Source organism: Exiguobacterium sp. s138 (assembly GCF_018618775.1).
In the GTDB taxonomy this organism is placed as follows: Bacteria; Bacillota; Bacilli; order Exiguobacteriales; family Exiguobacteriaceae; genus Exiguobacterium_A; species Exiguobacterium_A artemiae.
In genome coordinates this window covers 373858-431528 of sequence record NZ_JACSMW010000001.1, presented here as the reverse complement: position 1 = coordinate 431528, position 57671 = coordinate 373858, and the positions used below count along the sequence as shown (strand labels likewise).

General features: G+C 49.7%; 52 protein-coding genes and 1 other annotated feature (2 of these 53 only partly in view). Of the genes, 14 read left to right on the top strand and 38 right to left on the bottom strand.

Going from position 1 to position 57671, the window contains the following annotated elements; genetic code table 11:
* Positions 1-586: the 5' portion of a GTPase HflX gene (hflX, locus tag KNP91_RS02180; RefSeq protein WP_214848363.1), read on the bottom strand. It extends 656 nt beyond the left edge of the window; only the first 586 of its 1242 coding nucleotides appear in the window; its start codon is at positions 584-586; its stop codon lies beyond the left edge, outside the window.
* Positions 587-722: 136 nt separating this feature from the next.
* Between hflX and KNP91_RS02175 the strand changes: the two genes are divergently transcribed.
* Positions 723-1697, top strand: coding sequence for a tyrosine-type recombinase/integrase (locus tag KNP91_RS02175; RefSeq protein ID WP_012369982.1), 975 nt, complete (start codon positions 723-725; stop codon positions 1695-1697).
* Between the two features lie 62 nt (positions 1698-1759).
* Here the strand turns inward: KNP91_RS02175 and hfq are convergent, their stop codons facing one another.
* The 4 genes from hfq to KNP91_RS02155 form a co-directional block, all read right to left on the bottom strand.
* Positions 1760-2011, bottom strand: coding sequence for an RNA chaperone Hfq (hfq, locus tag KNP91_RS02170; protein WP_012369981.1), 252 nt, complete (start codon positions 2009-2011; stop codon positions 1760-1762).
* A 43-nt stretch (positions 2012-2054) separates the two neighbouring features.
* Complete coding sequence (miaA, locus tag KNP91_RS02165) at positions 2055-2993, bottom strand: tRNA (adenosine(37)-N6)-dimethylallyltransferase MiaA (protein ID WP_214765243.1); 939 nt, start codon at positions 2991-2993, stop codon at positions 2055-2057.
* Between the two features lie 455 nt (positions 2994-3448).
* Positions 3449-4447, bottom strand: coding sequence for an ABC transporter permease (locus KNP91_RS02160; protein WP_214765244.1), 999 nt, complete (start codon positions 4445-4447; stop codon positions 3449-3451).
* On the bottom strand, positions 4440-5360 hold the full coding sequence (locus tag KNP91_RS02155) for an ABC transporter ATP-binding protein (RefSeq protein ID WP_214848361.1): 921 nt from the start codon (positions 5358-5360) through the stop codon (positions 4440-4442). The genes KNP91_RS02160 and KNP91_RS02155 overlap by 8 nt, the downstream gene beginning before the upstream one ends.
* Positions 5361-5486: 126 nt before the next feature.
* Here KNP91_RS02155 and KNP91_RS02150 point away from each other — a divergent pair, with 126 nt between their 5' ends.
* Positions 5487-6251: an SGNH/GDSL hydrolase family protein gene (locus tag KNP91_RS02150; protein ID WP_214765248.1), complete on the top strand. Its 765-nt coding sequence runs from the start codon at positions 5487-5489 to the stop codon at positions 6249-6251.
* 85 nt (positions 6252-6336) lie between these two features.
* Here KNP91_RS02150 and KNP91_RS02145 read toward each other — a convergent pair whose 3' ends face one another.
* Complete coding sequence (locus KNP91_RS02145; RefSeq protein WP_012369976.1) at positions 6337-6693, bottom strand: DoxX family protein; 357 nt, start codon at positions 6691-6693, stop codon at positions 6337-6339.
* 212 nt (positions 6694-6905) lie between these two features.
* Between KNP91_RS02145 and KNP91_RS02140 the strand changes: the two genes are divergently transcribed.
* Together KNP91_RS02140 and KNP91_RS02135 are read left to right on the top strand one after the other, a co-directional pair.
* The gene (locus tag KNP91_RS02140) at positions 6906-8036 is read left to right on the top strand and encodes a S1C family serine protease (protein ID WP_214765250.1); all 1131 of its coding nucleotides are present in this window, start codon (positions 6906-6908) and stop codon (positions 8034-8036) included.
* A gap of 78 nt (positions 8037-8114) precedes the next feature.
* A complete protein-coding gene (locus KNP91_RS02135; RefSeq protein ID WP_214765252.1) occupies positions 8115-9362 on the top strand; it encodes a lysine N(6)-hydroxylase/L-ornithine N(5)-oxygenase family protein in 1248 nt (415 codons plus the stop codon).
* A 60-nt stretch (positions 9363-9422) separates the two neighbouring features.
* On the opposite strand, the gene KNP91_RS02130 is transcribed toward KNP91_RS02135, so the two are convergent.
* Positions 9423-10283 (bottom strand): DUF4003 family protein, encoded by an 861-nt coding sequence (locus KNP91_RS02130; RefSeq protein WP_214765254.1) that lies wholly within the window; start codon positions 10281-10283, stop codon positions 9423-9425.
* 119 nt (positions 10284-10402) lie between these two features.
* The gene (locus tag KNP91_RS02125) at positions 10403-12115 is read right to left on the bottom strand and encodes an ABC transporter ATP-binding protein (protein ID WP_214848359.1); all 1713 of its coding nucleotides are present in this window, start codon (positions 12113-12115) and stop codon (positions 10403-10405) included.
* 216 nt (positions 12116-12331) lie between these two features.
* On the opposite strand from KNP91_RS02125, the gene KNP91_RS02120 reads away from it, so the two are divergent.
* Positions 12332-13774, top strand: coding sequence for a C40 family peptidase (locus KNP91_RS02120; RefSeq protein ID WP_214765258.1), 1443 nt, complete (start codon positions 12332-12334; stop codon positions 13772-13774).
* Between the two features lie 43 nt (positions 13775-13817).
* Here the strand turns inward: KNP91_RS02120 and KNP91_RS02115 are convergent, their stop codons facing one another.
* Positions 13818-15005, bottom strand: a complete 1188-nt coding sequence (locus tag KNP91_RS02115; RefSeq protein WP_214848356.1) for a helix-turn-helix domain-containing protein — start codon at positions 15003-15005, stop codon at positions 13818-13820.
* Between the two features lie 121 nt (positions 15006-15126).
* On the opposite strand from KNP91_RS02115, the gene KNP91_RS02110 reads away from it, so the two are divergent.
* Entirely contained in the window at positions 15127-16395 is a 1269-nt protein-coding gene (locus tag KNP91_RS02110; RefSeq protein WP_214848354.1) for an MFS transporter, read from the top strand.
* Positions 16396-16414: 19 nt separating this feature from the next.
* On the opposite strand, the gene KNP91_RS02105 is transcribed toward KNP91_RS02110, so the two are convergent.
* Positions 16415-17425: an LLM class flavin-dependent oxidoreductase gene (locus tag KNP91_RS02105; RefSeq protein WP_214848351.1), complete on the bottom strand. Its 1011-nt coding sequence runs from the start codon at positions 17423-17425 to the stop codon at positions 16415-16417.
* 167 nt (positions 17426-17592) lie between these two features.
* Between KNP91_RS02105 and KNP91_RS02100 the strand changes: the two genes are divergently transcribed.
* The 3 genes from KNP91_RS02100 to KNP91_RS02090 all read left to right on the top strand — a co-directional run bounded on the left by KNP91_RS02100 (position 17593) and on the right by KNP91_RS02090 (position 19462).
* Positions 17593-18081 (top strand): pyridoxamine 5'-phosphate oxidase family protein, encoded by a 489-nt coding sequence (locus KNP91_RS02100; RefSeq protein WP_214848349.1) that lies wholly within the window; start codon positions 17593-17595, stop codon positions 18079-18081.
* A gap of 125 nt (positions 18082-18206) precedes the next feature.
* Positions 18207-19178, top strand: coding sequence for a cation diffusion facilitator family transporter (locus KNP91_RS02095; protein WP_214848346.1), 972 nt, complete (start codon positions 18207-18209; stop codon positions 19176-19178).
* Positions 19175-19462 carry an MGMT family protein gene (locus KNP91_RS02090; protein WP_214848343.1) on the top strand — a complete coding sequence of 96 codons (288 nt, stop codon included), beginning with the start codon at positions 19175-19177 and terminating at the stop codon, positions 19460-19462. The genes KNP91_RS02095 and KNP91_RS02090 overlap by 4 nt, the downstream gene beginning before the upstream one ends.
* A gap of 42 nt (positions 19463-19504) precedes the next feature.
* On the opposite strand, the gene KNP91_RS02085 is transcribed toward KNP91_RS02090, so the two are convergent.
* From KNP91_RS02085 to KNP91_RS02045, 9 genes are all read right to left on the bottom strand, one after another.
* Positions 19505-20017 carry a pyrophosphohydrolase domain-containing protein gene (locus KNP91_RS02085; RefSeq protein ID WP_214765270.1) on the bottom strand — a complete coding sequence of 171 codons (513 nt, stop codon included), beginning with the start codon at positions 20015-20017 and terminating at the stop codon, positions 19505-19507.
* A gap of 79 nt (positions 20018-20096) precedes the next feature.
* Entirely contained in the window at positions 20097-21743 is a 1647-nt protein-coding gene (locus KNP91_RS02080) for an aromatic amino acid hydroxylase (RefSeq protein WP_214848340.1), read from the bottom strand.
* A 59-nt stretch (positions 21744-21802) separates the two neighbouring features.
* Positions 21803-22006, bottom strand: a binding site (T-box leader).
* A gap of 64 nt (positions 22007-22070) precedes the next feature.
* Positions 22071-23216, bottom strand: coding sequence for an FUSC family protein (locus KNP91_RS02075; RefSeq protein ID WP_114596212.1), 1146 nt, complete (start codon positions 23214-23216; stop codon positions 22071-22073).
* A 117-nt stretch (positions 23217-23333) separates the two neighbouring features.
* Positions 23334-25268, bottom strand: a complete 1935-nt coding sequence (locus KNP91_RS02070; protein WP_114596213.1) for a PTS fructose transporter subunit IIABC — start codon at positions 25266-25268, stop codon at positions 23334-23336.
* Positions 25269-25284: 16 nt separating this feature from the next.
* On the bottom strand, positions 25285-26205 hold the full coding sequence (gene pfkB, locus KNP91_RS02065; RefSeq protein ID WP_012369960.1) for a 1-phosphofructokinase: 921 nt from the start codon (positions 26203-26205) through the stop codon (positions 25285-25287).
* The gene (locus KNP91_RS02060; protein WP_012369959.1) at positions 26202-26948 is read right to left on the bottom strand and encodes a DeoR/GlpR family DNA-binding transcription regulator; all 747 of its coding nucleotides are present in this window, start codon (positions 26946-26948) and stop codon (positions 26202-26204) included. The genes pfkB and KNP91_RS02060 overlap by 4 nt, the downstream gene beginning before the upstream one ends.
* A gap of 231 nt (positions 26949-27179) precedes the next feature.
* Positions 27180-28007, bottom strand: coding sequence for a fumarylacetoacetate hydrolase family protein (locus KNP91_RS02055; RefSeq protein WP_214848337.1), 828 nt, complete (start codon positions 28005-28007; stop codon positions 27180-27182).
* A gap of 99 nt (positions 28008-28106) precedes the next feature.
* Positions 28107-29552, bottom strand: a complete 1446-nt coding sequence (locus tag KNP91_RS02050) for a SulP family inorganic anion transporter (RefSeq protein WP_214848334.1) — start codon at positions 29550-29552, stop codon at positions 28107-28109.
* 75 nt (positions 29553-29627) lie between these two features.
* Complete coding sequence (locus tag KNP91_RS02045) at positions 29628-30536, bottom strand: TetR/AcrR family transcriptional regulator (protein WP_012369956.1); 909 nt, start codon at positions 30534-30536, stop codon at positions 29628-29630.
* A 164-nt stretch (positions 30537-30700) separates the two neighbouring features.
* Here KNP91_RS02045 and KNP91_RS02040 point away from each other — a divergent pair, with 164 nt between their 5' ends.
* Positions 30701-32176, top strand: coding sequence for a DHA2 family efflux MFS transporter permease subunit (locus KNP91_RS02040; protein WP_214765278.1), 1476 nt, complete (start codon positions 30701-30703; stop codon positions 32174-32176).
* 53 nt (positions 32177-32229) lie between these two features.
* Here KNP91_RS02040 and nrdG read toward each other — a convergent pair whose 3' ends face one another.
* The 15 genes from nrdG to KNP91_RS01965 form a co-directional block, all read right to left on the bottom strand.
* Positions 32230-32688, bottom strand: a complete 459-nt coding sequence (gene nrdG, locus KNP91_RS02035; protein ID WP_012369954.1) for an anaerobic ribonucleoside-triphosphate reductase activating protein — start codon at positions 32686-32688, stop codon at positions 32230-32232.
* Positions 32663-34504 (bottom strand): anaerobic ribonucleoside triphosphate reductase, encoded by a 1842-nt coding sequence (locus KNP91_RS02030; RefSeq protein WP_214765279.1) that lies wholly within the window; start codon positions 34502-34504, stop codon positions 32663-32665. Before KNP91_RS02030 ends, nrdG begins: the two co-directional genes overlap by 26 nt.
* Positions 34505-34773: 269 nt before the next feature.
* Positions 34774-36813: an ATP-binding protein gene (locus KNP91_RS02025; RefSeq protein ID WP_214848331.1), complete on the bottom strand. Its 2040-nt coding sequence runs from the start codon at positions 36811-36813 to the stop codon at positions 34774-34776.
* Positions 36814-36876: 63 nt separating this feature from the next.
* On the bottom strand, positions 36877-37452 hold the full coding sequence (locus tag KNP91_RS02020; protein WP_214765280.1) for an AAA family ATPase: 576 nt from the start codon (positions 37450-37452) through the stop codon (positions 36877-36879).
* Between the two features lie 43 nt (positions 37453-37495).
* Positions 37496-38176 (bottom strand): LrgB family protein, encoded by a 681-nt coding sequence (locus KNP91_RS02015; RefSeq protein WP_251135836.1) that lies wholly within the window; start codon positions 38174-38176, stop codon positions 37496-37498.
* Positions 38169-38558: a CidA/LrgA family protein gene (locus KNP91_RS02010; RefSeq protein WP_012369949.1), complete on the bottom strand. Its 390-nt coding sequence runs from the start codon at positions 38556-38558 to the stop codon at positions 38169-38171. Before KNP91_RS02010 ends, KNP91_RS02015 begins: the two co-directional genes overlap by 8 nt.
* A 177-nt stretch (positions 38559-38735) precedes the next feature.
* A complete protein-coding gene (gene mutL / locus KNP91_RS02005) occupies positions 38736-40559 on the bottom strand; it encodes a DNA mismatch repair endonuclease MutL (RefSeq protein WP_012369948.1) in 1824 nt (607 codons plus the stop codon).
* A 14-nt stretch (positions 40560-40573) separates the two neighbouring features.
* Positions 40574-43105 (bottom strand): DNA mismatch repair protein MutS, encoded by a 2532-nt coding sequence (mutS, locus tag KNP91_RS02000; RefSeq protein WP_214765284.1) that lies wholly within the window; start codon positions 43103-43105, stop codon positions 40574-40576.
* Positions 43106-43171: 66 nt separating this feature from the next.
* On the bottom strand, positions 43172-43609 hold the full coding sequence (locus KNP91_RS01995) for a YlbF/YmcA family competence regulator (protein ID WP_012369946.1): 438 nt from the start codon (positions 43607-43609) through the stop codon (positions 43172-43174).
* A gap of 115 nt (positions 43610-43724) precedes the next feature.
* Positions 43725-44546 carry a DNA-3-methyladenine glycosylase family protein gene (locus tag KNP91_RS01990; RefSeq protein WP_214765286.1) on the bottom strand — a complete coding sequence of 274 codons (822 nt, stop codon included), beginning with the start codon at positions 44544-44546 and terminating at the stop codon, positions 43725-43727.
* A gap of 12 nt (positions 44547-44558) precedes the next feature.
* A complete protein-coding gene (locus KNP91_RS01985) occupies positions 44559-45827 on the bottom strand; it encodes a DUF445 domain-containing protein (protein ID WP_214765288.1) in 1269 nt (422 codons plus the stop codon).
* A gap of 116 nt (positions 45828-45943) precedes the next feature.
* A complete protein-coding gene (locus KNP91_RS01980) occupies positions 45944-46231 on the bottom strand; it encodes a hypothetical protein (RefSeq protein WP_012369943.1) in 288 nt (95 codons plus the stop codon).
* Positions 46232-46360: 129 nt separating this feature from the next.
* Entirely contained in the window at positions 46361-47818 is a 1458-nt protein-coding gene (locus KNP91_RS01975) for a phytoene desaturase family protein (protein ID WP_214765290.1), read from the bottom strand.
* A complete protein-coding gene (locus tag KNP91_RS01970) occupies positions 47815-49437 on the bottom strand; it encodes a DUF3153 domain-containing protein (protein ID WP_214765292.1) in 1623 nt (540 codons plus the stop codon). The genes KNP91_RS01975 and KNP91_RS01970 overlap by 4 nt, the downstream gene beginning before the upstream one ends.
* A gap of 62 nt (positions 49438-49499) precedes the next feature.
* A complete protein-coding gene (locus KNP91_RS01965) occupies positions 49500-49832 on the bottom strand; it encodes a hypothetical protein (RefSeq protein ID WP_214765294.1) in 333 nt (110 codons plus the stop codon).
* Between the two features lie 144 nt (positions 49833-49976).
* On the opposite strand from KNP91_RS01965, the gene KNP91_RS01960 reads away from it, so the two are divergent.
* From KNP91_RS01960 to KNP91_RS01945, 4 genes are read left to right on the top strand one after another with little or no spacing between them, the layout of a single operon-like run.
* Entirely contained in the window at positions 49977-50972 is a 996-nt protein-coding gene (locus KNP91_RS01960) for a siderophore ABC transporter substrate-binding protein (RefSeq protein ID WP_214765296.1), read from the top strand.
* Positions 50973-51992 carry an ABC transporter permease gene (locus tag KNP91_RS01955; protein ID WP_214848327.1) on the top strand — a complete coding sequence of 340 codons (1020 nt, stop codon included), beginning with the start codon at positions 50973-50975 and terminating at the stop codon, positions 51990-51992. It begins immediately after the preceding gene.
* Between the two features lie 8 nt (positions 51993-52000).
* Entirely contained in the window at positions 52001-53056 is a 1056-nt protein-coding gene (locus KNP91_RS01950; RefSeq protein ID WP_449403900.1) for an iron chelate uptake ABC transporter family permease subunit, read from the top strand.
* Positions 53053-53805, top strand: a complete 753-nt coding sequence (locus KNP91_RS01945) for an iron ABC transporter ATP-binding protein (RefSeq protein WP_214848322.1) — start codon at positions 53053-53055, stop codon at positions 53803-53805. The genes KNP91_RS01950 and KNP91_RS01945 overlap by 4 nt, the downstream gene beginning before the upstream one ends.
* Positions 53806-53880: 75 nt before the next feature.
* Here the strand turns inward: KNP91_RS01945 and KNP91_RS01940 are convergent, their stop codons facing one another.
* From KNP91_RS01940 to KNP91_RS01925, 4 genes are all read right to left on the bottom strand, one after another.
* Positions 53881-55053 (bottom strand): glycine C-acetyltransferase, encoded by a 1173-nt coding sequence (locus KNP91_RS01940; RefSeq protein WP_214765304.1) that lies wholly within the window; start codon positions 55051-55053, stop codon positions 53881-53883.
* On the bottom strand, positions 55053-56144 hold the full coding sequence (gene tdh / locus KNP91_RS01935; protein WP_214765306.1) for an L-threonine 3-dehydrogenase: 1092 nt from the start codon (positions 56142-56144) through the stop codon (positions 55053-55055). The genes KNP91_RS01940 and tdh overlap by 1 nt, the downstream gene beginning before the upstream one ends.
* A gap of 95 nt (positions 56145-56239) precedes the next feature.
* Positions 56240-57106, bottom strand: coding sequence for a 2-oxoacid:ferredoxin oxidoreductase subunit beta (locus tag KNP91_RS01930; protein WP_214848320.1), 867 nt, complete (start codon positions 57104-57106; stop codon positions 56240-56242).
* A protein-coding gene (locus tag KNP91_RS01925) for a 2-oxoacid:acceptor oxidoreductase subunit alpha (protein WP_214848318.1) crosses the window boundary here: on the bottom strand, positions 57093-57671 show its 3' end. 1173 nt of this gene lie beyond the right edge of the window; 579 of the gene's 1752 nt are visible here — the last part of the coding sequence; the start codon falls outside the window, past its right edge; it ends in the stop codon at positions 57093-57095. The genes KNP91_RS01930 and KNP91_RS01925 overlap by 14 nt, the downstream gene beginning before the upstream one ends.

Below are 57671 nucleotides of genomic sequence, written 5' to 3'. Positions count from 1 at the left end.
TTTCTTTCCGGCGTTCCCGGTAGCGGGCACGGTGGGCAACGGACGTTTCGAGCTGTTTCTTGATTTCGTCGACACGGCGGCGGATGTGCCGGCGGTCGGTCTCAAGTTTCGATTCCCCGGGACCACGTGTCCCGATTCCGCCTCCAAGACGTGACAATTGGGTTCCCTGCCCGCTCAGGCGCGGCAACAGGTAACTCATTTGGGCAAGTTCAACTTGCAACTTCCCTTCCCGGGACTGGGCACGGCCGGCAAAGATGTCGAGAATCAATTGTGTCCGGTCAATCAGTTTAATCGATTCCGGATCTTCGAGGGCAATCCGGATATTCTTCATCTGACCCGGCGTGACTTCGGCATTAAAAATAATCAAATCCGGTTCGAGTTCCTGTGCTAATGCGACCAGTTCCTCGACCTTTCCTTTTCCGATAAACGTACGGCGGTCGATCGATTGACGCTTTTGATCGAGTCGTCCCACGACGACGGCGTGCGCGGTCGTAACGAGTGCTTCGAGCTCCGCGACCGATTCTTCATAAATATGATCCGGTACACCGGGGAGCTGACAACCGACGACGATGACGCGTTCTGACATATAATCATTCCTTTCAAAATAACAAACCTTCTGCGCCCCTAATCATACCACATGGACCTCTTGTCTGAACATTTTTGGACAGGAAACATCCGTTCGGTTTATGATAGAGAAAAGTACTTCAAACAGGAGGTCTGTTATGGCACGCGAACGGCTTGACTACACTTTGCCGGAATTCATCGAACGGTATCTGTTTTTCCTCAGCGCAAGCGGCAGACAGGACTCGACGATCCGGCGTTACCGGTACGATCTGATTGAAATTCACCGTTATATGACCGAAGTGGATCAGCCGCTCGAGACGATCGAGGATTTCAAAGCGATTCCGCTCGAAACCTGGAAAACGTTCATTAATGAGTATTTGATCGAAGAAAAATTGTATCAACAGGCAACGGTCGCCCGAATTGTCACTGTCCTCAACCAAATCAATTACCAGATCCGGCAGACGAAATCGAAGCTGATCGAATATGCCCAACCGACCCACGAACTGACGCCGCAGCATATCGCGTCACTGGCCGAATACGAGCAACTGATCCGGACGAACCGGTCCGACCGGGGCTTGACGGACCACCAGCTCGTTGCGCGGCCGTATCTGATCGACCGGAACGAACTGATTTTACGGCTCTTTTACCGCTACGGTCTCCGCGTCCACCACATCATCGGTCTGAAGATGCAGGATTTGAATTTTGCGCAACGCGAGATGACGGTTCACGACCGGCTTGGGAATGCCTACCTGCTCCACCTCGAACGGGACGACCAGGATTTGATGCTTGGTTATTTAAAGACGATCCCGGAACCGGTCCGTCCGCGGTACCACTCGACCGATCCGTTTTTTGTCGCCTTTGATTTCTCGCGGATGACGTTCCGCTGGGTGTACAGTAAAAATGCTCCGAAACAATTGTCGATCGTCATGATCACGAAGATGATGCGTCAGTTAAACGAACGGTCGGACAATAAACGGATCATTACGCCGTCGATGCTGCGGAACAGTTTCATTCTCGGTACGTATCTCGAAGAACTGACGAAAGAGGAACGGCTGACGAAGACGTGTCTTTATAAAGAGGTTTCACTCCGGCGTTATGCGGAAGCGTTCGACGAACTGAAGGGTTTGTTATAACAAAAAAGGAGCAACGCCATGGCGTTGCTCCAACAAGTAGGCGGCCCCCCGGCCGTCTTTTTTTAACGCGTGACTTCTTCCGTTTCCGTTTCCTGTTCATACAACGTCACATTACGTGCCGGTGCGAACGTCGAGATGGCGTGTTTGTAAATCAATTGCTGTTTGCCTTCCGATTCTAAAATGACGGTGAAGTTGTCAAACGACTTGATCAATCCCCGTAACTGATACCCGCTGATTAAAAACACTGTCGTCGGAACCGAATCTTTTCGTAATTGATTTAAGAAATAGTCTTGAATGTTGTACGTTGCCTTCATAAGCCCCCGTGCCCCCTCTATTTTTATCTGTTTTTCTTTCAGGCTACTCCGATTTAACCGCTTTCAGAAACCCTACTGTTCTATCATAGATAATTTTGAAGTTTTCTTCAAATGAAAGCCTTCCCATTTCAATCCAATTTCCGTCAAATTGATGGCGGAACCACGTCAGTTGCCGTTTGGCGAAACGACGGGTGTTCCGTTTCAGCTGCTCGACAGCCGGTTCGAGCGGTACCCCTTCGAGAACCGGAACGATTTCCTTATAGCCGATTGCCTGCATCGCTTTCGTGTCCCGATAGCCGGCTGCAACCAATCGATCGACTTCCGCAACCAATCCCTGTTCAATCATTAAGTCGACCCGCTGATCAATCCGGTCGTACAGCTGTTCCCGGTCTTCCATATGTAAGACGAACAACAGACTGTCATACAAACTCGGTTCACTGCCGGAGACTTGCGTCTGTCCGCTCATGGCGACTTCAATCGCCCGGACGACCCGTTGAATGTTGTTCGGGTGAATTTCGTCCGCCCGTTTGGCATCCAGCTGGCGCAGACGGTCATGCAGAGCCGTTGCTCCTTCCGCTTGGGCGAACTGTTCCAGTTCCTGGCGCAAGACTTTATTTTCCGCCTGGACGGTAAATTGATAATCATACAGAATCGCCCGGATATAGAGTCCGGTTCCGCCGACGATGATCGGCAGCTTGCCTTTGGCGGCAATCTCATCGATTGCCGTCCGGGCCAGCGTTTGAAAACGCGCGACGCTCATCTCGTCATCCGGATCGACGAGATCAAGCAGATGGTGCGGAATCCCTTCCATTTCTTCCTGCGTCACCTTGGCTGACCCGATATCCATCTGTTTATAGACCTGAACGGAATCACCGGAAATGATTTCACCGTTTAATCGTTTTGCTAATTCAATACCTGTCTTCGTTTTTCCGACTGCGGTCGGTCCAACGATGACAATGACGGGCTGTTTACTCAATGACATCACCATTCCTAGCTCATACATTTTTGTAGTCAGTGTATCATATCCGGACAAGTCGCAGACACGACAAAAAAACCGTCTTCTCAATAAAAGAAGACGGTTCAATGAGTTCTGTTACACACGGCGGATGAAGTCATCGTATACCGCACTAAATACACACCATCCACAAATGACTAAACCTGTCATCATAATTCCCCAATCAGCCATTTTGGCACCTCCTCGTTGTCTTTAGATACCTTTTGACAAAACCGGGACTTCGTAAACCCTTTCAAGCAGGTTTGACACCAATTACTGGAATCGCTATGATAAAAGTACGATTGTTACGTAGCGCAGAAGCCGACCTGCATCGGCTTCTTTTCAGAGGGATTCCCCTCTTGATTCCATGCAGATGCCCGACATCTGCAAAAAGTCCCTTTTCCATTACGGAGAAGGGACTTTTTTTGTTTAAACTGTACGTATCAGTACATATCTTTTTGCGTGAAATTCCAGAATGCGACAACCAACGCGCCGATCGTCCAGCAGAGCAGAACGGTGAGCGAGAACGGTAACGTCATCCCTTCGATCGGCGGAGCTTGTCCGTCGAGATAGTTAATCAAACCGAAGTTGACGTTGACGAGATATTTCGAACTCGTCCAGCTTGAACCAAGCGTCGTCAACAAAGTTCCGGAAATCAGGACAGCCATCATGATGCCGATACCGGTTGCCGTGTTTTTGACAAGCACGGACACCATTAAGGCAATCGTCGCGACGACGGCCGTGACGATCCAGGCGAGACCGACCGCCATCAACAGATACTCCCACATCGGTATCGTATGCACGAATTCGGTCGAGAACGTTCCGCTCGGCGACGCCTGGAACCCGGTTAGGATTGGTGCGGTCCAGCCGTCATATCCGAGGACGATACCGGAAATCGCATAACAGACGGCGGCAGTCAACGCCATCAGCATCGACGTATAGAGCAGGACCGTCAACCATTTCGCCATCAGGATCTTCCAGCGCCTTACAGGACGGGACAGCAACGTCTTGATTGTTCCGTCATTCTGCTCCCCGCTGACGATATCCGCCATGATGACGATGATGAAGAGCGGCAGGATTAACGTCAATCCTTGAGAGAAGAAGATCCGGATGAAGGTCGGCGCCCCCGGATAATTCGGATTGATGTCGTTATCGAGATAATATTGATTTTGCTTTAAATCAAATTCTAAAAACTGGCGAAATTCGTCCTGGATACTGCTCGAAGCCAGACGGTTTTGAGTATCGACGATATCCTGTTGCAACTCGACCCGCCAATCGAGCGTTCCCTGTTTCTTGATCTGTTCCTGGATGTCACGGTACTGCGCATACGTGAACATCGAGACGAGGACCACTAAGATGATGGCAACGACGGCAAAACGTTTTTTCGAAGCAATCTTCATGACTTCGTTTTGAATCAAACCGAGCATGTTCGGATTACGCAATATGATCCCCTCCTGTCAATGTAATGAAGAGATCTTCGAGCGTCTGGACTTTCCGTTCGATCGTCCATACTTCGACACCCGCTTCGAACAGCTGTTTATTCAAGGATGGTGTCTTGCTTGCATCCATCAGGGTATGGACCGTATTGGCATCCACGATTTCCGAGACCTGAACGTCAGGCGACGCGGACAGGATCTCGTTTGCTTTAAACGCGTCATCGACACGCCAGTCGACTCCCGGTGCAAGCGATTCGACCAGTTCCTTGACCGTTCCGACCTGCACGATTTTTCCGTAACTCATGATGGCGACACGATCCGCCAGCATCTCGATTTCCGCCAGGATATGACTCGACACGAGGACCGACAAACCGGTCTCATCGACCAGTTTCCGGATGAATTGACGTAAATCACGGATTCCCATCGGATCGAGTCCGTTCGTCGGTTCATCAAGAATCAGGACATCGGGCCGTCCGAGCAACGCTTGGGCAATCCCGAGACGCTGACGCATCCCGAGCGAATAGGTCCGGACTTGATCGTCAACGCGTGCCGTCAAATCGACCAGGTCAATGACTTCCTGGATCCGGGCATCGTCGACATTCGGCAGCATCCGTGAGAAGACTTGTAAATTTTCACGCCCCGTCAGATATTTATACAATTCGGGATTTTCAACGATCGAGCCGATTCGTTGCATCGCTTGAACAAACTGTTTCCGGACATCAAAGTCGCAGACCGTGATTTTACCGGATGTCGGTTTGATTAATCCGACGAGCATACGGATCGTCGTCGTCTTTCCGGCACCATTGGGTCCGAGGAATCCGAACACTTCACCGGGGAAGATTTCAAATGAAATATTATCGATGATCGTTTTCTTTCCAATGACTTTTGTGACTGACTCTAGTTTTACGGTTGGTTTCACGTCTCTCACCTCTTAGTATCCATTCTAGCGGAATAATGAATGATTTACCTTATTGGAACACTTCAAAACCGCACATTCCAAAAAGGTTTGCTACAATCATAGTAACAGCAAAAGGAGGAACGGTTCATGAAACGATATCTTTGGCCACTTTTTTTAATAGTTTCTCTTATTTTAACGGCAGTCTTCGGGTACGGCTTTGCCAGTGCCTATAACGATGTCGTCAATCCCCCGAAACGGGCCGTCTTGACGCCGACCAAGGAAGAACCGGTCAAAAAAGGCGGAACTTATGTCGCGCTCGGTGATTCCCTGACACGCGGCGTCGGTGCCTCGAACGGAAACAGTTACGCCGCCATCATCGGTCGCGAGCTTGTCAAAAAGGACCGCGTTGAACGTTTCCAAAATCTCGCCGTCAGCGGTGCCCGGACGGAAGATCTCTTAAAACAATTGAAGCAAAAGGAAGTCCGCCGCACGTTGTCCCAAGCAAAAGTCATCTCGGTGACGATTGGCGGAAACGATTTATTCAACCGCGGTGAAGGTGTCGCAAACTTCAATGCGAAGAAGACAGCCGCCACGATTGCAACGGCTCAAACCAACCTCGCCAAGACATTCAAGATCCTGCGTAAAGAAAATCCGGATGCCGTCATCTTTTACGTCGGACTCTACAATCCGTTCCGCGCCAGTGAAAATGGACAGGCGTTTGACGCCATCGTCCAGGAATGGAATGCGAAATCACGGACACTCGGTCTGAAATACGATATCGAAATCATCGATACGTTTAATCTCGTCCGTGACGTCAAACGTGATCTTTCAAGCGACCAGTTCCATCCGAACGATTCGACATACGAAGACATTGCCAACGCAGCCATCCTCGCCGTCGAAAAACGTTTTTAATTGAATAATGAAAAGGGTAACCGGAAAAGCAACTGATTGCTTTCCGGTCACCCTTTTGTTTTGTCCTGACAATTTAATGCAGTCCTTATTTCAAACGTTTAGCAAACGCAATCAAGACCCACTGCAACGGCAAACGGCCCCATAGTCCCCAAGCCGGCAATGTTTTCCCGTTAACCGGTTTCGGATTGACCGCCATATTGATATTTGCCGGTAAGACGGCATATAAAAATGCCGGTAATGTCTTCCGGACGAGGTCAACACCACGTCCGGACAGCAGCATCAAGCCGTACAGGATTTCGATCACACCCGTCACCTGGACGAAAAAACGTTTGAACGGGATGAAAGCGGGCATAATCTTAACGAACCCCTTTTCATTTCGAAAATGACCGATTCCGGCAAACAACAGGCCGGCACCGTACAAAACACGCAGTACATACTTCATCTGAATCTCTCCCTTTGTGACTAAGTCGGTTACTTAAGTACGAAACACACTCAGTGTACCGAACTGGCCGACGCGACTCAACTGTTTGAGATTGTTGTCGAATTATGGGGAATGATGAGGCATTTTGGAAAAACCACCGTAATTTCATTCCGGCCGATTAAATTTGATACATTAATCTTAGAAAAAAACACTACCTGAAGGGATGGATTTCGATGGCAGGAAAAACAAGACAACTCTTACCCGGACTTACTGGAGGCATCATCGGTGCTGTACTTACCGCAACAGTCGCCTTTCCGATTTTGATGGATCAAGAACAGCAAGTCGCCGATACACCACTCTCAAACGGCATGCCAAAACAAATTTCGACGACGACAAGCGATCCCGTGACGAACGCTGTCGCAACGGCTCAAAAATCCGTCGTCACGGTCACGAACTATCAGTCGGGGAATTCGATGAGTCAGGAAGAGGCAGCAGCGGGTTCCGGCTCAGGCGTCATTTATAAAAAAACAGATGGTAAAGCCTACATCATTACGAACCACCACGTCGTCGACGGAGCCTCTAAACTCGAGGTCACGTTAAACAACGGCAAAACACTCAGCGCCAAATTACTGGGCAGTGACGAAACGTACGATTTAGCCGTATTGGAAGTCAACGCCAGTGATGTTCCCTCCGTCATCACGCTCGGAAAATCGGCTGACTTAAAAGCCGGTCAAACCGTGCTCGCCATCGGTAACCCGCTCGGTGAGTTCCAAAACTCGGTCACCCGAGGTATCGTCAGCTCAAACGACCGGACGGTTCCCGTCGATACGAACAAGGATGGACAGGACGACTTCAATACGACGGTGATCCAAACGGATGCCGCCATCAATCCGGGGAACTCCGGTGGTGCCTTGATCAATGAACAAGGACAACTGGTCGGCATCAACTCGATGAAGATTGCCGAAACAGGCGTCGAAGGCGTCGGTTTCAGCATTCCGATCGATGACGCACTGCCGATTTTAAAACAGCTCGAAACGAACGGTGAAGTCAAACATCCGACACTCGGTGTCGCACTGCAGGATGTCTCGGCCTTCCCTGCCGGTTACCTGCTGGACCAAGTCAAATTGCCGGAATCACAAAAAACAGGCGTCGTCGTCATGTCCGTCGAACCGAACAGTCCCGCCGCTTCTGCAAAATTGAAAACCGGTGATGTCATCACGAAAATCAATAATGAGGAAATCAAAAGTTTTGTCGACATTAAAACCGCGTTGATTAAATCGGACGGCAACGTCACGTTGAATATCATCCGTGACGGAAAACAAATGACGGTCTCGACTAAAACAACAACGACCGATCAACTGTAAAGAACTGACAAGATACGTTTCAACCCCCTCCTATATCGGGTATTGTTTTATAACAATATCGATTGGGAGGCTTTTTTTATGTATGATTTGATTGGCGTAGGAATCGGACCGATGAATCTGGGGTTAAGTGCTCTGGCCCATCCGACACCTTTACGGACACTATTTTTTGACGAAAGCGAACAATTCTCTTGGCATCCCGGGATGATGATCAAGGATTCGATGATGCAGACAAGCTTCATTTCCGATCTTGTCACACTTGCTGATCCGACAAGCCCGTTTACGTATTTGAACTATTTACGATCTCTCAACCGTTTGCATACGTTTTATTTTTACGAAAAACTACTTATTTCGCGACAAGAATATAATGCTTACTTGAAATGGGTCTCGACTCAGCTCGACGATTTACATTTTTCGACCCGCGTCATCGATATTCAAGATACGGGTGACAGTTATGAAGTCTTGGTCGAAGAAGTCGCGACCGGTAAACGGACGACATACGAAACACGAAACGTCGTGCTCGGAACCGGTTCGAAACCTTCGATTCCGGGGAGCTTTGATAAAAATGTCATCCATAACACCCAATACGTCATGGAAAAAGAAGCCATCCTGCAACAGGATAAAGTCAGCATTGTCGGTTCCGGTCAAAGTGCGGCTGAAATTTTCCTCGATTTACTGACGAGCGACCGTCCGGAAACCTTTGAACTCGAATGGATTTCCCGCTCGACTATTTTCGAGACGCTTGAGACCGGCAAACTGGGTGAAGAAATCTTTTCTCCAAGTTACGTCCGCTACTTCAACAGTCTGCCGCTTGCTACCAGACAGGAAGCAGTCGCCAAATTCACGCGGTCCCAAAACGGCATCAGTCCCGAAACACTGCAAGCCATTTATGAACACCTCTATGATTTATCACCGGAAGAACAACAACGGGTCAAAATCCGGGCCAACTTGGAAGTCGATCAGATTTCATACGATTCGGACTTTACGATCACGATGCGGCATACCGAACTGAATGAACAACGGACTTCCAAAACCGGTGCCGTCGTCGCTGCGACCGGTTTCGTTCCATCGCTTCCCCGCTTCACTAACCGGCTCGACATCGAGTTCGAAGGTGAACAGGCCTGGAAGGTCGACGCCAACTACCGGATCAGCCGTACCGTACCAACGAACCATCATTTATATGCGACAACGAATCTCGAACTGTCGCACGGTCCGGCAGCTGATAATCTTGGCATGTCCGTTTCACGCAATCAACTGATTTTAAATGATGTCGCCGGTAAAGAGTTGTATCCGGTCGAACAGCATGCCACTTTTACAACGTTTGACTAATCATCGGACTTATCAAAAAATCCTCGACGAATTCGCCGAGGATCTTTTTTGATTGTTTTCTCACGGCTTTTTTGTCAGTTCAAGCGTTGCTAAAATCAGCAGGGCCGACTGCAGGCGGCTTTTGCCGCTTTTCGCAAGCAACAGATGAAACGCAATCAACCAATTGACTTCATCCGAAAAGCGGTTCCGGGAACGTTCCCGGTCGACGACACGTGTCACGTAAATCATATCGACCCGTTCAGTTGTCTCAAGTAACGACAGCAACGGGAAAATCCGATCCCAAATCCGCAATTCCCGCTCTTCCATCATTTCGCACCAAGCTTGAATCCGGGATTTTTGATCGTCCATCGCACCGGATGCAGCTAAAATCTGTGCGGTCATCAACCGTTCGCTCGACGGCTTCATCCATCGTTCGAGCCACCGTTCGGCCTCATCGACCGTCTCGGTGAAGCGTTCCGGAAGGTTGCCCCCTTCCATAAGCGTTGACGTCACGACATATTGTTTCGCTAGATTGAGGACAGGGCGTGTCTGTCGAAGTTGTTCCACAATCGGAAAGGCATCAATGCCCTGTTCACGGTTCAAGACTTCGCCGAGAGCAAAAAACGGTCGGACCGCCTTTTCTTTAATGAAACGCCGTTTGATATGGCGTTCCGCCTCGATGACCCGTTCGAGCAACCGCTCCGGTTCGGAACTGTTGAGTTGGATATGCGAAATCAAGAGCGGCGTATACCGGCTGCGTAGAGCTGAAAACCGGGTCGTCTTCTGTTTGACGATTTGCATCATCCGGTCATACGCCGCTTTGTCGAAAACCGTATTATGAATCGTATATGACAAGGCGAAAAAGCGATGAAAATCATGTGAGGATTCCCCGTGTAACGTCGAATAGGTTTCATTATAGTTTTCACAAAACAAACCGTACATGTCCCCGTCCTCCCTTCTCTTATATGTTCCCGGTTCCCATAAAATCATTCCGTCTTTCTTCCTTCAATAAAAAAACCGGAAGCCATGCTCATCTTGAGGATGAGTTGACTTCCGGTTTATCAGACGCGTTGGCGGTCAAGGAGTCGTGCGAAGTACCCTCCATTTTCGACCAGTTCTTCGTGTGTCCCGTCTTCAACGATTCCGTCTTTCGTCACGACCAGAATCCGGTCCGCTTGACGAATCGTCGCGAGACGGTGTGCGATGATCAGCGTCGTCCGGTTTTTCGACAGTTCAGCCAGAGACTCTTGGATGATTGCTTCCGTTTCGGTATCAAGAGCCGACGTTGCTTCATCCAGAATTAGGATCGGCGGATTTTTCAAGAACATCCGCGCAATCGCCAACCGTTGTTTTTGTCCACCTGACAGCTTCAATCCCCGTTCCCCGATCTCGGTGTCGTATCCGTCCGGTAAATCGGCAATCATCTGTCCGAGATGCGCCCGTTCCGCCGCTTCCACGATGTCAGCACGATCGGCCGACAAATCGCCGTACGCAATATTTTCAGCAATCGTTCCCGAGAACAGAAAGACATCCTGTTGCACGATTCCGATTTGTTGCCGCAACGACGATTTCGTCATCTGCCGAATATCGACGCCGTCAATCGTAATGGCACCGTCCGTCACGTCATAAAACCTCGGAATCAAGGAACAAATCGTTGTCTTCCCGGCTCCTGACGTTCCGACAAAGGCAATCGTCTGTCCCGGTTCTACAGACAGGCTGATGTCTTTTAAAATCAACCGCTCGGCTTCGTAACCGAAGCTGACGTCATCAAACCGGATCGCCCCACGTAATGCCGAGACATGAACGGCATCCGGCGCATCCTTCAGTTCTTCATCATGATCAATCATTTCCAGGAACCGTTTAAAACCGGCCATTCCTTTTGGATACAGTTCCAAGAGAGCCGTAATTTTATCAATCGGTTTCAATAAGATGTTCATATAGAGAATGAATCCGACCAGTTCCCCGTAAGTGAGTTTCCCTGTATAGCTGAGATAGGCACCGACAACGAGGACGGCAAGCGTCATCAACCGGGTCGTCAGATAGATACCGGACAGACTCGTACTCATGACTTTATAAGCATTGATCTTCGACTGCCGGAACGTCCGATTGTCTTTTTCGAACCGTGCCACTTCATGTGCTTCATTCGTAAACGATTGAACAACGCGAATGCCGGAGACACTGTCCTCCACCCGGGAATTAACCTCGGCAATGTTGCCGTACATCCGGTCCCACGACCGGTTCATCCGGACGTTCGCATAACTGATCAACCAGATCAGGAACGGAACGGCAATAATCGTCACCAGTGCAAGCGGCACATTGATCGTCAACATGATCGAGAATGCACCGATTAATGTCATGACGGCAATAAAGGCATCTTCCGGACCATGGTGGGCCAGTTCACCGATGTCGAACAAGTCATTTGTAATCCGGCTCATGATATGTCCCGTTTTTGTGTTATCAAAAAAACGGAACGACTGTTTTTGGACATGACCGAATAATTGCCGCCGCATATCCGTCTCGATGTTGATTCCGAGCTTATGACCAAAGTAGTTGACGACGAACTGCATCAATGTACTGATGACATACAGGCCGAGTAATCCGACACTGACGAGAATGATCCAGTTCAACTCTCCTTTTGGTAACAGTGAATCGATGAACCATTTGACAGCAAGCGGAAAAGCGAGCTCGAGCAAACCAACGAACAAGGCGGACGAAAAATCCAGCCAAAACAGTCGTTTATGCGGTATGTAATAGTGATAAAATCGTTTTAACATGCGAGTCCTCCTTCCAAATTACCTTTAGTGTACAGGATTACTGAAAATAATTCTCGTTTACAATTCTTTCTTCTTTTTTTGAAAATAACTCGAATTTCTTTCTCAAAAAATATATTTTAAAATAAGGTGAATCCCTGTCTTCTTATGACAAAATGGTAACAATGATTCGATGCCTCATCGAACAAGACTGACTATTTTGGAAGGGAGCCACACTACGTGAAAAAGACTTTTCTCACTTTGACGACACTTGCGCTGATCAGCTCAGCCACTGGCGTCGAAGCCGCATCAACGACACTCATCTTGACAGACAACGTCAACATCCGGACTGCTGCCACTACTTCCGCTCCTGTCATCACCACACTTAAAAAAGGAACGACGGTCACTGCAGTCAAAAAGACCGGATCCTGGTACGAAATTCGTCACCAATCGAAAAAGGCTTTCATTACAGCCGCATACGTCAAAACCGTTCCAGCAAAAGCACCGACAACCACGACCTACATAACGAACACCTCGTCCGTCAACGTGCGTGAGAAAGCAACGACCGCTTCTAAATCGCTCGGTAAACTGGCGAAGAACGTCAGTCTTTCCGTTAAAAAGAAAACCGGTGAATGGTACGAAATCAATTACAAAAACAAATCCGCTTATGTCCATACGACACTGGTCACCGCTAAAACATCGACCGTGACGACAGGATCAAAACCGCCGGTCACGACACCGGTCACACCTCCTGTTTCAACGGCCGTCAAAGCTGTCGATTCGTCCAAGCAGTACGAAGTCAATGCTAAAGAAGGGCTAAATGCCCGCCTTTCCGCTTCGACGACAGGAAAAATCTATAAAACGCTGGCGCACAAAACCGTCCTGAAAGTAACAGGTGCGGTCGATACGTGGTATCAAATTCAATTAGACGGCAAAGCACTGTATGTCGCCTCGAGTTATGTCTCAGCGACGGCTAAGGATGCACCGCCGCCCGCTCCTTCAACACCGGGTGTCTCTGTCACACCGGTCGACCAGTCGAAAACGTATAAAGTCGATGCACCGACCGGCTTAAATGTCCGGACTGCTCCATCGACGGCATCGACCGTCTTCACACAACTTGCACACGGATCAACGGTTCAAGTCATGGGCGAAACGACCGGTACAAGTGCCGGTTGGTATCAGATTAAAATTGGTACCGCTTATTATTATGTGGCTAAAACCTACATCACGACCGGCTCTGTCTCTACTCCGGTGACACCACCCGTCACTCCGCCAACGACGACGATTCCGGCGTCAGGCATCATGGAAAAAGCCATCTCAATCGGTCAACAGTACCTTGGTACGCCGTACGTCTGGGGTTCAAGCAGTCCCGTCAACGGTGGATTCGATTGCTCCGGCTTCATCAACTATGCGCTCAATACGGCCGGCTACAAAGTGGCCCGGACGAACGTCAACGGCTACTGGAACAATGACGGCTACCTCGGTCAAAAATTATCGAAATTACGTCAACCGGTCCGCGGCGACATCATTTTCTTCGAAAATACGTATGCAGCCGGTCCGACGCACATTGGCATCATGTTGAACAACGATCAGTTCATTCATGCCAACACACCGTCACTCGGGATCAGTCGCCTGTCTGAGCGTTACTGGACACAAAAATTACTTGGTTTTAAAGCACTTTAATCCAACAGGACCAACTGGGTGATATCCCGATTGGTCCTGTTTTTTATGCCAATTCCGCTAACATTTCCTCAATTTGCCGTTTGAAATGACCGGGTGACAGTTGTATCGTCAATTCTTCCACTTCTGCTTGACGATCCAATCCAACTCCGGCCCGCATGGCAAACGCGAGCGCATATAACATCATCGCGTGATCGTACTCACCACCGGCCCGCCATAACTGGGCATTCCTCCAAATTTTAGAAACGGCGCTCTGCAGGTCAAAGGTCAGTTCCTCTTTTGAATCATTCCACAGACAAAGATAGACTTCGAAATATCCGATGTAATGAAGACAGGCTTCAATCTCGACTTCGATCAGCCGTTCCCGTGCCCCACGAATTCCGGCATAATCCTTGCGATGGACAGCAATCGATCCTTTCGTCAAATCGACAAGAATTTGATCAAGTGCCGTCGCTTCCGTGAATAAAAAGAAGTGCTGTAATTTTTCGAGTTCAAATTCTGCCGCTTCGTACTCCTTTTCCAAACTTAAAAACAGGGCGAGCAACCGGTGGTAGTTACTGACATCACTGTAGACACCCTTTTCCCGCATGTAGCGGATTCCTTCCCGTAAGAAAGCAATCGACTGACTCCAGTTATCATCAATCACACTGACACGGATTGCCTGCAACATTTGATAATCAAGAAATGTCTCATGCGCGAGCGGGACATCCTGAAAAATCATCATCCCGTCAATCTTCCGGTACGCTTCTTCATAGCGGCGCAGGAAAAATAAAAAATAGACTTTTGAAATTTGTACTTTAATCTGTTCATCCCGTAATCCAAGCTGTTTAAATACGTCTTCCGCCAGATCGAAGTAATGTAATCCTTTTTCCGTATCAGAAAAACGTAAAGCACTTCCGTATTCGTAATAAATTTGCCCTTGCCAGTAAGAATTGATGGCGGGCTCTAAATACGGCTCAAGCATCGTCGCAATTTGTCCTTCCGCATAATAACCGCTTGCGGTCGAATTGATTTTTTCAATCATTTGCTTCATTTCGACGGCACGCGGATCAATCAATAACGCGTCGATGGAGACATGTAGACGATGGGCAATCGATTGTAACGCCGGTAAAGACGGTGTCGCCTTTTCGTTCTCGATCATACTGAGCATCGACTTCGTCATGATGCCGTCTGCGACATCCGACTGTGTTAATTTTTTCGCTTTCCGTAAACTTTTAATGCGTTGTCCCAGCATCGTTAGTACCTCTCTCTATCAAGTAAGTTCAATTAAATTTAACTTTTACATTTACAATTCTTCCCTGCTCCTCTAGTATAAAGGAAAGTTCAATTAAATTGAACAAAAAGGAGGAATTATGATGTCGAAAAATTTACAACGGTTGTTATTCGGTAAGTTTTGTTCATTATTCGCCGCCAGTCTGTTTACGTTCGTCGCCGGTCTGACCGTTTTACGGGAAACTTCATCCGGGCTTCAATTCGCACTTGTCTTACTCGCCGGGACACTGCCGCGGATTCTGTTATCCCCTGTTGCCGGTGTTCTGTCTGATCGCTGGAACCGGAAAAAAATCATCGTCACGACCGAAGCATCAAGTGCCTTCATACTTGCCGTATTTGCAGGTTACGCGACCTTTTTTCCTGTCCAGACGATGCATTACATGATTGTCAGCGCCCTGTTGACTGCTCTTTCAACCTTCCTTTCCGTCACTTTGATGAGTTCGTTGACACGATTGCTTGATGATGCGGAACTACAACGTGGTAATTCCCTCATTTCAAGTATCAGTTCCCTTTCCTCAATCGTTGCTCCGATGCTCGCTGGTTTCCTGTTAGCCTTTGCACCGATCCACCTCTTCACCTTCTTACCGTTTAGCTTGTTTTCACTCGCCGCACTTTGGAACATGCGGCTGACGTTCCGGGTAATTCCTTCTGCCGGTGAAGAAAGCTCACCTTCATTTTGGACAGACTTTCAATCAGGTTACCGCTATTTATTCAAACAACGTGTCCTGACGACACTCATCTTGATGGCACTTGTCTTGAATTTCTTTTTCATTGCATTGGAAGTCATCTATCCGATCATCCTGCTCGATCGCCTTACCTTCACCGCCTTCCAATTCGGAACAATTGAAGCCGCTTTAGGTACGGGTCTGTTGCTCAGCTCCCTGATGCTTGCTCTGCCTCGTTTTACGATCAAGCGTCCGTTGGTGACATTGTTTCAGTCGATTGCTTTAGTCGGTATGCTGTTTCTTTCACCAGTATTACCGTTACTCGACCTTATTCCATCAAACTGGACGTTCGGTTATTTTTTCGTTTTCTCTTTCATCGTCGGATTTATCCTCCTCCGGGCAAACATTCCGATTCAACTCCTCATCCAGCGTCAAACAGACCCTGCTTACTTAGGACGGGTCATCGGTGTCATGGAATCCCTTGCGATGGGCATCATTCCACTCGGTATGTTGTTATTCGGCTTCTTAAGTGATCACGTTTCCCTCACTCTGATTCTCGGGATCAGTTCATTCGGTTTACTCGTGACCGTCAGTATCGGATTCTTTCACTTGCGGCACGATATCAAAATGGAACGCTTACCGGAAAACCAGCTTGAAACAGAAAAAACGTCCACCTCAGCGAGCTGAGATGAACGTTTTGATAGACTTAAACCATTGCTTTGACTGCATCCATAATCAGACGGAGTGATTGTTGTTTCGCATCCTTGTCGGCAATCATCGAAGCAATCATCACTTCATCTGTTCCATATGAATCGGCGAGGTTTTGCAACTGACGCGCGACGTCTTCCGGATTTCCGACAATCATCCGTTTCCGGTTTTCGGCGATCCGGAACTGATCTTGGAACGAGTACTGGTAAGCCGCCGCTTCTTCCGGAGTCGGCGTGCCTGTTGACGAGACACCTTTCTCAAGCAGGAGCAATGACAAATCAAGACTCGAAGCCAATAGTTCCGCTTCTTCCGTTGTCTCGGCACATGTCACGAAAATCGAGACGAGTGTCTGCGGCGTCTCATTAAACGACGTCGCCATGAAGTTATGACGGTAATAATCCATCACTTCTTGACCACCCTGTCCGTTGATGAAGTGGGCAAACGCGAAACCAAATCCGCGCTGCGCCGCATTCAAGGCACTGCCGCCGCTTGACCCGAGCAACCAGGCTTCCGGTGTCGTATCGACTTCCGGTGTCGCAACAAGTCCTGCAAACCGGTGATCAGCCGGGGCCCCGTCTTTTAAATAATCGACGAGATCATCGAGTTGTGCGCCGTAATCGGCTCCGCCGAACCGCGGTGACGATCCTTCCTGAAGGGCACGTGTCGCGAGCGGCATGCCACCCGGTGCCCGACCGAGACCTAAATCGATCCGGTTTGGTGCAAGTCCCTCGAGGACACGGAAGTTCTCCGCGACTTTATACGGACTGTAATGCGGTAACATGACGCCTCCTGAACCGAGACGGATCTGTTTCGTAACGGCTGCCATGTAAGCAATCAAGACTTCCGGACTTGATCCGGCAAGTGTTTTCGCAAAATGGTGTTCTGATACCCATAACCGTGTATATCCGAGTTCATCAGCAATCTTCGCCAGTTCAACCGTTTCCTGTAAAGCTTCTGACGGGGTCTGTCCTTTTGAGACCGGCGATTGGTCTAAAATACTTAATTTCATCTATAATCTCTCCCTATGGTGTTGACTTCATGTCTAAACTGTACGCCTGTCCAATAACCGAATGCAATTAAACTGCCTGTTTACCGGATGGCGACGTTTTCAATTTGAAATTCAGGGAACATTCTTAAAGTAGCCGCAATTAAAACTTAGAGGATGAGGTGTTTTTCATGTCAACGAACCATACATCAAATCAAGAAGCCGTTGAAACGGTCAAAAAATTAATCGATAAAATCGAAACAGCGATGCTGACGACGATCTCAGATGAAGGTCTTGTCTCCCGTCCGATGCAAACTCAGGATATCGAGTTCGATGGCGATCTCTGGTTCCTTACATCAAAAGATACAGGCAAATATAATGAAATCCTTAAAAATCCGAACGTCAACGTCGCCTATGTCGACAAATCGTACGTCTCGATCCGCGGGAAAGCTGAATTCGTCGAAGACGTAGCCCGTAAAAAAGAATTATGGAGCCCACGTTATGAAGCGTACCTCGGAACGACGTATGAAGATCCGAAAGTCGTCCTGATCAAGGTCAATACGGAAGGCGCAGAATACTGGGAAACTGGAAACACGACGAAATCCGTCAAACAGCTGTTGAAAAAAGCCGTCGGTAACGACGACTCGAATGAAATCAACAAAAAAGTAGATTTAAAATAAGCTTTTTTGGACCGAATCGCCTTGTAGCGATTTGGTCTTTTTTTGTTTGAATTGGTTTTAAGCAAGCCATCTGGTGTAACATACTACTATTAGTAATCAAGTTTATTAGCTAAAGGAGACGCATCATGGGAGAATTCATTACATTATTAAAACGCGGTAACCGCTCCGCCTTGACCGCCGGAATCGTTAACTCGATCATTGCCGTCATCAAAGCAGTTGCTTATGTCTTAACGGGAAACGTCGCTATGTTTGCCGAAATGATGCATACGTTCGGCGATGCCGCCAACCAGTTTTTTGTCTTCATCGGCTCCGCCCTCAGTAAGAAGGCGCCAACTAAACGGTTCCCGAACGGGTTCGGCCGTCTCGTCAACCTCGTATTACTCGGTGCGATTCTATTCGTCGGCATCATGGCTTACGAAACGATTCATGAAGGCATTGCCCATATCATTGAACCGACCGAATCAACCGGTTTTTGGATTACACTGTCCGTCTTATTTGTCGGTGTCGTCCTCGAAAGCGGCGTCTTTTACAAAGCGATGCAGGAAATCGCCCACGATGCCCGCCTCACGACAAAAGGTCCCAAATTGATTCTCGACAGCTTCCGTGCCTTAAAGCAGGCAAAACCCGCGACACGTCTTGTCTTCCTCGAAGATTTAGTCGCAACGGCCGGCGGACTCGTCGCCATGATTGCCGTCATCATCTCGCACCTGACACCGTTCCATCAGGCGGAAGGGATTGCGTCGATCATCATCGGACTGATGATGTTTTATGTCGTAGGCAACGTCTTTTTACAAAACGCGGCCGGCGCACTTGGTGAAGCCGATGAGACGATGGCCGCACGGCTCGGCGGTCTCATCATGCAGGATGCCGATGTTCGCGACATCAGTAAGCTCGAAGTCATCAAGGAAGGGGACCATTTCCATGTCGAAGTCGAGATTGAAGTCGATCCGTCGTTGACGATTGCACAAGCCGATGACATCAAAGACCGGCTCGAACTGCAAATCCGTCTGCAACAAGGGATCACAGATGTCACGATCGGGTTTGACGAAGATGATAAAATTCAGCAGTATATCGTTTCCACGAAGGAAACCCTTTGATTCCGTTTACGCAAGAGGTCGTTGGTATTATCCGCTCGATTCCGGCAGGACGCGTCATGACGTACGGTCAAGTCGCCCGGCTTGCCGGAAACCCGCGGGCAGCCCGGCAAGTGGCACGGATTCTCCACAGCCTGAGCCGGACGGAACACCTGCCGTGGCACCGAGTCTTAAATGCCAAAGGTGAAATTTCACTGGACGGTGACGAACAGCAACTGGCACTCGAGGCGGAAGGAATCGTCTTTGATCGTCCCGGGAAGTTGTCGTTGTCCCGTTATCAGGTCTGAACAAAAAGGAAGTAAACCGCATGTGCGGCTTACTTCCTTTTTTCATGCTTTTTCTTTCATTTGGCGCACTACTTCTGCTTCGAGTTGCGGCTCCGGCGGCAACCAGCCGTCCGGCTTCATGACCTTCTGATCCGATTCCCGGAAAATCGGTTGGCCGTCCGGACCGAGTTTCGCCATGTTGGCCTGTTGGACGATTTCGAACAACGGCCCCGGCTCAAGACCGGCTTCAACAAAACTGCCCATGATGAAGTACAGGGCATCCGTCAAGGCATCGCCTTGACCGACGAGCCGTTCGACTTCCGTCACCGGATAGGTTTCCTTCAGTGATTTTTTAACGGCCTGATCGAGTCCTGCCTTAAACGTCTCGATGGCAGCTAAAAACTCCGTTTCGCTTTGCGACGACTGATGCAGGAACTCGACGACTGCTTCTTCTGCTGTCCAGGTCGCCCGTTTGACACCGCGGTCGAGCGGAATCGCTGTCGGTTGAACCGCCCCCGGATGATGGAACGTCTGATGGAATTGTTTGACGTCCTGATAGTAGTTCGGTTGTTTCATATCGATCACTCCCCTGTTCCGTTTCACTTTCACACGGTTTCCATTCTAACAGGTTTCAAGGGATTTCTCGACCGTCCGCTTACCGGACGAGATCCAGCAGACGCATACCGCGTGTAATCAATTCTTCCCGTTCGATCGATGTCTGCTTCAAACGGTCGAGATCAGCGATTAGTCGCGGCTGATCGACTTCATCGGCCAGTTCGAGCAACTCCAGGCGGAGTAACCAAGCATCCGGTAATTGATTGAGTGTCCGGTCAATCAACTGTGGCAACAATTGACGGTCAGCCCGTCCTTCCCGCATTTCCCGAACAGCTTCAAAGATTGGGTCGGCTGCTGTCAACGGACGTTCAATCCGTTCGAATTCGACTGTCTCAGGAATCGGTTTTAACGCTTCGACTTCTGTTCCTGGGAAAGCTGATGTGATTTCACCGACGACCAGTTCCATCCGGTCCATCGCTGTTGTTTGACCGGCATTTGTCACCTGCGCGTCTTCCAGAATGACGAGTGCCCGATGACCGTTAACATTTTGAATCGCTGAAATTTGTCCTGTGAGATGAACTGTCCCTTCTGTCCAGTCGAGTTGCTCTCCGACTTTGACTTGCATCAGGACTTCATTCAGTTCTTGTCCGTGAAGGAGTGTAAATCCTTCCGGATGATCGGCGAGCCCTTGTCCTGTCAAAACTTCACCGTTCGCAGCAAGCGCTGTCGGACCGGTCAGCTTAACGAGGTGCAGAGATTCATGGATTTCCTGTGTTTCCGGCACACCGACAAGCGAGACGCCGCTGTCAAAGACAAGCGTCGAAAGGTTGCCTGACTCGACGGCTTTCGTCAACCCGTGGATACCGCCGCGGACGTATGACATCGTCTGCGCAAACTCCTCCAGGGCTTCCCGGAGCTGTTCGAATGATTCGCAGACAAACAGTTCTTTTTGCATGCTCGTGACGTCATGTTTCGTCGCCAGTGCTTTCGCAAGTGAAAACGGATGTTTGACGACCGCGTCTGTCAGACAGTGACGGCTTTCACCGACTGATGATAAAAGACCGGCTCCGTAGATTTGCGGATTGTCGAGATCACCGATGAGACCAAACTCAACCGTCCACCAGAACAGACGTGAAATTTCATTCGCTTCCGAGATACCGGTCACATGGGTCCGGGTTTCAGCAAGGGCAATTTCCGCCTTCTCGATGTCAGCCGGTGTCGAAAACGGACTTTCTTTGACAATCGTCAATTTTTTCAACGCTTTGAAGACGTCGTGCTCCGCTTTATGGTTAAAGGCATGGGCACCGATCTCACCGAACCGGCGAACGAATTCTGCGTACGTCGGATTCATCAGGATTGGTGCATGTCCCGCTGCTTCGTGCAAGATGTCCGGTGCCGGTGTGTAGAGAATGTTATCGACCTTGCGGATATCCGTTGCGATCGGTAACAAGCCGTGTCCTTGGAAATCAAAGAATGCGACGCCCGGTATCAGACCGTCAACGGCGACCGTTCCCCAGCCGCCCCGGCTCAAGTTGGCCGTCATCTCCCGGACATCCGGAATCCGTTCCGGACTGATGCCGGACGCAGCGAGTCCTTCGAGGTATGCCGGATGGGCTGTGTCTTGTAACGTCTTTAAATTCAGTCGCATGACGTAACGCCAGACCGCGTGATCCGTCGGCGTGTAATCGTCGTAGTGCTGTGGTGCGACGTGTGGTTGTAAGTGACTTGGAATGATTGGTGTAGACATATGAATTCCCCCTTGAAAGTAGATGAACAACAAAAAGTCCCTGCCGAACAAAGATGTTCGACAGGGACGACAAAAGGCCGCGGTACCACCCTGATAATCTACGTAGACATAGATCGCTTCATTACGGGATAACGGTTTTCTCCGCTTGCATGGCAAGAGACTCGGAAACTGTAATTCGATCCAATCTGTGTACACGTTCGCAGCGCCACGTGCTCTCTGAAACAGGGAGATTGTTTCTACTTCGGTTTCGTCTTCGTCCAATTCCTTTTGTTCTGTTATGCTGTTATGCTGTTAGCAACTAAAGTGCTGTTAAGAAGGACTATACGCTTACTTTTGACTTTCGTCAATCGCTTTTTTTCGTTTAAAGCGGTTAAAGGTTTTATCACGGACTGATTTTTGTTCGATCGACAGCGAAGTCACATGGCGGCGAAGCGCCCCGTTCAGCCGTTTTTCAAACAATTCCAGTTCCTGAATCCACTCGTTCATCGCGACGACGATCGGCAGGATTTCCATGATGATTTCTTCTTCCAACTCATCCCGGTCAAGGAACGAGTGTTTGACGAAGGCAATGTTTTCTTTGACGAGATCTTCCATCGCGAGCGGTTCTTCCGTCAATAACAAGTCATACGTCAGCAAGACCTTTTCCTGACGCTGGGCGATATGCATCAGGTGATAGAACAACTCGCTCCGTAACTCGTCAGCAATCGAATTCAACGCCTTCTCCCGCTCCCGGAAACGTTCTGCCGTCGCGACACCCCGTTCCAAACACGACTGCATATGTTGCAGAATGATCAGGTTCCGCAGTAACGAGACGTGCCGTTGCCGGGATCCGCGAATTTCTTCCCGGTGCAGATTAAACAACGTCTTCGTTTCGAGCATCGAACGGCTCATCTTGTCGATGGCTGACCGGTAAGGTGTGACTTTCCCTTCAAAGGCAATTGCCCGGGTCACGACGAGCAGCTTCTCGAACAGTTTCGAGGCTTTCTGATAATAGACATTTCCGTAACGCGGCGGGAAAATCAGCGCATTGACACCGAGGGCACAACCAATCCCGAGCATGACGAGTAAGTAACGGATCAGGACGATTTGCCACAATGGATCGGTCGCCCCTTCAACACTTTCCAGGATGACGATGATCATCAAGACGACGTGGGGAATCGTCCGGCCGAAACCAAATGCCAATAAAATTGAGATGGCGGCCATGATGACGATTCCGATTGCCAGTGGATTAGCCGGGTTGTCACCTAAAATCCATAACGAGACAAGCGTCAGGAAGGCTCCGATCAGGTTAGCTTCCGCTTCCTCGAGGAATTGTTTCCATGTCTGATAAACGGACGGTAATAACGTTGTCGCTGCCGAAATCGCAGGTAGGATCGGGCTCAGATTAAACAGGTTGCTGATAATCAGCGCCAAAATGACCGCAAGTCCGGTCTTGATGGTACGTGGTCCGATTTGTAAAGACTGACCGCCCATATACAAACCTCCTTTTATAGTGGGGATACGCCCCCTATTCTTGCTCTAATACCCGAAAAAGGCAATTAAAAAATCACTCCAAGTCGCCTTGGAGTGATTTTATCGAATAATTTTTTCTTATGAAGCTTTTGTTCCCGTGCCAGAAGTCATTTCTTTTTTCGCAACTTCTTGATCGACGAGCGGTTTTTTCAAGATCGAGAGGATGGCAGCTCCGACAAGTGCTCCGATTAAGATCGCACCAGCGTAGCTGAGGACTGCCATCAATGTGCCTGATGGTCCGTCAAGTAATGGGAAGACGAACACACCGCCGTGTGGTGCCGGAAGCAACACACCGAAGACGATTGTCAAGGCACCGGCGATTGCTGAACCGATGACGCTTGACGGGATGACACGAAGTGGATCGGCTGCTGCGAATGGAATCGCACCTTCTGTGACGAATGAAGCCCCCATTGCGTAAGCAGCGATACCGGCTTCGCGTTCTTGCGGTGTAAATTTCTTACGTGCGAACAATGTGGAAGAGAAAGCAACGAGAAGCGGTGGAACCATACCACCTGCCATGACGGCTGCCATGACTTCCGTGTTTCCTGCTGTTAAAGCGGCTGTTCCGAAGACGTAAGCCGTTTTGTTGATTGGACCACCCATATCAATCGCCATCATCGCTGCGACGAGCATACCGAGCAGGATCGCGTTACCGCCACTGAGACCGTTGAGTGAATCTGTCAACCATGTCATGAAAGCAGCGATCGGTTCGTTGATGACAAGCAACATGATCATACCTGTGATGAATGAACCGAACAGCGGGTAAAGCAAGACCGGTTTGATCCCTTCAAGAGCTTTCGGAAGACCTTGTAAGACTTTGATCAGTAAGAGAACGACATAACCAGCAAGGAAACCGGCAATCAATCCGCCGAGGAATCCAGCGTTCCCTTGGCTTGCGAGGAACCCGGCAATCAAACCTGGTGCGAGACCCGGTTTATCGGCAATCGACATCGCGATGAATCCGGCAAGAATCGGAATTAAGAGACCAAAGGCTGCTTTACCAATCGACATCAATTGAGCGGCAAATTCGTTGTATGACGGATCTTCCGGGTTCGCTGAGTTGATGCCCCAGAAAAAGCTGATGGCGATTAAGAGTCCGCCGGCAACGACGAGTGGCAACATGGCGGAAACCCCGCTCATCAAGTGTTTGTAGAAGCCGCCGCGGGCCGGTTTTGAGCTGTCGCTTGATCCACTGCCTTTATACACCGGTGCATCCTGTTTAACGGCACGGTCAATCAGTTCTTTTGGTTTACGGATTCCTTGAGCGACCGGAACTTCGACAACGTGTTTCCCGTTGAAACGATCCATCTCGACGGCTTTATCCGCAGCGACGATGATGGCTGTCGCTTCTTGAATATCTTGACTTGTCAGACCGTTTTTCACGCCGGTCGAACCGTTTGTCTCGACTTTGATGCGGACACCCATTTCTTCCGCTTTTTGACGGAGGGCATCTGCTGCCATATACGTATGGGCAATACCGGTCGGACATGCTGTGACGGCAAGAATATATGGTGCGTCCTGTGCGACACTTGACGACGAGACGTCGACCGGACCTTCTTCTTCCCGTTCTTTTGCTTCGATCGCAGCGATGACTTCATCTTCCGAACGAGCGGAAAGAATCGTATCACGGAACTTCATGTCCATCAGGTAGACAGACAGTTTTGATAATGTTTCAAGGTGCGCGTTGTCGGCATTTTCGCCGGCTGCAATCATGAAGAACAAGCGGCTTGGTTGTCCGTCAAGTGCTTCGTAATCGATTCCTGTCGAACGTCCAAAAGCGATGGCCGGTGATTTAACGGCTGCCGTCTTCGCATGCGGAATCGCGATTCCTTCACCGAGTCCGGTCGTACTTTGTGCTTCCCGGGCCAGGATGGCTTCGCGGTAAGCAGAGCGGTCATTTAATTTTCCGGCACGATCGAGTACATCGACGAGTTCATCGATGACAGCTGCTTTATTCGACGAACGTAAATCGAGTTGGATCGTATCACGTGTTAACAGATCTGTAATTTTCATGAGTTTGTCACTCCTTTTAGGATTGAATGAGTTCAACGACTTGGACATCGGTCAGTAAACGGTCAATATCTTCTTTTGTACATAATCCAAACGAGTAAGCGGAGGCACTGCCTGTCGTGACTGCGTACCGGAACGCTTCTTCCGGCGGCCGTCCGAGCGCGTAACTGGCGACGAATCCTGCGACGAGTGAATCTCCGGCACCGACTGAGTTGATCAGCTTACCGGCTGGTGTGTTCGCCGTGTAGGCCCCCTGCTTGTTGACGAGTAACGCTCCGTCACCCGCAAAAGAGATGATGACATTTTCCGCGCCGCGTTCAACAAGTTGTTGCGCATACGGGACAGCCATTTCTTTTGACGTGATATCGACATCAAAGATTTCACCGAGTTCATGATGGTTCGGCTTGATCATGAACGGACCGAGCGGTAAAACTTCAAGCATCGCTTCCTTCGTCGTATCGACGGCGAATTTGACGCCTCGTTCCGTCAGGACTTGTGCAATCTTCCGATACAAATCCTGCGGCAGACTGCTTGGAATGCTGCCGGCGAAGACGACGATGTCACCCGGCTGCATCGTTTCGAACGCAGCCAGTAACGCCTGTAATTCTTCATCCTTGATTTGAGGACCTGCCGCATTAAGTTCCGATTCCTGATCGGCACGGATCTTAACGTTGATCCGCGTTTCATCAGCAATCGGTGTGAATGCGGTCAGGACACCTTGTTTTTCCAGTTCGTTACGAATGAATTGCCCCGTACTGCCACCTAAAAATCCAAGAGCTTCCGTCTCGACGTCGTAGTTTCTTAAGACGAGTGAGACATTGATTCCTTTTCCACCTGCTACTTTTTCCGCTTGCTCCACACGATTGACTTGTCCGGCCTCAAATACCGGCAACGTGACGTAATAATCGATTGATGGGTTGAGTGTCAGTGTATAAATCATTTCGCGTTCACCACCTCTGTATATTGACTGTATTTCGCTTCCTGTTCACTGGATGTCATCGTGATAATCGTTGCCGCCCGCAGTGACGCGACCCGGCTGAAACTGATGTCATCCAGTTTCGTCTCATCGACTAATACATAAGACTTTTTCGCTAACTCAATCGCGGTCTTCTTAACGAGTGCCTCTTCCGGATCTGGTGTCGTGAAACCTTGAGTCGGATGAACACCGTTCATCCCAAGGAAAGCGACATCAAAATGGTAAATCAACATTCCTTCACGCGCATTGTAACCAACAAGTGCTTGGGTCGAATGCTTGAGTTGCCCTCCGACGACGAACGTCGGGATACGGTGATAGAGTAACGTGTTCGCTAGAGGAAGACTGTTCGTCACGACTGTAATCGCCTTTTGTTCGAGATAAGGGACGATGGCTAGCGTCGTCGTTCCTGCATCGAGATACACGTACATTCCGTCTTCGATCAAATCGGCCGCTGCTTTCGCGATCCGGTCCTTCTCTTCCACGAAACGGTCACTTTTCTCGAAATAACTCGGTTCATCAATCTGCATATGGTTGGCGGTTGCCCCGCCGTGAACCCGCCGTAGGTGACCAGCCGATTCAAGTTGTGATAAGTCGCGGCGAATCGTTGATTCACTGGCTCCCGTCTGATCAACAATGGTTTGCATTTTGACGACTTCTTCCCGGGCGAGTAGCTCGAGAATCAGTTGATGGCGTTTTTTCGTTAACATGAGTTTCCCTCCACATCCTTAATATAAAGCGTTTACATTCAAAAATCAATCAAAAACATTCATTTTTTTATGTTTTTCGTTAAAAAACCTTCAAAATACGACTTTATTCGACAATAACATTCCATTATACGTCTATTATACATCAAAAACGGTCATACCATGACCGTTTACGCAAAAAAACCGCTCATTCTCTGAGCGGTTTTAAACAAGACGGTCATTGATTATTCATTTTTAGGCTTTGACGTGATTTTGCAGATGACCGATTCCTTCAATCGAAATATCTACGACATCCCCATCCTGAAGATACGCCGGCGGCTTCATCCCGTGTCCGACGCCGGCCGGTGTTCCTGTTGCGATGATATCCCCTGCTTCAAGGGTCATCCCGCGGGAAACTTCTGTTAAAATCGTCACGACATCCCGGAGCATCAGCTTCGTCGAACCCGATTGACGCAGTTGACCGTTGACGCGCGTCTCAACCAGTACATCCGTCGGATCAAAACTGTCTTCCGTCACGATGACCGGACCGAACGGACAAAACCCGTCGAGTGATTTACCGCGGAAAAATTGAACATGCTCTTTTTGCAGATCCCGTGCCGTCACATCATTGACGATACTGTAACCGAAGACATGATCCAGTGCATTTTCCGGTGTCAAATCACGACCGGACGTCCCGATGATGATGGCAAGCTCACCTTCGTAATCGAGTTGTTGTGTCAACTCCGCATGTCGCTCGATTGCTTCAAACGGACCGACAATGGAGCTCGGTGCCTTCGTAAACAGGACAAACTTCCCGGCTCCTGCCGTGTCCATCTCTTTGATATGATCGGCATAGTTTTTCCCGACACAAATCACGTTGCGCGGTGGTATGTAGGGTGCGAGTAACCGGATCTCATCGTTCAACCGTGGTGCGACATCCAGATCAAGATCCATCTCGAATCCCCGTGCGATGACTTCAAGTAACGAATCCGTATAAACCTGCGTTGTCACGTCGTACCGGAAACCTGCTTCCTCGACCCCAATCCGTGACTCTCCTTCTTGCTCAAACCGAAACCATTTCATGACTATTCCCCCTTTTTTTCCAGTATACCGAAAAGTCTCCGTGACCGTCTGCTTTCACGAAAAAAGAACCGCCCGAAATACGTCTCGGACGGTTCTTCTTCAGGCAATGCGACGGGCTAAACGGTCGACAAGTGCCTGTGATTCTTCATTTAATGAAACCAATTCGACTGACAGACCGGCTGCCTGATATTTCAAGACAACCGTTTCAATCGCTTCCGTTGCCGAATCATCAAACAAATGCGCCTGCGTAAAATCAAGCGTAATCCGTTCGAAATCGCTGTCTCCCGGCAAATCGAATTGTTCGACGAACGCCGTCGTCGACGCAAAGAAGATCGGACCGTTGATCCGGTAGACGACGTTTGTCCCTTCGACCTGACGTTTGACAGCAATCTGCGAAATTTTCGACGCAAACAGAATCGCGGCGAGTAAAATCCCGACCAGTACGCCCATCGACAAATCATGCGTCAGGACGGTCACGAGGACCGTTGCCAGCATGACAGCGGAATCGCTTTTCGGCGAATTTTTCAGCATTTTAAACGATCCCCAGTCAAATGTCGCGTACGACACAAAGAACATGACACCGACGAGGGCGCCCATCGGAATCGTCATCAATAAATCGTTCATCGTCACCATCAAAAGCATCAGAAACGCTCCGGCTGTGAAAGTCGACAAGCGACCGCGACCGCCGGATGTGACATTGATGACCGATTGACCGATCATCGCACAGCCCGGCATACCGCCAAAGAATCCGGCCACGATGTTGGCGATTCCTTGTCCACGGGATTCGATTGCTTTATTCGATGTCGTATTCGTCATCTCATCGACAATCCGCGCCGTCAACAACGACTCGATCAGACCGACGAACGCAAGCGACAACGCATACGGGAAGATGATTTGCAGTGTTTCCAGTGAAAACGGGATATTTGGCAGGAAGAAGTTCGGCAGCGAAGCTGAAATCTGACCCATGTCGCCGATGACACGTGTATCGAGCGAAAAGGCGACCGTCAGGATGGTCATGATTGTAATCGCGACGAGTGGTGCCGGGATGACTTTCGTAAACCGCGGGAAGATCAGGATGATCGCAAGGGACGCCGCGACCATCGCGTACATGATCCAGTTCTGTCCTTCAAACTGCGGCAGCTGCGCCGAAAAAATCAAGATGGCCAAGGCATTGACGAACCCGACCATGACGGCCCGGGGAATAAAACGTAATAATTTCGCGACGCCGGCAAGACCTAAAATAATCTGGAAGATCCCTGCGAGAATACCGGCCGCCAGTAAATAATCGACGCCATGATCTTTAACGAGCTGGACCACGACAAGCGCCATCGCTCCGGTTGCTGCCGAGATCATCCCCGGGCGGCCGCCGGCAATCGAGATGATGATGGCAATGATGACGGACGCATATAAGCCGACCATCGGATTGACTCCGGCGATTAAGGAAAAGGCAATCGCTTCCGGAACCAGTGCCAAGGCAACGACGATACCGGATAACAAATCTGCTTTCGGTTGCAGAACCCATTCTTTTCTCCATTGTGAAAACATCTAATTCCTCATTTCTTGTGTTTAACATACATCGTTTTATAGTAAGAGGTTTTGCCTGAAACAACAAGTCCTTCTTTACTGAAGACGCGTCCGGATCCGGACGATTTCATCGACCATCTCCTGATAACGGACCATGATTTCCTGACCGGTGAAGATCGGATCTTCCGCCAACGTTTCGAGTGCCCGCTTCAACAGATGGATTTTCGGTTTTTTCCGTTCCAATAATTCTTCGTAAATGAAATCAAGCACCTCGTCATGGGCTTCTTTTGATTCCTCTGAAATGACGGACAGTGTGATCAATTGCTTCATATGAGCATTCGTCTTCTCGAATAAATCTTTCCGGATGACGACCTCATCTTGCGGACGGTCGAGCCAGACCGACAGGAAGCGTGGCGGAATCAATTGTTCTTCCGTCCGGCTGACATCTTCGACGAGATGCGTCAACCGGTTGAAGACATAGCGGACGACCCGCTCCGGTTGCGTATTCCGTTCCGATTGCCGGAAGAAGTACATCGCATATTGCAGCATGCCGGTATAAATGACTGCTAAATCGAGCAGATACGGTGTTTTCGCTTCTCCGAACAAATCGCGCAACCGGTGATAGGTCCATTCGATTTCGAGCAGCCGGTTATTTTCCATGAATGCTTTTAATTCTTTTTCATTCGAAGCAATCGCTTCTTCAAACAACGTATACAGTTTGTACTTCTGCATCAGTTCGAGGTAGCAGTTCCCTTGCTGAATGAATGTCTCGTAATCCGAGACGTCGCGTCCGACCAGGATTTCTTTTCGGGCGTTACGCATCTTTTCGAAGACGGTGTTGAAGACATCAATGAACAGTTCGTTTTTCGACGAAAAATAATTATAGAATGTTCCTTTGGAGACGACACTTTGATCTAAAATGTCCTGGATCGAGGTTGACTGGTATCCTTTTTCGACGAACAGTTGGTAGGCAGCATCAAGGAGCTGTTTCTTTTTCGGGTTCATGTCATTATCCTTTTCTTTAAATGATCTGTTTTTCAAAAATCATCTATATACTTTAGTGTATAAAGCAAATAATTTGTAATGTTTTTCTTCAGACGGTAAGATAGCTAAGTCGTAGAATCAGTGTATAACAAAATAGACTTACTGTACAAAAGGAGCATAACGAAATGCAATCAACGAAGCAATCATCTCGTCTTTATTTAATCTTAGCGGTCTTGATGGCCGGCGCCTTCGTCGCCGTCCTGAACTCGACGCTGTTAAATATCGCTTTACCATCGATCATGAAATCATTCAACATTGAAGCCAGTACGGCGCAATGGCTGACAACCGGCTATATGCTGGTCAACGGAATCATGATTCCGACGTCGGCTTTTCTCGTTCAAAAGTTTTCGACGCGCCAGTTGTTCTTGACGGCAATGGGATTGTTCTCGATCGGCACCATTGTCGCCGGTCAAGCCGATCTGTTTCCGGTCCTGCTCGGCTCGCGGATGTTACAGGCATCCGGTTCCGCCATCATGATGCCGCTGTTAATGAACGTTTTGTTAAACGGCTTCCCGATCGAAAAACGCGGACAAGCCATGGGGATTTTCGGTCTAGTCATCACGTTCGCACCCGCCATCGGTCCGACATTATCCGGTTGGGTGCTTGAACATTATGAATGGCGGATGCTGTTCCATATCGTTACACCGATCTCTCTTCTCGTTCTGGTCATCGGATTTTTCTTATTAAAGAAAGAAGTCGTTACAAGCACACTCCGTCTCGAAAAACTTTCACTTGTCCTCTCGAGTTTCGGATTCGGTGGATTACTGTACGGTTTCAGTTCAGCCGGTTCAGCTGGTTGGGATTCTTTCACAGTCATCGGTGCGCTTGCCATCGGTGTCATCAGTCTCGCCTCGTTCATTATACGCCAATTCCGGCTTGATGAACCGATGCTTGAGTTCCGGATCTTTAAATATCCGATGTTTGCTTTATCGCAGGCGATTTCAATGGTCTTGAACATGTCGATGTTCTCCGCCATGATCCTGATGCCGATCTACGTCCAGACGATCCGCGGCATCTCACCGTTCCACTCCGGACTCTTGATGTTGCCGGGTGCACTCGTCATGGCCTTCATGTCGCCGATTACCGGCCGACTGTTTGACCGTTTCGGTGCGCGGATTCTAGCGATGATCGGATTATCGCTGACGGTTCTGACGACCTTCTTCTTCAGTCGTCTGACTGCAGATACAGCGTATTCATTCCTCGTCATCATGTATACGTTACGCTTCCTCGGTATTTCAATGGTCATGATGCCGGTCATGACAAACGGGTTAAACCATATCCCGCAACACTTGACACCGCACGGGACAGCACTCAATAACACGTTGTCGCAAGTCTCCGGTGCAATCGGTTCAGGACTCCTCGTCACCGTCATGACAACACGGACCGCCGGGTATGCAAAAGAATTGGCAGCAAGCGCTACGCCGACGACCAATCCGCAAACGATCATCACACAATCGATGGTCGAAGGCATCAACGATACGTTCTTCATCGCTACGTTGCTCGCCTTACTCGCTTTAGGGTTATCCTTCTTCATTAAAAAACGGAAAGTCGATCAAGACGTCATTCACATCGAAGAAGCACGTGAAAAAAAATACGCATAATCACCAAACAGGTCGTTTCTTCTCATGTCGAGTGAGAGGAAACGACCTGTTTTTTATTCGAGAATGAGTTGAAGCTGTTCCCGATTGAAAATCCGTTGATTGGTACTGCCGCGAATGGCTAAAGAGTGATCGTGAAGTCTCTGGATATACCGACCATCAATTAAACAGTCCACCTGTGACAGGATTTGTCGGGCCTGTGTATCATCAAGCAACTGTTCGAGCCGATAACCGGTAAACAGATAGATGTCATAGCCGGTCAATGCGTGGACCAGTTCGGATAACGCCTGCTGTTGCAAAAATGGTTCTCCGCCGGAAATCGTCACCCGGTACGAACCCATCTGTTGAATCTGTTCAATGACTTGCTCCACGCTACAGTCCTCTCCGCCTTCAACCGCCCAGGAATCCGGATTATGGCACCCGGGACAATGGTGGGGGCAACCGGCAAAAAAGACGACCGTTCGCAGACCCGGACCGTCGACGACAGAATCAGCGAGAATCTGAAGCAGCCGCATGTTTCACCCGGTCCTGTTCTTCCGCCCGCTTGGCAGGATTCCACCGGTCCATCGTCCCGACCAGATAACCGGTAATCCGGCGAATCCGTTCAATCTCTTCCCCGCCGCACACCGGACATGCCTGTTCCATTGTCTGTTCCGTCCGGCACGTCAAACACCGGTCAATCGGATGATTAATCGAACCGTACCCGATGCCTGATTCCGCCATCAGCCGGACGATATCTTCGATGGCTTCCGGATTTTCAGCGAGTGCCCCGTCCGTCTCGACATACGTGATGTGTCCGCCGTTACATAAGGCATGAAACGGTGCTTCGAGCCGGATTTTTTCCCGGATGGTCACGTTCGTCCCGACCGGCAGATGAAACGAGTTCGTATAATACGGCTTATCGGTCACACGTTCAATGACACCGAATTGTTCTTTATCTGCAACCGTGAATTTACCGGATAATCCTTCTGCCGGTGTCGCCAGGACGGAAAAATTCAGACCGGTTTTCTCCCCGTACTGATCGGCAATCGTCCGTATCAATCGAATCAAGGCTTGACCGATTCCGTGAGCAAGTTCCGATTCCCCGTGATGTTGCCCCGTCAGGACAATTAAGGCTTCCGCCAAACCGATGAACCCGACAGACAACGTTCCTTGCCGTAAAACGGGTTCGACCCGGTCGGATCCAGCAAGCGTCTCTCCGCCGCGCCAGATATGCCGGTACAAAAAAGTAAACTCATCGGCCGTCCGATTGGCTTGATAGTGATAACGTTCCAACAATTGTTCACAAATCAAAGTCGTGTACGTGGTAACGGCTTCAAACATCCGGTCCAGACTTTGTGTCATCAAAGCGAGACGGACGAGATTCAGACTCGTAAACGACAGGTTTCCCCGCCCGACGACGGACGCCCGGCCTTGCCGGTTCTCAAGAACTCGCGTCCGGCAACCCATGTACGCCACTTCTGTGTCCGGCGTATCATCCGCTGATTGATTGAACGGGGCATCGAGAAATGCGAAGTTCGGAAATAACCGTTTTCCTGTCACTTCGGTCGCCAATTGAAATAGATCGTAATTGGGATCCGTTGCATTTAGTGTCACCCCGGCCTTGATTTTAAAAATTTGAATCGGAAAAATCGGGGTTTCGCCTTTTCCAAGTCCCGCCCGTGTCGCTTCAAGTAGGGCGCGAATCAACATCCGGCCAAACATCGACGTATCCGTTCCGTAATTAATCGAGATAAAGGGAACTTGACCGCCGCCGCGTGAATGCATCGAATTCGTGTTATGAATAAACGCTTCACAGGCTTGATAGGTCATTTCGTACGTTTCTGACATTGCGTAGGCTCGCTTGCGCCGATTTGACCATTTCGGGACCACGTCATGAATTTTCTTCAATTGACGTTGAAAGGTTTTTTCGACAAACGGAGCTAGATCAAAATCGAACATCGGATAGGATTGCCCGCCGTGTTGCATATTCTGATTCGCCTGCATGATAATGGCGGCGAGTGCTAACGCCGACCGGATATCCTGTGCCGGACGGATGGATCCATGGGCCATGGTAAATCCATCTTGTAACAACCGGCCGAGCGGCAGTTGGACACAGGTCGTCGTCCCGGTCACGTAATAGTCGGCATCATGGATGTAGATGATGTTTTCAGCAAGCGCCTGTTTCGCTTCCGTTGACAGCAGCATATCCTGCATCATCTGTTTTGCAGTGACAGCTGCAAGGCGGTTCAGCTTGCCGAGCGGCGATTTTCCGTCGACATTGGCATTTTCCTGCATCTCATCCGTTGACGGATGCTCCACGATTTGTTCGTATAGTGTCTGTACGTCCATCTTCATCTCTCCCTAAATTCGTGTGGTTTCTGTCTGTATCCCCACTATAGCGAGAGCTTTCCGAGAGCGGCAATCCCTGCATATCTCAAATGATTTGCAAGGAAAACGGGTGTTTCGTCACGAAATGTTTTCAGAAAATCGTATGGAATTTGCTCTCATCCACTTTTCTTCTATCCTCTCCCGGTATGAGAAACCTCACTGTTCACGAAAAAACAGGACAGGATACACGGATGATTCTTTTCCGCACTTCCTGCCCTGTCCTATTTGATTTAATTCATTTCAATCAATGTATCGGAGACACTTGGTAACAATACCTTAAACACGGTACCTTCCCCTAAAATCGATTCGACATCAATATTGCCGTCATGTGCCCGGACAATTTCTTTACAAATCGAGAGACCTAAGCCCGTTCCACCGATTTTACGGCTGTCGGAATTGTCGACCCGGTAAAATTTGCTGAACAGATGCGGCATCGCACTGCTTGGAATCCCTAATCCAAAGTCACGGACACTTAACTCAATCTGATTGTGGTGATGCGTCAGCGAGATGACAACATCGCCGCCGTCCGGTGAATATTTGATTGCATTATGAAGTAAATTACCGAGCAGTTGTTTCATGCTGTTTTTATCCGCATGAATCAAAAACTCATGATTTTCATCGACATCCAGCTGCAGACGATGTTGTTCGGTTGACGCCTGATAAAAACGTGTCTGTTCCCGGACCGTATCAATCAGATCAAACACTTCTTTATCGTAGGAATGTTTCCCGGACTCCATCCGTTGAACATTTAAGAAATCGCTGACAAGATCCGTCAATCGTTTCGATTCATCATGAATCGTCTGCAGGTAGCGTTTGTTCCGTTCCGGATCCAGTTTGCGTTTGAGCATCAGTTCCGTGAACCCGTAAATGGAAGAAAGCGGTGTCCGCAGTTCGTGCGAGACGGTCGAGACAAGTTCCGACTTCATCCGGTCGACTTCCGTTTCCGCCGTCACGTCCCGGAATACAAGAATCGTTCCTTTTGCCTGTTCACTGAGCATGATTTCTTCCGCATAGACCTGAATGAAATATTCCCCTTGGTCAATCGATAACGAAAACATCCCCTCCGGAATCTGACCAGATAAGACTTCTTCAAAATATGCTTCAAATGCCTCTTTTTGATCGACCTGTTCAAACATCGTCTCCGGCCGCACTTCGAGGAATGTCATCGAATCGTTGTCTTCTTCGATCTGTAACGATTCGAAGATATCAAATAACGCCTGATTCCCAAGAATCATTTTTTCGTCATGTTTGATATAGAGGATGGCTTCCCGGACTGAATTCAGCAGTTGGGCTGTCTCTTTTCGTTCGTATTCCATTTGTTCATACAGTGACATCCGCATCAAGGAAATCGCAATCTGTTTCGAGAACGATTCCAGTTCATTCAATTCTTTTGTGTTGAAGGGTTGATCGAACCGTGCCAGATAGAGGCAGGCAATCAGTTCATCTTTCGCCTGATCCATGATGGGGATGACGGCTTCATAAATGTAGTATGGGAAACCAATCAAACTGTCATTGGCGACTTTTTTCGAAGAATTGGCACGTTCTTTCGAAATCATAACCCGTTTGAGCAGTAACGATTCGGTTTTTAGGCTCTCCTGCTGTTCTTCCGTCATTTCTTTTGGAACGACCGAGGAGATCTCATTGTTTTTAATCAATAACAGGGCTCCAAACTCGGTTTTCGTCAAACGGACAATCGTACTGATGACCGAGGAATAATCAAACAAACTTTCCTTCGAAGCAAGTGTTTCAATCAGTTCATTACGGTCCTGCAGATGCAATTCGTTCGAACGTGTGACTTCGAGTGCCTGTTCCAGTTCCGTTTGTTTACTTTTAAGGGCTTCTTGATTCTGTTCCATCAACTGATTTTTTCGTGACAGCTCCGTGTGTTGCGAGGAGATTGAACGGGCCATCCGATAAAAGGATTCCGTCAGTTGCCCGACTTCGTTCTCCACCAGTACATCGTGTTCGAGCGAAATTGATTTTCCTTCCGCAAGTCGCTGACTTTTGATATTCAGTTCATGTAACTGCATCGTCAGCCGGCCAATCAACGGTCGGACGATGAATAATAAGCATAAAAGAAAAATCAATAAGTTCAAAAACCAGAACCACTGGGTTTGTTGCAGTTGAGCAAGTACTTGTTCCTTCGTCTGACCAGCCGAATTGTCGATATAAAGATAACTAGCGACAGATGTGAGTACACTCCAGACAAACACGCTGTAAAAAACGGCCATCAGCTGTCTCCCCAGTTTTTCAGTCATCCATTGTTTCATATTGCTAAAGCCTCCTACTAAAACTACAAAAATAAAGGTGTGATACGAAACAACAGTTCCGCATCACACCTTTATTTCCCTCAATCCTGCCGTTTCAATCCTGTCTCTTACGCTCCGTGGCGGCAATAACCGAAGATTACAGACTAATCCGATGGCATCAACGATTTGCTGTTTCGACATGGCGTCCGTCTGAAGATGATGCGAGAAGAGCGGATGGGAAAGCTCACGCAACCGGTCCTCGGCTTGTTTCCCGCCCCAGGACTGTCCGCGTTCAAATCGGCTTCGCAACCGGCGTCTGACGGTTTTCGGACTCGCCATCAACGTCACGTGATGCACCTGATGTCCGGTTTTTCTTAAGGCACCGATGATTTCTTCAAAATACGTACTATTTGTTAACGTCATCGGTACGAGGATGACGGCAGATGCCTGATCCAGCTGTTCAAGCAGGAGCAGATTTAGGCGGCGCCAAAGCGGCGCATCTTGAAAATCATCAGGCTGGTCCGCTTGCGGAAGCTGTTGACGCAACAGTTGACCTGTCAATTCCGGATCAAACACATGTGATCCTTTGATCCGTTGCTGCAATCCTTGTGCAGCCGTTGTTTTACCGACACCAAACGTTCCATTGATCCAAATAATCATTGCCAGGGTTCACACCTTTATCTTTCCTCTGAAGGAGTTTCCTTTAATATACAATTTGAATAATCCATGGTGCAAGCACACTGGCAAGAACAGCCGTCAAAACCATCGTCAGCAGACCGACTGCGCCTTCGCGTTGATCAAGACTCATTGATTTCGTTGCCCCCATGACGTGAGCAATCGAGGCCAGTCCGACACCGCGTCCGACGAAGTGCCGGATCCGGAGCCCGGTCATCAACCGTGGCCCGACAATCGAACCGACAAGCCCGGTCACAAGCACGAACGTCGCTGTCAACGCCAGCGTCCCGCCGGACCGTTCCGAAATCGCCAAGGCAACGGGTAACGTAACCGATTTCGGCAATAATGCCAAGTTGGTCGCCCGGCCCAGATGCAGCAACAGACCAAGCAGCAGGTCAGATGTCAAGGCAATCAACGTTCCGATCCCGACACCAAGCGTAATCTCAAGTAAAAACTTCCGGACATGATGGCGGACCTGATATAACGGAATCGCAAAGGCCGTAATCGCCGGTCCGAGCATCCTTGATAAATATTGTCCGCCTGCCATATAGGCGGCATGTGTTGTGCCGCTGATCGATAAAATGACAATCACGGCCGCCGTTACGGTCAGAATCGGTAAAGTCCAGACGAACGGAAATGTCCGGTATAACCAAAACGCGCCGCCAAACAGCAATGTCGTCAACACCAGCCAAAACAGTGCTTCACTCATGGACATCAATCCCCTCTTTGCGTCGGGCCAATCGATCGACGAGGAACGCGGATCCCGTTAATGTCAACAGACTGCTGATGATTAAAATCACCAGGACTTGAAGACCGGATTGACGCATGAACACCGTGTAGTCCATAATGCCGGACAAAGCCGGAACAAAAAATAACGGCATGACGAGCAACAGCAACCGTCCTCCCCGCTCGACGTAATCAACTTTAAGCAGACGACTTTTTAATGCCAGATACAATAAGATCAATCCGATGATATTTCCCGGTAACGGTAACTGCAATCCTCTACTCACCATATCCCCGAGCATGGCGAAACCGGAGATGAGGATGATCTGCAGTAGAATCGTTACACTTAACAATAGTTTTGAACGCATTCTGATTTCCCCTTGTTTAACGTATTCGGGTCTTATTATCCTCCTCACTTTGTGAACAATCAATGAAATAACCCCGATTCGTTCAAGTAACCGTTCTCACACCGTTTCTGACCTTTTTCTGTTCTAGCACAAAAAAAGAAGAGCCACCTGTCGTAAGACAGGCATCTCTTCTCTTCGTTACGTGACGCGTTTAAACAGTTTTTCCAGTTCATACGTCGTCCATTCGATGATGACCGGCCGACCGTGCGGACAGGTGAACGGCATCTCGGTTTTGGCGAGGTCAACGATCAACTGCCGCATCATCTCATGATTCAGTGGATGATTCGCTTTGATCGATTTTTTACACGCCATCATGATTGCCGCATCTTCCCGGTACGTTTCAAGATCGACCTTGCGTTTCATCAACGCTTCATCCATCAGTTCCTGAATCGTCTCCTCCTGCCGGTGCGACGGGAACCAGGTCGGAACTTCCCGGACGATGAAGCTTTGGGGACCAAAGGCTTCGAGCTCAATCCCGACATCACGGAGGAGCGGCAATACTTCGTCCATCCGTCGCATGTCGTCACTCGCAATCTCAAACGTATACGGTAGCAACAGCTGTTGTTTCTGCTCGAGCGGACGACCGAACATGACCTTATACGTCTCATATTTAATCCGTTCCTGGGCGGCATGCTGATCAATCAGATACATTCCATCCGCACCCGAACAGACGATATACGAAGAATGAAGCTGACCGATGACATCAAGATGCGGAAATTTCGGACCCGTCGCGACCGGCTCATCTGTTTGTTCCGGTACCGGCTCATCCGGCATATCGATCGATGGATCCGGTGGTTGAATCCGGTTGGCTGACGGGACATGTTCGTTCCCCGCTTCCGTCCGTTTCGGAATCGGATAATTCCAAACGGATCGCGAAGACAGTTCCTCAACCGGCTCTGCCACATAGGAAAATTCCAACTTCTCCTGCGCACTCGGATCTTTTTTAGGTTTTTGCGGTGTCACTTTCGGAATCAATGTCTGGCGGCTGAGTGTTAAGCGGATCGTCTCCTGAATCAGTTGACAAAGTTCCGCTTCCTTCGACAGACGGACCTCCCGCTTCGCCGGGTGGACATTAACATCAATCAGCAACGGATCCATCGTCACTTCAATGACGGCAATCGGAAAACGACCGATTGGCAGCAAAGTGTGATAACCGTTTAAAACGGCTTGTGTCAGGGCAAAGTTTTTCACCGAACGCCCATTTAAGATCAAGGTAATGTAATTTTTCGATGCCCGGGTCACTTCCGGCTTCACGAGATGACAGGTCAGTTGATAATCGGCCGTCGTGCCGGTTGCAACAAGTGTCCCCTGAATCGTCTGATGCCCGTAGACACTGGCAAGAGCCTGCCGGACATCCCCCGAACCATTCGTCTGAATCAAGACTTTGCCTTCATGGACCGCATACAATTTGACATCCGGATGGGCAAAAGCGACCCGGTTTAAAATGTCCGTGATGGCCGCCAGTTCCGTATGCGTCGTTTTGAGATACTTCAGCCGGGCCGGTGTATTAAAGAATAATTGTTCGACCGTCAGCTCTGTCCCCCGATTCATCGCAATCGCCGACCGATCCGTCAGCCGTCCGCAATCAAGCGTCAGCTGAATCCCTTCCTGCTCTTCCCGTTTCGTCTTTAAGGTCACTTTACTGACGGATGCAATCGAGGCCAAGGCTTCACCACGGAATCCAAGCGTCTTGATGCGGAATAAATCGTGTTCATCCTTGATTTTGCTTGTCGCGTGCCGGACAAACGCCAGTTCCGCGTCTTCCGGATAAAAACCGTGTCCGTTGTCACGGATCGTGATGCGTTTCATTCCCGCTTCTTCGAGTTCGACATCAACCTGTGTCGCTCCCGCATCGAGTGCATTTTCCACCAGTTCCTTGACGACAGAGGCAGGCCGTTCGACGACCTCACCTGCCGCAATCCGGTTCGCAAGCGAATCGGACAGTTCTCGAATGATTCCCATGCCGGACGACCTCCTTATTTTCTCGCTTCCGCCTGCAGACGGTAGAGCGTGTTTAATGCTTCAAGTGGTGTCATATTGATTAAATCCAGTGTCTGGACCGTTTCCCGGACCGGGTCCGTCTCCGCAAAGAGACTGAGTTGATCAACCGGTTCCGCCTGAACGACCGGCTCTTTCGGTGATACGACGGTCCGTTCCTCTGTTTGCTCGAATTCCGATAACAGGACTTCCGCCCGGGCAATCAGGGCATCCGGTAAATCAGCCAGACGGGCAACGTGGATTCCGTATGATTGATCGGCTTTCCCGTCCCTTACTTCATGTAAGAAGACGACCCGTCCATCCTGTTCGACAGCCCGGACATGGACATTCGCGAGACGCGGCATCGAGTCCTCAAGGACCGTCAACTCATGATAATGGGTCGAGAACAGAGTCTTCGCCCCGACGTGCTCCGCGATGTGCTCGACGATGGCCTGTGCGAGCGCCATCCCGTCATACGTCGATGTCCCGCGACCAATTTCGTCGAGGAGAATCAACGAACGGTCCGTTGCCCGTGTCAACGCTTCCTGCGTCTCGACCATCTCGACCATGAAGGTCGATTGACCGCTGACTAAATCGTCCGCTGCTCCGATCCGGGTGAAAATCTGATCAAAGATCGGTAACTCGGCCCGGCTTGCCGGGACAAACGATCCGATTTGATGCAATAAGGCAATCAAAGCAAACTGGCGCATATACGTCGATTTACCGGACATGTTCGGTCCTGTGATTAACAGCATTTCCCGGTCTTCATTCAGATTGATGCCGTTCGCAACATACTCCCCGCGTGGCAATACCGTCTCGATGACCGGATGTCGCCCGTTTTCAATCATTACATTCCGACCCGTCAAGGTCACCGGTCGGACGTAATCATGCCGTTCAGCGGTTTCCGCCAAAGCGACGAGAACATCAAGTTCGGCAATCCGCCGGCTGACCCGTTGCAGACTTTCGATGTGTGTCTTCACCTGATCGCGGACCTGACAAAACAGTTCGTATTCCAGCGTAATACTTTTTTCCTCAGCTCCGAGAATTAGTGCTTCCTTCTCTTTCAGTTCCGGCGTCACATACCGTTCCGCATTCGCAAGTGTCTGTTTCCGTTCGTAACGCCCTTCCGGCAACAGTTTGGCATTGGCCCGCGATACTTCGATGTAATAACCGAAGACCCGGTTGTAGCCGATTTTCAACGTCTTAATCCCCGTCGCTTGCCGTTCACTGGCTTCAAGCGTTGCCAGCCACGTCTTCCCGTCTTTTGACGCCACCAGTAATTCGTCGAGCGCCGGATCAAATCCGGTCCGGATCATTCCGCCATCTTTCGTCGAAATCGGTGGAGCCTCGACAAAAGCACGGTCGAGCAGATCGGTTAATTCATCGTGCGGATCAAGTCCAAGTGCCAGCTGTCCGAGCCGGTCACTGAGTAATTCTTCCAGTGCCGCTTGAATCCGCGGAATCAGACGCAGCGTTGACTTCAACTGGACGAGATCGCGGGCGGAAGCCGTCCCGTATCCGACTTTTGCGACCAATCGTTCCAAATCATAGACTTCCCGCAACGTATCCTTCAACTGTTGACGCTCGAAATAATGAGCCAGCAGTTCTTCGACGGCATCCAGCCGCTCGGCAATCGTATGTTGTGACAGCAACGGTTTTTCGAGCCAGCGCTTCAGCATCCGTCCGCCCATTGCCGTACCCGTGACGTCAAGCAGTCCCAGTAACGAGCCCTTTTTATCACCGGTCCGGGCAGACCGGACCAGCTCCAGATTTTTGACCGTATTCGGTTCGAGCTGCATGAAGTCGGCCGCTTCGTAAACGATGGCCGGTTGCAGATGGGCAAGCGACCGTTTTTGCGTATCATGCATGTAGGCATAGAGCACAGCAAAGGCATCTGCTTGTGCCGCATCAATCGCCCTGTCGCCGTGCGGATGGGTTTCCCGGCGCGTACTTTGTGTCAACGGAATCTGCAAGTGGCTGAGTGCCGCCTCGTGTTCACTTGACGTGACGACAATTTCACGCGGCAGGATGATACTCAATTCTTTTGCCACGGCATCAAGTGTCGCAACACTCGTCAAGGCACATTCACCGGTCGAAACGTCGCCCCGGGCAATCCCGAATCGTCCGTCCTGTTCGACGACGGCGACGAGATACCGGTTTTCTTTTTCCGTCAACGAGGACATCAGCGTTCCCGGTGTAATGACTTGGACGACTTCTCGTTTAACGAGACCTTTCGTCAGCTTCGGATCTTCGACCTGATCACATAAAGCCACCTTATAACCGCGTTCGATCAATTGTTCGATATAGCCGTTTGCGGCATGGTGCGGTACACCGCACATCGGAATCGGGTGTTCGGCATTCTTGCCGTTTTTCGCTGTCAGCGTCAATTCCAGTTCATGCGCCACTTGTTTGGCATCTTCAAAAAATAATTCGTAAAAATCACCTAACCGATAAAACAAAAAGGCATCCGGATAGTCGGCCTTAATCGAAAAATATTGTTTCATCATCGGTGTGTTATGGACTGCTTCCATGCTGTTCACCCCATTCGCGTAAAAAGCCGACGGGAATCCGTCGGCTTTTCCCATTCAATTCATTGATTAATAGCCGCAACCGCCGCTTTTATTTTCTGCTTCCATCCCGCTGCCTGTTTTCCCCGCCAGGACATCACCGTCTGTCGCTTCGATAATTTGATCTGTGATTCCGTTTGAAATCGTTACCGTCACGTATTGAAGGAGTCCGTTGACTTCTTCCTGTGATTCCTGGAATTGCTGGACGACCGGCATTTCATCGAGTTCTGCGAATAATTTATCCAGTTTTGCTTCGACACGTGCCAAAGCTTCCGTTTTGCCGTAGTGCTGGCAGTTGACGGCTTCTTTTTGCAGGAACTTGATTTGTTTCATCATCTTTTGAACTTTTTCGTTCCCGTTGATGTTGGCTTCAGCGGCTTTGAATCGTTCCACCTCTGACGTTTCGGAAATCATTTTCGCGATTTCGTTGGCCTTTTCGATGATTTGTTCATCTGTGTACATATACATTCGTCCCCTCTATCGGAAGCGGTGATTCCGCTACGCTTATCGTATCTGCGAACGATGACTCGTTCTTAACGCATTCATTATACCGTTCTCATTGAGGGGTGACAAGAATAGTTCCTTATTCAATCGACCGCCATAATAAATACGCAGCATGACTCCGATACGGGGTAAATTCTTCCGCAAGCAGAACCGCTTCCTCGACACTCGGGCGTGTACCGTGCAACCGCTCAAACGCTCGCAAAATACCGATATCCGATGCCGGAAACAAATCTTCCCGTCCATAACCGAACATCAGGACATTTTGCACCGTCCAGGGACCGACCCCTTTTAAGGCAATCAGCGTCTCGGCAATCGTGGCGTCTGGCGCTTCCGTCAGCCGATCGAAATCGATTGCGGCCCGTGCGGCACCAAGCAAATAGTCGACTTTTCGGCCGGATAGTTGCAATGCCCGAAGCTGTTCCGGTTCGACATTCACCAGTTGCTCTGCCGTCGGCGGGAAAATTACACCGTTTTGTTCCGTGCCGAACGTCCGGCAGAAGCGTTCCATCAGCACTTGCGCAAATGCCAGATTAATCTGTTGATGGATGATGGACCGGATCAGTGCCGTAAACGGATTAATATCCAGGACCAGCCGCTCCGCACCAAACGTTGACACGACTTCTGAAAGCGAAGTCTCTGAGAGGTGCTGACTTGGGTTCGTCGTATCCAGACGAAACCGACGGCGCAACAGTTGCACCATCGGTTCCTGTGGACCTTCTCCGGATAAGAGCAGTTCGCGGGAACCGACTGCTTCCACCTGACCGATGAAGTTCCCTTCCGGCAACATAACCGGTATGAACAACCGCCCGTCCTGTTCAACTTGTAGCCGGTCACCGCGAAGCCGCTTCCGGATTCCGGCAAAATCATAGTCGTCTTCTAACCGTAAGTTCTCCTGCCACATACCATCGCTCCTTCAGCCAATGAATAGTTTGATTCCACCGAGAATCAGACCGATGAAAAAGCCGCAGATCGCACCGTTGACACGAATCCATTGCAAATCATTCCCGACTTTATCTTCAATCATATGAATCAATGTCTCTGTATCAAAACGGTTTAAGTTTTCCCGGACCAAACCGCCGATTTTTTGATGGTTTTGATCCACGAATCGGACGAGCTGATCTTTCATCCAGCGGTCACTTTCTTCTTTGAACGTCGGATGCTGATCCCACTCGTTCAGCGCTTGGTTCATCAACGGTAAAGCACGGTTTTCCCAGAAAGAGTCGGATGCGAGATACGTCTTCAGTTCCTCGATTCCTGCCGTGTAGGCCCGGTTCAAGACCGGTTGCAAATCAAAACGATCAACTTCTGTTGCTTTCCATTGATCAATTTTTGCAAGCCGCTCTTCATCTTGCGTCAATTGTGCCAAATTCCGGCGTACATGATCAAGAATCGCCAGACGGTTCGGGTGATGCACCTGCTTCATATCTTCAATTACACTCAGCAGGACCGATTGAATGACAAGGCTCAACCGTTCTTCCGAGTAGACTTTTTGTACTGTCTTCGCCGTCACCCGTAAAAAGGTGTTTTTTTCCTGATCAATCATCGCGTGATACGCCAAACGACCGATTTGATCCCGAATAACAGGATCTTCGAGCAGGCGTTGTCCGTATCCGAGCAATTGATCGATTGCCAGCTCATCGAGCCGCCGTTCCTCGTTTAATCCCATCAGCCGTTCTGCCAACCGTTTCGACGGATACGCTTTGACCGTATCGGAAATCCGGTCATCGACGACTTTCAGAATCGCCTCTTTCGGCAGTTTGTGTAAAGTACCCGTCAGCAGTTCCGTCACCGTCGAACGAAATGCCGGCAACAGGACAATCGAACGCAATAATTTGATGAAACGGTCGGCGAGTGTCATATGCCGCAACTTTTCGACGATACTTTCTTTATTGAGCAAATCTTTCTCGAGCATCTGGACGATCGACTCGATAACGCGTTCCCGGTTTTTCGGCAACAGGTTCGTATGGGGAATTTTCAGTCCGAGCGGATGGCGGAATAACGCCGTGATGGCGAACCAGTCCGCAATTCCGCCGACGAGACCTGCTTCAAAGCCGCTTTGCAGCCAGAACACCCAGTTGTTTTCTTTAAACGGCAACGAGGCGATAAAGCCGACTGCCATAAAAATCAGGGACACGGTCGCAAGACGCCGCGTCGATGATTTGGGTTTTAGTTGTTGTTGCAAGATGGTTCCTCCTTCTCGCTGCGTTTTTTTGTCATACTTCGTATACGTTTTGAAACGGATACAAGTTTCGACATGAAAGAGTCCCAGCCTCAACCGGACTGGGACTCATTATGTAGTTAAAACGTAAATTCACCGAAATTTTCGCCGTCCCATGTCGCAGTCGCTGTCGATACAAAGTAGACGAGTCCGTTTCCGAACGTATTTTCCATCAATGACACGATTTGGTGGCCGGCTGTCTGTTCGACGAACGCCAATCGGACTTCCTCTTTCCCTTGGTAAATACGCTCATAGACACTTAATCCCCGGGCATTAATGAAGGTGCGGGCGTTTGTAAAAATCAACGGACCGACTTCCGGACGACGTTCTTGAATGAAATGTTGACACTTGTCCTCAAACTGATTCAATCTCGTTCACTCCTTCTCTCTCTTTTTTCTCTCATGATTATGTACTTCCCGTCTCGCCTCAATCATAATCCTGTTCTCTAAAAAAAGCGACCATTCGGCCGCTTCTTTCATGATTTACCAAATTCATGCTTAAATCTTCACACCAAACTCACGGGCGACATGAATCGCCGATGTCGTCGCCCCGATTGTCCCGGCACCCGGAAATACGGTGTCACCGATGATATAAAGTCCCGGCAGCCCCGTCCGAAATGAGGCTGCCCGAAACAGACTGGTCGACGGTAACTGCGGATAGCCGCCGACACCGCCGTCCGGACGTGACGTATAGCGGACCCAGGCACCCGGTCCGCCGGGATGGCGTTCGATCGCTTGATCTTTGAAACCCGGAAATTCGCCTTCTAAAATCGTTTCGAACGTTTCCTGCATGGCTTTAACTTGCCGGTCATATTGCGCACGGTCGTCGCGTGCGAACCGGCCGATCGGAATATGACAGGACATCGTCAATGTCCGACATCCGATTGGTGCCCGGTTGAGATCTCCCGGTCGAGATAACGAGATGAACGCATGGCCGGACGGCAACATCGGATCGTGGATTTGCCGAAATGCCTGATCGTCTTGAATGATTGCCTCGGGAATCGCTGCATAGTAGGTGAATGTCGCCCACTGCGACAAACCGGCTTGCCGCTTGTATGTCCGACGGAGAACCGGTCTTAAGGACGGACTGACGAGTTGTTGCACTGCTTCGAGCGGCAGAGCACCGATGACGGCGTCCGCAAGCAGGAGTCGCCCCCGCCGGTCTTCCAGCAAAAAGCCGTCTGCCGTTTTCCGCACCGAGGTGATTTTCCGACCCAGTAACACGGTTGCCCCGTCTGCTTCAGCAGACGCTTTCAGACGTTTGGCGACCTGATACAATCCACCCGGAACATAATAGGCGCCGTCATGATAAATCGATAACGCCACGGCTCCAAGCAATGCCGATGCTTCCTTGCCCGTCTGCATGCTGTCTAGTAAAATCCCGTCAATCAATTGGGCAAAAATCGTCCCGTCCAACTGATGTTTCCGAAGCATGTCACCTATCGTCCGTGTCAGATAAGGCAACAGAGGCAGACTTGCTTTCGTTTCTTTGACGACCATCCGGGCATCGTCCCATGTCTTGAGCGGCAATGCCGGTAAGGCCTGCATCAACGGTCGGACGTGCCGCTGAATCCGGTCCACTTCGTCAAAAAAGTCTTGAATCGCGTCTGCCTGATTGCGGAACTGTTCCTTCAGATGACGAATGAACCGTGTACGGTCGCGGTAATAGAGGATGTCGTGTCCCGGAAGTTTAATGGTCATGACGGTATCGAGCAGTTCAACAGGCTGGTCGATTTGCAGGTGCCGCAACACCCGTTCATGAATGCCGCCCGACTCAAAACCCATTCCGAGCGTTGCACCGACCGGGTAAGTGAAATCTTTCCGGGTAAACTTCCCCGCCGATCCGCCCCATTCGCGACTCCCCTCGCACAAGGTGACGTCATGTCCGTGTCGAGCAAGTAAGGCGGCTGCGGTGACTCCGGCTATCCCGCCCCCGATGATGGCAATCCGTTTCATGACGATTCCTCCTCTGTTTCTGTCACCAGATTTTCTTTAAACAAGAAATTCCGGACTTCCTTAAACACCGGTTCGCGGCGATGAATCGTAAAGTGATCATATTTATAAGATTTCATTTGGATATTATCCGTATACGCATCGAGTGCAAACGAACTTTTAAGCGGAATCAAATTGAAGTCTCCGCCCTTCGCGCCAAAGGAATAGACGAGTACATCACGCGGCCAAGTGTCGAGCCGGTCTTTCAGATTTTTCATCGCCGCTGAATTTTCGGCTAAATCCTGGATCGCCGGACTGTTTGTATTCGTTCCGAACGGAGCAAGCGTCAGCCCGAGCGTCGCATAATCAGAACCGCTGATCGGCGCATCAAGTGTCACGAGTTTTCGGACATGATACGGGATGTCTTCTTTCAGCGTATAGGCGACGACATCGACTCCGCCCATACTGTGACCGACCAGTTGGATATCGGTGAACGTCGCCTGTTGTTTCCGGTCATACTGTTCGATCGCTGCACTGAGCCATTTTTGTTGATTGGCAAGACTGGCTTCGTCATCTTCAAAAACGATCCGGACAAGCGGATAGCCGGTCGTGGACGGTTTGACGTCACACAGCACTTTTCCCTTCCGTGAGACGTCACATCTGCCGCCGTCATCCGCCAGCTTCTTTTTCGTAAAATTATCAATCATCGGCAGAAACGTCCGCTCGGTTCCAAACAAACCATGGACCATGAAAGTCGGTGTGATTTCACCGACTTGTGGCGTGACAATCTGTTTCGTCGGCGGTGGGGCACTCGATGTCTCGTCGGCAAAGAACCACCAGGCACTCCCACCGACAAGCAGACAGACAAGGGTTGAAATACCAATCGTCTGCAATTGTTTGCGCCGTAATTTGCGGACGTGATGCACAATCCAGAACACGAGCAGACAGAAACCAATCAACAGAACGACACCGGTAATGATCCAGCCGATCGGATTCGGAACATAGGCAATCAGTTGTAATTGGTTGGCCTTCGTCCCGTACAGTTTCCACGAGACATTGTTATGATTCGCCCAGTCGATTTTTTCCCCGTTTTGCAGACCGATCACTTTCGGTCCATGCAGGTTGATTTCGATATCCGCCTGCCGGAGATAACGATCGGCTAATTTTTTGACCTGTCCGGTCGGCTGATACCCTTTAATATTCAAACGATCGATACTTAAATCAATGTTCGTGTCTAACCGATACGTATTAAACCAAAATCCTTTTTCCTGTTTTACTTCATACGTCGTATCCGGCGGAATCAGAATACCGCCGATACCCGTTTTCCATTCATCTTTAATCGTCGCCAAGTCTTCGAATTTTGCAAATTTCTTTTCCATCCGGATGCCTTCATAATCATCCTGCGTCTTAAACGTTTCTGCCGCATAACCGTTTTTCTCCGCCTGCTTGGCATACTTACTCCAGTCCGGATTCAAGTTAAGTAGTCGCGCCACCGGGTGCTCTTTTGCGGCATATGTCGTTTTTAAGGTCACGCTTTTGTCGGTATGGACCGTCGCATCGTACTGGATCCGGATACAGCCCCCAAGTACCATCGCCATCAAGGCGAACGACAGCACAATGAGTTTTTTTTGTTTGCTGATCAAACTGTCACACGCCCTTTCTCTCTTTTATCGGTTCTTGTTTCTTTTCCCTAACTCGTCAGTCCTCATGCTTCAAAATAGGATTGTCCAACAAAATGTAACAGACCACAAGCACGGATCGTTTTATCAGGCAGGACAAAAAATCCTTTTTTCATTCCGTGCTTTCTACTTTTCCAGAAAAACATTTGTTGATTCCATCGGTTGATAAAAAATCGATCAGGTTCCAGCGAATAATTTAATTCGATTGTTTTTGCCATTATAGCAAGTCTTTCGCCGGTTATCAGTAAGTGATCGGCTGCTCCTGCAACATATGACTTTCGAGTAACCGTTTCATTTTTTATTTTTATATAGTTTATAGAAATAAAAAATCGACAACTCCGGTAAATGGAAATTGTCATTGCATCTCCAATTTTTGTCTGCTATCATTCAGTTTGAAGATGACAATGATAATCATTATCAATAATTCTGTGAGGAATTAATCCACCTACATATTCACGGAATTGATGGGAGGCATTGTCCAAATCAAAAGGAGATGAATGAGAATGGGCACAGTAAAAACATCGATGGTGATCAGTTCACTCGCCGTCCTACTCGCCGCGTGCGGCACAGCGAACGAAACGACTACGACGGACAGCAAGAAATCCGCCACGAAAACGATCGACATTACAGACGCACACGGTACGGTCAAGGTACCCGTAAAACCAAAGAAAGTCGTGGCACTCGATAACCGGACATTTGAAACACTCGCTGACTGGGAGGTCAAACTCGCGGCTGCTCCGGTCGGACTGTTGCCGGCGGAATCACCTTACGCCAAGGACAAGGATATCGTCGACGTCGGAATGCACTTCGAACCGAACCTTGAAGCAATTGCCGGAGTTGATCCGGATGTCGTCATCGTCGGTCAACGCTTTGCGGATTATTACGATGATATTAAAAAACTGGTCCCGGAAGCCGCAGTCATCGATCTCGACATCGAACTGCCGGAACAATCCGGTACGCCCGGTGAATTGCTAGTCAAAGGGCTCGAGGATACGACACACACGCTCGGACAGATTTTTGCCAAGGAAAAAGAAGCCGACCAACTCGTCACGACGTTTGAACAATCGATTCAGGACGTGAAAAAATCATATAACGGAACAGACAGCGTCATGTCCGTCATCGTCTCGGGCGGCGATATCGGTTTCTCCGCACCGATGAGCGGTCGGGTCTTCGGACCGATGTATGACATATTCGGCTGGAAACCGGCCCTGGAAGTCAAACAAAAATCAGGTAACGATCAAGGAGACGAGGTGTCCGTCGAAGCCATCGCTCAAAGCAATCCGGACCGGTTACTTGTCTTAGACCGTGACGCTCCTCTCGGAAACGCCAAAGATGCTGTTCCGGCGGAAGATGTCATCGATCGTGCACCGGCGCTTCAACAGACAACAGCCGTCAAAGAACAGCGGATCGTCTATACGCCTAAAGATATGTACTTAAACGAATCGATCCAGACCTATTCGGAATTTTTCCAAAGCGTATCGAAAGCGTTTGTGAAGTAAATGGAGCAGGTCAAGCCGCAACAAGTGAATGGAAGTGTTGAGCCGAGTGCCCGACCTTCCTTTTCTGTCGTTTGGACGCCGCCGTTCATCATCGCTCTCCTGATCATCGGTCTGCTTGCCGTTACTTCCCTGTTGACCGGAGTCTATGAACTCAACAACACGGCGAATGACTTTTCTATGTTTTGGATTACACGTGTTCCGCGAACAATCGCCCTGATGCTGACAGGTGCAGCGATGGCGATGGCGGGACTCGTCATGCAGCTGATTACACAGAACCGGCTCGTCGAACCGACGACGACCGGTACGATTGAATGGGCGGGACTTGGACTATTGACCGTTTATCTGCTTGTTCCGGCACCGACACTGATGATGCGGATGACCGGTGCCATTGTGTTTGCCTTTATCGGCACGATGGTGTTCTTTTGGTTCCTGCGTTCGGTCAAGCTTCGGTCTTCGCTGATCGTACCGATCATCGGACTGATGCTCGGCGCTGTCATCTCGGCCATTTCCACCTTCTTAGGTTTATACTTCCGGGCGAGTCAGGCACTGGAAGGCTGGTTCGTCGGATCGTTTTCATCCGTCCAGATCGGTCGCTATGAATACTTATGGATAATTGTCGGGGTCACGTTTTGTATCTTTTTTCTCGCCAATCGTTTAACGTTGGTTGGTCTCGGTGAAGATATCGCGACCAGTCTCGGCGTTCATTACAATCGTTTGATGATGATGGCAACAGGTCTGATTGCCTTGTCCGTCGGCATCGTTGCGACGGTCATCGGAAATTTACCGTTTCTCGGTCTGATCGTGCCGAACCTTGTCTCGATGATGCGCGGAGATGACTTGCGCAGTAACTTGCCATGGGTCTGCGTCATCGGGATGGGGACGGTCCTCATCAGTGATTTGGTTTCGCGGACGTTGATCCGCCCCTTTGAACTGCCGGTCTCACTGATCCTTGGAACAGTCGGAGCAGCAGTCTTCATTCTCATCCTGTTGCGGCAACGAACAAGAGGAGGTATCCGATGAATACCGTCATGCACAGAAAACCAAAACCCTACCGAAGTGAACGAACAACCGCTCATACAAGTGACCGGAACACTTCTGCCTTCCCGTCCAAACGACATGCACGCCGCTACTGGATCTTGTTGTCCCTGTTTCTGTTCGGTGGACTGCTCTGTTCCCTTGGTCTACTGCTCTACAACAATCCGGTACCCGTTCAGTCACCGTCCTTTTGGCCGGTCGTCGAACGCCGAATCACAGCCGTCACGACGATGGCGATTGCCGCACTCTGCCAAAGTCTCGCCACCGTCGCCTTTCATTCGGTCACGAATAACCGGATCATCACGCCGTCCCTGCTTGGATTCGATGCGCTGTACTCAACGATTCAAACGTCGATGATCTTTTTCTTTGGTGCAGGGGCTCTGATCGGTTTTTCCGGAACGAAAGCCTTTTTGACACAAGTCGGTCTCATGCTCGTGATGAGTCTATTGCTTTACGGATGGCTGTTATCCGGAAAATATGCCGATTTACAACTCCTGTTGCTCGTCGGTATCATCCTTGGCACCGGACTGAATTCTCTTGCCAGCTTCATGCGGCGGATGCTCGATCCGTCCGAGTTCGATATTTTGCAGGCCCGATTGTTCGGTTCAGTCACGAATGCCGATCCTGCCTATTTTCCAATCGTGATTCCGGTTGTCCTGATTGTCAGTGTCTTGTTGTTCCTGTCGGCGAACCGTCTGAATGTCATCGCCCTCGGAAATGACGTCGCGACCTCGTTCGGCATCAATCACCGCCGAAGCGTCCTCTACATCCTCATCCTTATTTCCCTGCTCATGTCGATGTCGACGGCACTGATCGGACCACTGACGTTTTTCGGTTTTCTTGTTGCCACACTCAGTTATCAGGTCGCTTCCACGTATGACCATAAGTACGTCTTGCCGATGGCCTTTTCGATTGGTTTTCTCGTTCTGACGAGTGCTTATTTCTTTATGTATCATATTTTCAATGCACCGAGCGTCGTCTCCGTCATCATCGAACTGTTTGGCGGTCTGATTTTCTTAACGGTGTTATTACGAAAGAGGTCCTTATGATTAAATTAACGCAAGTCAAAAAAACGTATACGGATCATGTCCAGATCGGTCCGCTTGAGTTAGAGATTCCGAAAGCGGGTCTGACCGCACTGATCGGACCGAACGGCGCCGGTAAATCGACGACACTGATGATGATCGGTCGTCTGTTGCAACTTGATGAAGGACAGATTCAAGTCGCAGGATTCGATGTCTCAAGCACGAAGTCAAAGGATTTAGCAAAAATCATGACGATTCTTCGTCAGGAAAATCATTTCGTGACCCGGCTGACGGTTCGCCAACTGGTCGGATTTGGCCGGTTCCCCTACTCGCAAGGGCGAATGACACTGGAAGATGAGAACATCACGTCAAAATACATCGACTTTCTTGACCTGACACCACTTGAGAACCGTTACCTCGACGAACTGTCAGGCGGACAGCGTCAACGGGCTTATGTCGCGATGGTCTTGTGTCAGGAGACGGACTACGTGTTGCTTGATGAACCGCTCAACAATCTCGATATCGCCCGGTCCGTCCAGATGATGGGATATCTGCGTCATGTCGCGGATGAGCTTGGAAGAACGATCATTACCGTCTTACACGACATCAACTTTGCGGCGAAATATGCCGACCATATTTGTGCGATGAAACATGGACAGATTGCTGCATTCGGTACGGTACAGGAAATCATGGTCGTAAACACGCTCTCCGATATTTTTGAGACCGATCTCGAGATTATTGACGGACCATACGGACCGATTGCCGTTTATTGAAATCAAGCATGAGGAACACCAAAAAGGGACGGCGCATCGTAGTGATGTGCCGTCCCTTCTATGTTTTCGTACCTTTTAAATCAATTCCAGCTCTTGACCGACTTGTTTAAACGCTTCGAGCGCTTGCTCCAAGTCTTCCCGTGTATGTTCGGCCGTGACGATTGTCCGGACACGTGCTTTACCTTTTGCGACCGTCGGGAAGGCAATCCCTTGTGCAAAGACACCGTGTTGACGCAGACGGTCTGACAGCTGATGGCATAATGCTTCGTCGCCGACGATGACCGGTGTGATCGGCGTCGTCGACGTGCCGATATTAAAGCCGAATTCTCGTAATCCGTGTTTAAAGAATTCCGTGTTTTCCCAGAGACGGTCAAACAGTTCTGTTTCTTCTTCCATGACACGAAGCGCTTCCCGGTTCGCTTCGACGACTGCCGGTGGATGCGACGTCGAGAACAAGAACGGACGGCCTTTATGGATCAGATAGTCTTTGACGTGTTGTTCACACGCGACGTACCCTCCTAGAACACCGATCGCTTTTGAGAGTGTCCCGACTTGCAACGCGACCCGTCCGTCGAGACCGAAGTGATTAACAGTTCCGCGGCCACTTTTTCCGAGAACACCCGATGCATGGGCATCATCGACCATGACGAGGGCATCATATTTTTCAGCCAGTTCAACGATTTCTGGGAGTGGCGCGATATTACCGTCCATTGAGAAGACACCATCCGTCACGACGAGACGTGTCCGTGCGTCCTGTGTTTCCTGCAGTGCTGCTTCCAAATCCGCAAGATCGACGTGGTTATAGATCCGGCGTTTCGCTTTCGTCAGACGGATTCCGTCGATGATGGACGCATGGTTCAAGGCGTCAGAAATGACGACGTCTTCCGGTCCAAGCAAGGCTGACAACACACCGAGGTTTGTCGCGAATCCTGATTGAAAGACAAGTGCCGCTTCTGTATGCTTAAAGGTCGCCAGTTCACGTTCGAATGCTTGGTGCATTTCGAGTGTTCCAGCAATCGTCCGGACCGATCCTGTTCCGGCACCGAATTCAAGAGCAGCGTCCGCTGCCCGCTTCGCGAGCCGCGGGTGCGCCGCGAGTCCGAGATAGTTGTTTGACGACAATTGAATCAATTCTTTCCCGTCGACAGTTACCCGGTTGTGCTGGGCACTTTCGAGTGCAACGAGTTCGCGGAACGTTCCCGCTTGTTTCATCTCTTCTAATTCTGTCCGTAAATGTTCAAATCCCATTAATTCGTCCCCCTTGGTTGTAGTACGACCTTTCCACATTTCCCTTGTCGCATCAATTCGAATCCTTCTTCAAACCGTTCGAGTGGCAATGTGTGTGTAATCAACGGTTTGACATCGACTTTTCCGCTCGACAGGAAAGCGGATACCTGACTCCATGTCTCATACATCTTCCGCCCGGTAATCCCCTGAACGCGGACTCCTTTGAAGACGACATGGTTCGTCAAATCGATTTCAACCGGTTTGACCGGCAGGCTCAAGATGTTAACGTCTCCTCCTGCTGTCACCATCTCAAATGCTTGACCGATCGCGACCGGATGACCGCTCATTTCGCAGACGACATCAATACCGTCTCCGTCCGTCATCATCCGGACCCGTTCGAGGACATCTTCATGACGCGAATCGATGACGACATCTGCGCCCATCGTTTTCGCAAGCTCCAACCGGTACGGATTGACATCAATCGCAATGACTTCCGCAGCTCCTGCCGCTTTTGCGACCGAGACAGCCATCAGACCGATTGGACCGCAACCGACGATGGCGACCGTTTTAGCGCTGACGTCACTCGCAAGAACCGTGTGAACGGCATTGCCCATCGGCTCTTGAATCGATGCGATGGCGGCTGGCATATCCTCCGGATTGACCCAGAGATTTTCTTCCGGCATGACGACGTACTCGGCGAAACAGCCTTGTGTATCGACGCCGATGATTTTTGTGTTTTTACAAATGTGATACTGCCCCCGCAGACACTGTTTGCATTGATGACAGACGATATGTGTTTCCGCTGAGACACGGTCCCCGAGTTTCAGACGTTTCGTCCCTTCTCCCAGTTCCACGACTTCACCGGAAAACTCATGTCCGAAAACATACGGCGGATTCACGCGTGATGCTGCCCACGCGTCCCATTCGTAAATGTGGACATCCGTCCCGCAGATGGAAGTCGCTTCCACGCGAATCAAGACTTCACCACGTTTTGGTGAAGGAACTGCGACTTCTTTCAAGACAGCGCCAAATCCCCGTTCTTCCTTGACGAGTGCGCGCATCGTTTTTACTTTTGTCGTATCTTCTACAGCTGTCACTAGTTTTGTCATCATTCCCCGACTCCTTCGTGGTCTTTGCCTCTTTCTCTAATCGGTCCAGACCAAGTGTTGAGCATCCCCAAATAACCAAACAATCTTTCACTTCTAGTTTACATGAATTCAGCCGCAAGTTTACCAAATGTTTCTTCATTCATCTCAAGATCGGCAAAAGTTAGTCCATTCTCCGCATATCCGTCGATTTGTGACTGATAATCCGGACGTGAATCATCCTGATAAATCAGACCCATGACGAGACCGTTGTGTTCGTGGACGACCCGTTTTGCAAGGTCCAGATTCGTCGCATCATAGTCTTCGAGATCATCCAGTTTCGTCAGATTCTGTTTAAACCAGTCGTACGTGTTGACTTTATTGAACGTCACACACGGACTGAAAACGTTGATGAAGGCAAATCCTTTATGTTGCGTCGCCTGTTCAATCAGACTCGTCAAGCCTTTTAAGTCGTTCGAAAAACTTTGGGCGACGAAGGTCGCGCCTGCCGTCAAGGCCAGTTCGACCGGTGAAACACTTTTTTCAATCGATCCTTTCGGCGTCGACTTCGTCTTAAAACCAAGTGCCGACGTCGGTGATGTCTGCCCTTTCGTTAGCCCGTAAATTTGATTGTCCATGACGATGTACGTCATATCCACATTTCGTTTGAAGGCGTGAATCGTATGCCCCATCCCGATGGCAAAACCATCTCCGTCACCGCCGGACGCGATGACCGTCAATTCACGGTTTGCCATCTTGACGCCTTGAGCGATCGGTAACGACCGGCCATGAACGCCGTGGAAGCCGTACGTGTTGATATAACCGGAAATTCGTCCCGAACAGCCGATGCCGGAAATCAACGCCAGTTCTTCAGGCTCTAGCCCGACGTTTGCGACGGCACGCTGAATGGCCGCCTGAATCGAAAAGTCGCCGCAGCCCGGACACCAGTTCGGTTTGACATCGTTTCTGAAATCTTTAAAGGTTGCCATGGAAAATCCCTCCTGCAACGACTTGTTCCACTACTTCCGCCGGATAGAACGGATCGCCGTTGAATTTTAAAATGTGTTCAATTTTTTCTGCAAAACCGCAGTTCATCTGAATCAGTTTCGCGAGTTGGCCCGTCGCATTGTATTCGACGACGACAACCTGCTTTGCCCGCTCGAGGTGCGGACGGACCAGTTCACTCGGAAACGGATGCATCTGGCGGATGTGGAGATGATCGACATGAATGCCCTGTTCTTCGAGACGCGGCATCACTTCTTCAATCGTTCCGCGTGTCGAATTAAAACCGACAAACAGGATATCCGGTGTCGCATGCTGTTCCGTGACGAGGACGGCATCCTTCATCCGGAATTGACCGAGCTTCCGCAGACGTTTCGTCATTTGGTCGACCCGGTTTTTCGTCGCTTCCGACGGACGGCCTTCTTCGTTATGTTCGACGCCCGTCACGTGATGGATCCCGTGTTTCGTACCGGGGACGACTCGTGGACTGATTCCGTCTTCCGTCACTTCATACCGTTTGAAATACGATTTACCTTCAAGCTCCGGCAATTC

Bases quoted from the DNA above. Each gene is read 5' to 3' on its own strand.
- KNP91_RS02175 (WP_012369982.1), top strand. From the start codon at position 723: ATGGCACGCGAACGGCTTGACTACACTTTGCCGGAATTCATCGAACGG.
- hfq (WP_012369981.1), bottom strand. From the start codon at position 2,011: ATGAAGGCAACGTACAACATTCAAGACTATTTCTTAAATCAATTACGA.
- miaA (WP_214765243.1), bottom strand. From the start codon at position 2,993: ATGTCATTGAGTAAACAGCCCGTCATTGTCATCGTTGGACCGACCGCA.
- KNP91_RS02150 (WP_214765248.1), top strand. From the start codon at position 5,487: ATGAAACGATATCTTTGGCCACTTTTTTTAATAGTTTCTCTTATTTTA.
- KNP91_RS02145 (WP_012369976.1), bottom strand. From the start codon at position 6,693: ATGAAGTATGTACTGCGTGTTTTGTACGGTGCCGGCCTGTTGTTTGCC.
- KNP91_RS02140 (WP_214765250.1), top strand. From the start codon at position 6,906: ATGGCAGGAAAAACAAGACAACTCTTACCCGGACTTACTGGAGGCATC.
- KNP91_RS02135 (WP_214765252.1), top strand. From the start codon at position 8,115: ATGTATGATTTGATTGGCGTAGGAATCGGACCGATGAATCTGGGGTTA.
- KNP91_RS02130 (WP_214765254.1), bottom strand. From the start codon at position 10,283: ATGTACGGTTTGTTTTGTGAAAACTATAATGAAACCTATTCGACGTTA.
- KNP91_RS02125 (WP_214848359.1), bottom strand. From the start codon at position 12,115: ATGTTAAAACGATTTTATCACTATTACATACCGCATAAACGACTGTTT.
- KNP91_RS02115 (WP_214848356.1), bottom strand. From the start codon at position 15,005: ATGCTGGGACAACGCATTAAAAGTTTACGGAAAGCGAAAAAATTAACA.
- KNP91_RS02110 (WP_214848354.1), top strand. From the start codon at position 15,127: ATGTCGAAAAATTTACAACGGTTGTTATTCGGTAAGTTTTGTTCATTA.
- KNP91_RS02105 (WP_214848351.1), bottom strand. From the start codon at position 17,425: ATGAAATTAAGTATTTTAGACCAATCGCCGGTCTCAAAAGGACAGACC.
- KNP91_RS02100 (WP_214848349.1), top strand. From the start codon at position 17,593: ATGTCAACGAACCATACATCAAATCAAGAAGCCGTTGAAACGGTCAAA.
- KNP91_RS02095 (WP_214848346.1), top strand. From the start codon at position 18,207: ATGGGAGAATTCATTACATTATTAAAACGCGGTAACCGCTCCGCCTTG.
- KNP91_RS02085 (WP_214765270.1), bottom strand. From the start codon at position 20,017: ATGAAACAACCGAACTACTATCAGGACGTCAAACAATTCCATCAGACG.
- KNP91_RS02080 (WP_214848340.1), bottom strand. From the start codon at position 21,743: ATGTCTACACCAATCATTCCAAGTCACTTACAACCACACGTCGCACCA.
- KNP91_RS02075 (WP_114596212.1), bottom strand. From the start codon at position 23,216: ATGGGCGGTCAGTCTTTACAAATCGGACCACGTACCATCAAGACCGGA.
- KNP91_RS02070 (WP_114596213.1), bottom strand. From the start codon at position 25,268: ATGAAAATTACAGATCTGTTAACACGTGATACGATCCAACTCGATTTA.
- pfkB (WP_012369960.1), bottom strand. From the start codon at position 26,205: ATGATTTATACACTGACACTCAACCCATCAATCGATTATTACGTCACG.
- KNP91_RS02060 (WP_012369959.1), bottom strand. From the start codon at position 26,948: ATGTTAACGAAAAAACGCCATCAACTGATTCTCGAGCTACTCGCCCGG.
- KNP91_RS02055 (WP_214848337.1), bottom strand. From the start codon at position 28,007: ATGAAATGGTTTCGGTTTGAGCAAGAAGGAGAGTCACGGATTGGGGTC.
- KNP91_RS02050 (WP_214848334.1), bottom strand. From the start codon at position 29,552: ATGTTTTCACAATGGAGAAAAGAATGGGTTCTGCAACCGAAAGCAGAT.
- KNP91_RS02045 (WP_012369956.1), bottom strand. From the start codon at position 30,536: ATGAACCCGAAAAAGAAACAGCTCCTTGATGCTGCCTACCAACTGTTC.
- KNP91_RS02040 (WP_214765278.1), top strand. From the start codon at position 30,701: ATGCAATCAACGAAGCAATCATCTCGTCTTTATTTAATCTTAGCGGTC.
- nrdG (WP_012369954.1), bottom strand. From the start codon at position 32,688: ATGCGGCTGCTTCAGATTCTCGCTGATTCTGTCGTCGACGGTCCGGGT.
- KNP91_RS02030 (WP_214765279.1), bottom strand. From the start codon at position 34,504: ATGGACGTACAGACACTATACGAACAAATCGTGGAGCATCCGTCAACG.
- KNP91_RS02025 (WP_214848331.1), bottom strand. From the start codon at position 36,813: ATGAAACAATGGATGACTGAAAAACTGGGGAGACAGCTGATGGCCGTT.
- KNP91_RS02020 (WP_214765280.1), bottom strand. From the start codon at position 37,452: ATGATTATTTGGATCAATGGAACGTTTGGTGTCGGTAAAACAACGGCT.
- KNP91_RS02015 (WP_251135836.1), bottom strand. From the start codon at position 38,176: ATGAGTGAAGCACTGTTTTGGCTGGTGTTGACGACATTGCTGTTTGGC.
- KNP91_RS02010 (WP_012369949.1), bottom strand. From the start codon at position 38,558: ATGCGTTCAAAACTATTGTTAAGTGTAACGATTCTACTGCAGATCATC.
- mutL (WP_012369948.1), bottom strand. From the start codon at position 40,559: ATGGGAATCATTCGAGAACTGTCCGATTCGCTTGCGAACCGGATTGCG.
- mutS (WP_214765284.1), bottom strand. From the start codon at position 43,105: ATGGAAGCAGTCCATAACACACCGATGATGAAACAATATTTTTCGATT.
- KNP91_RS01995 (WP_012369946.1), bottom strand. From the start codon at position 43,609: ATGTATATGTACACAGATGAACAAATCATCGAAAAGGCCAACGAAATC.
- KNP91_RS01990 (WP_214765286.1), bottom strand. From the start codon at position 44,546: ATGTGGCAGGAGAACTTACGGTTAGAAGACGACTATGATTTTGCCGGA.
- KNP91_RS01975 (WP_214765290.1), bottom strand. From the start codon at position 47,818: ATGAAACGGATTGCCATCATCGGGGGCGGGATAGCCGGAGTCACCGCA.
- KNP91_RS01965 (WP_214765294.1), bottom strand. From the start codon at position 49,832: ATGACAATTTCCATTTACCGGAGTTGTCGATTTTTTATTTCTATAAAC.
- KNP91_RS01960 (WP_214765296.1), top strand. From the start codon at position 49,977: ATGGGCACAGTAAAAACATCGATGGTGATCAGTTCACTCGCCGTCCTA.
- KNP91_RS01955 (WP_214848327.1), top strand. From the start codon at position 50,973: ATGGAGCAGGTCAAGCCGCAACAAGTGAATGGAAGTGTTGAGCCGAGT.
- KNP91_RS01950 (WP_449403900.1), top strand. From the start codon at position 52,001: ATGCACAGAAAACCAAAACCCTACCGAAGTGAACGAACAACCGCTCAT.
- KNP91_RS01945 (WP_214848322.1), top strand. From the start codon at position 53,053: ATGATTAAATTAACGCAAGTCAAAAAAACGTATACGGATCATGTCCAG.
- KNP91_RS01940 (WP_214765304.1), bottom strand. From the start codon at position 55,053: ATGGGATTTGAACATTTACGGACAGAATTAGAAGAGATGAAACAAGCG.
- tdh (WP_214765306.1), bottom strand. From the start codon at position 56,144: ATGATGACAAAACTAGTGACAGCTGTAGAAGATACGACAAAAGTAAAA.
- KNP91_RS01930 (WP_214848320.1), bottom strand. From the start codon at position 57,106: ATGGCAACCTTTAAAGATTTCAGAAACGATGTCAAACCGAACTGGTGT.